A 56,461-nucleotide genomic window follows, 5' to 3' on the forward strand; every position below is an offset into this window, starting at 1 on the left:
GAGCAAGCCGCTACGCCCCCTGCGCCGGCAGCCGCCACGCCCGCTCCCGCCCAGCGTCCGCCCCAGGTCGTGATGCCGGCCGCGAGCGCGCCGGCCACCGGCAGCCTGCTGCAGACCATCCTGGCCCTGATGCTGGTGCTCGGCCTCTTGATCGGCCTGGCCTGGTTCATGAAACGTTTCGGCCCGCGCGTCATGGGCGCCAGCGCCAACGTGAAGCTGGTCGGCGCGCTCAACATCGGCGGACGCGAACGGATCATGGTGGTCGAGGTGGGCAACCAGTGGATCGTCGTCGGCGCTTCGCCGGGACGGGTGAATGCCCTGGCCACCATGCCGCGCCAGGAAGGCGCGCAAGCCGATGGCGCCACGCTCGCCCCGCACACGCCAGGCGCCGGCAGCTTCGGCGACTGGCTCAAGAACACGATAGACAAACGTAATGCGAAATAAGAAATTCCTGCTGGGCGCCGGCGTGGCTTGCCTGGCGCTGCTGCCGCTGGCCGTGCTGGCCCAGCCGGGCATCCCGGCCTTCACCACCAGTCCGGCCCCCGGCGGCGGCACGCAATACTCGCTGCCGGTCCAGACCCTGATCCTGCTCACCGCGCTGACCTTCCTGCCGGCCGCGCTCCTGATGATGACGGCGTTCACCCGCATCATCATCGTGCTGTCGCTGCTGCGCCAGGCGCTCGGCACCCAGACCGCGCCGCCCAACCAGGTGATGGTCGGGCTGGCGCTGTTCCTGACCTTCTTCGTGATGGGCCCTACTTTTGATCGCGCCTATACCGAGGCCTACCTGCCGCTGCAGCAGAACAAAATGCAGATGAGCGAGGCGCTCGAGCGGGGCGTGGTGCCGTTCAAGGAATTCATGATCAAGCAGACCCGCGAGTCGGACCTGGCGCTGTTCGTCAAGATCTCGCGCTCGCCCGCGCTGCAGGGCCCCGAGGACGTGCCGCTGCGGGTCCTGATCCCGGCTTTCGTGACCAGTGAGCTGAAGACCGCCTTCCAGATCGGCTTCGCGATCTTCATCCCCTTCCTCATCATCGACATGGTGGTGGCCTCGGTGCTGATGGCCATGGGTATGATGATGATGTCGCCCGCCGTCATTTCGCTGCCGTTCAAGCTGATGCTGTTCGTGCTGGTCGACGGCTGGCAGTTACTGCTGGGTTCGCTGACCCAGAGTTTTTATTAGGACAACGCACATGACTCCCGAATCCGTCATGACCATGGGCCGCACCGCGATGGAGATCACGCTGATGGTCTCCGCCCCGTTGCTGCTGGTGGCGCTGATCATCGGCCTGGTCATCTCCATCTTCCAGGCCGCGACCCAGATCAACGAAGCGACCCTGTCCTTCATCCCCAAGCTGGTCGGCGTGTTCATCGCCCTGGTGCTGGCCGGGCCGTGGATGCTGTCGGTGATGCTCGACTACATGCGCGGCGTATTCACCGGTATTCCCGGCCTGATCGGCTGAGCGGCTGATCGGCTGACAGGGGGACCGCACGCGTGCTGAGCCTGACCACGGGCGAGATGAATGCCTGGATCGCGGGGCTGCTGTGGCCGCTCACGCGCATCCTCGGCCTGGTCGCCGCCGCGCCGCTGTTCGGCAATGCCGGCGTGCCGATGTCGATCAAGGTGGCGCTCGGCGTGCTGCTGGCCAGCGTCATCGCCCCCACCGTGCCCGAGATTCCCGCGGTCGACCCGGGCTCCTGGGCCGGCATCCTGATCCTGGTGAAGGAACTCCTGATCGGCGTGGCGATGGGCTTCGCGATGCGCATCGTGTTCGCCGCCATCGAATACGCCGGCGAGGTCGCCAGCATGACCATGGGCCTGGGCTTCGCGGTGTTCTTCGACCCGGCCACCAGCGGCCGCTCGGCGGCGGTGGCCCAGTTCCTGACGCTGGTGGCGACCATGGCCTTCCTGGCCGTGAACGCCCACCTGGTGCTGCTGGCGGCGCTGGCCGAAAGCTTCCACACGCTGCCGATCTCGGCCACGCCCTTTTCGGGCAACGCGCCGCTCGAATTGGCGCGCTGGGGCGGCAAGATCTTCTCCACCGGGCTGCAGCTGTCGCTGCCGATCGTGGCCGCCCTGCTGGTCACCAACGTGGCCCTCGGCATCCTGACGCGCGCCGCGCCCCAGCTGAACATCTTCGGCATCGGCTTCCCGGTGACCCTGGGCGTGGGCTTCCTGACCCTGAGCCTGGCCATGCCCTACCTCGGCATGCCGATCGTGAACCTGTTCAACGAGGGGATCGAGAAGGGGCGCGCGGTGCCGCGCGCGGGGGCGATACGCAATGCCGCGCCGCCGCCGGCGCCGGCGGCGCCGAACCCCGTGCAGGCCGCACCAGGCTAGAACCGATACGGCTTGCCGGTCCGGCGCGCCCGCGAAAGCGGTTTTCGGCTAGGGTAGCGGCATGAAGACGACCCACCGACTGCGCGCGGCCAGCGTCCTGGCTGTCCTCTCCCTGGGCGCGGCCGCCGCGCCCACCCCGCCCGCCGTCCGCGCCGAGATCGACGCCCTGATGGCGAAGATGAGCGCGTCGAACTGCCAGTTCGAGCGCAACGGCAGCTGGCACAGCGCCCCTGAAGCGCGCCAGCACCTGCTGCGTAAGCTGCAATACATCGAGAAGCGCCGCGAGACGCTCGCCAGCGCCGAGCAGTTCATCGGCGTCGCCGCGTCGAAAAGCAGCTTCTCGGGCAAGCCCTACCGGGTCAAATGCGGCAGCGGCGAGTCCGTGCCCAGCCGCGAATGGCTGATCCGCGAACTGAAAGCGCTGCGCGCAGCCGGCCGCACGTCCCCTCCCTGAGCGCGCTTGTGCCCGGACAAACGGCTGTCGCCTCCGGCGTCGAAAAGTATTTTCCGTAATTAAATGGTGCTAATGTAGCTGCTTTCATCACGCGAGGGCGATCATGTTCAAGAAACTGGCAGCGGAAGCACTGGGCATCAGCGATATCGGCGTCATCGTCGGTCCCGCCGACTACAACAAGGTGGACGCGGACGACTATCTGTTCAGCGAAGACGGCGAACAGATCTTCTTCCTCATCAAGAGCAAGAAGGACGAGTACTGCTTCACCAACCTGGCGCTGATCCACGTGGACGGCGATTCGGCCGTGTCCTCGAAGCGCTCGATCAAGCGCTACGACTACGCCTCGCACCAGATCTCGGGCGTGAGCATCGAGACCGCCGGCACGCTGGACATGGACATCGAACTCAAGTTCAGCCTGGACGGCACGGTCTTCTCGATCGACGTCAAGAAGACCCACATCGAACAGCTCAAGGACATCTACAAGGCCTTGATCACCATCGGCAAGCAGCAGCACCGCAACGCGGTATGCCGCGACAACGCGCTGCGCGCGCTCGATGCCGTGGCCTCGGTACACAAGCTGAACGTGGCGCCCGGCGAAAACGGCATCGTCGGCGTCTACGGCGACCTGCTCTCGGCCCTGAACACCGCCATGTTCGACACCCACACCAAGCGCGATTTCAGCGACGTGTTCACCAAGTACATCCACAACTAAAACCAAACCGGGGTCAGGTCTGACATTTGGACACGACCTCGTCAGTAGCATAGACCCACGGCCGAGCTCGTGTCTGAATGTCAGACCTGACCCTCAAAAAAAAGACCAGGCCGAAGCCTGGTCTTTTGCTATCTACCGACGATCAAGCGATCAGTAGGTGTAGCTCGCAGCGATGCCGAAGCGGCGGAACTGCTGGGCCCAGCCACCGCGCCAGTTGATCGGCGCTTCGCGACCAAAGACGTTGTCGACGTAGGCGTTCAGCTTGACGTGCGGGATGCCCGTGTAGGCCAGCGCATAGTTCCAGGTGGTGTTGCTGCCGACGCGGCCGCAGGTGTCCATGTACTGGGCAGCCACGTTCTGGGTCTTGCAGTAGGTCGGTTGCGCAATGCTGTTGGTGCTGTAGCCGCTGGCGAAGTTGGCGGTGACGGCGTGGTCGAAGTCACCTTGCTTCATGTAGGCCTTGGCCACCATGGTCAGGCGCGAACCGTAGTCGTAGGTGCCGGTTTCGTTCGGACCGTAGGCGTTGTCGGTGACGCTGAAGGTCTGGAATTTCCAGACATAGCTGCCCTCGAGGCCCAGGCGCACGGTCTGGCCCAGCACGCTGAAGCGGCCCTTGCCGTCGAAGTCGAAGCCCTGCACGCGGGTACGGCCGCTGTTGACGTACGGGTTGTAGATCATGCCCAGCTGACCGACCGGGTAGGCCAGGGTCGTGTTCGGAGCATACTTCTTCGCCAGAGCCAGGAACTGGTTGTCGTTGGCGCTGCTGTCGATACGGACCAGCTGGCCAGCCGGCAGGGCGTCTTCGCCGCGCAGGATGTCGACCACCGCACGGCTGCCGATTTCGTTACGGCGCTCGATGAAGTAGTAGTCCAGGCCCGCGCTCCAGTTCTTGATCGGCTCGAACACCACGCCGGCGGTCAGCGAACGCGAGGTTTCCGGCTTCAGGTCCGGGTTCGACGACACGAAGCTCGGCAGGCCGCCCACGCATTCCGCGTTGCGGAAGCTGTTGGCCTGGGTCTTGTCCGCGCTGGTGGCGTTCGGTGCGTTCTGCACCAGAGCGTTCAGCTGGTTGGCGATCGGGCAGCGCTTCGGATCGTTGACGCTGGTGGCCACCGAGGAGCGGCCCAGGCCGTTACCCGATTCGACCACGTTCGGTGCGCGGAAGCCGCCCGAAGCGGTCGCGCGCAGCAACAGGCTGTCGGTGACGGTGTACTTCAGGCCCAGCTTCGGCGACACGTGCGCGTCCTGGTTGTCCGACTTGTCCAGGCGGGCTGCGGCGTCCAGCACCAGCTTCTTGGTCAGCGGCACGCGGGCTTCGGTGAACAGCGCGTACTGGTTGACCTTGTCGTCGACCTGCAGGCCGAAGATGCCGACCAGCTCGCCGCGCAGCACGTTGTCCGAGCTCGCCATGCGGTGGGCGGTGTTACGGATGTCGGTGCCGATTGCAACGCTCAGCGGACCTGCCGGCAGTTGCATGACTTCGCGGGTCACGGTGGCGTCGAAGAACTTGATGGTTGCTTCGCCGTCGGTGGTACGGACCGGGAACATCGCGTTCAGCAGCGCCGGGTCGTTCTGCTGGCCGAACTTGTACTTGTTGTTGACGATCGCGTCGACGTAGCCCTTGGCGCTGACGGCGCGGGTTGCCTTGTTGGCGGTCGACTTCATCCAGCCTGCGGCCGATTTCCAGTCCCAGCCGGCGTAGGTGCCGTTCAGGGTCAGCATCACGCGCGACTGCTCGCTGTCGGTGGTGTTGAAGTTGAAGCCGTCGCCGGTGTCCATCAGGCGGGCACGGTATTCAACCGGGTAGTTGTACGGGTTCTTCGGATGGCCGACCGGCAGCTTCGGGTACGAGAACGGACCCACCATCTTGCCTTCCATCACGTTGTACCAGATCGAGGACGAGGTGGTGGTGCTGCCGTTGCTCATGTTGAACGGCGTGACGATGTAGTCGTTCTCGGCGCCGGCGTGCATGACCTCGAAGCTGGCGTCGATGTCCTTGCCGATGCGGAAGCTGGTGACGCTGGTGAGGGCGTAGCGCTTGTTGTCGGTGCTCAGGCCGCTGTACGGCAGGATGTCCATCTTGCACAGCTTGTCGGTCGGATCGATGGCGCCGGCCGGGCAGCCAGGGGCCGCCACGTAGTTGGACGCGCTGGTGTAGTAGTTACCGGTCGGCGAGAAGGCGCTCTTCGCGTCCCAGGTCGAGCGGCCCGGGGTCAGGCGGTGCCAGTCCGGGTAGTACGGGCGCAGGTCGCCGGTGCTGTAGCCGTCGCGCTTGTAGACTTCGGCGGTGACGTAGGTGTTGAAACCGTTGGTGTCGATGTCGCCCCAGCCTGCGATGAAGGACAGGTTGCGGTTACGGTTGTCCTTCAGGTGTTCCGATTCGCGGTAGCCGCCGCGGATACGGAAGCCGGTGAAGTCCTTGCGCAGGACGAAGTTGATGACCGATGCGATCGCGTCGGAGCCGTAGATTGCCGATGCGCCGTCCTTGAAGACTTCGACGCGCTCGATCGCGTCGGCCGGGATGGCGTCGAGGTTGGTGAAGCTTTCCTGGGCATTGTCGAACAGGCCGTAAGGCGCGATGCGGCGGCCGTTGACCAGCACCAGGGTGGCAACCTTGCTCAGGCCGCGCGAGGAGGCGGACGAGGAACCGGTCGCGAAGCTGCCCGAGCTGGCGGTTGCCGAGTTGCTGCCGGCATAGACCGAGGCGGTGGAAGTCAGGATGCCCAGGGCGGTCGATTCGCCGGTCTTCTCGATGTCGTCGCGGTTCAGGACGTGGATCGCGGCGGCGGCTTCGGCTTGGGTGCGCTTGATGCTCGAACCGGTCACTTCCACGCGCTGCATCTTTTGCGTCTCGATCGGCGGTGCTTCCTGTGCGCCGACGAATGCCGGGAAGGCCATGCTCAGAGCGACAGCAATCGCGCTCTTGTTAAAAGTACTCTTGTGCTTCAAAACGACTCCTGGACAAAGAATTTTTCTAGTAACGCCGTATTGCTTGCAGCTTTACATGCTGCTGTTGAGCAATACGAACAAATACTCTTACATAACATTGCTTTGGCGCAAAGGCACAACAAGGTTTTTTTGATATGCACGCTGGATAGCGCCGAGTTTCGTCGCAAAATTGATACGTTTTGTTACTTGATGGGCAAGGCTGTTACATCAGCTTCATGCGTTCGTCATAAAAATATGCACGCCCGCCCGGGTTTGCAGGCAGTACGCAAGCTGACTTTCCCCTCGTCATGGGGGTATCAATACGAGCCGAGCACACAAACAGCCGAGCTTCAAGTCTTACCAAAAGAAGATGGAAAACCGGGCGCAACCGCGCTAATAAAAAGGCGCTGTTCTCGGGAACAGCGCCAAAAAAAAGCCGGCTTTACGCCGGCTTCGAATGCCTTGATTAGCCTCGCCTACAGGTAATTGAAGAGCGACAGCCCCGACATTGTCTTGAACGACATCTGCGCCGCCTGCAGCGTGGTTTGCTGCATGGAGAAGTCGGAAATCGCCTTGACCATGTCCAGGTCCTGCAAATCGCCCAGGGTGGCCGCGTACTGGATGTCGAGGTCGTCCCCGGCGCTGTCGAGGTAGTCGAGTTCCTTCATGTGCGCGCCGACCGAGGCCTGCACGGTCAGCACGTTGTCGTGGGCCGACTTGAGGTTGTCCAGCGCCGTGTTCAGGTTGTTGGTCAGCGCCGCCTTGCCGGTCGAGCCATCGGCCGGGGCGCGCAGCGCGCCGATCAGGTCGGTCACGGTGCTGAACACCGACTGCTTCTTGCTCGGCTCCACCGTGAACACGTCGGCGTCGGCCGGCTCGCCCTTGATGTCGAAGCTCAGGCCGCCGAAGCTGAGCGTCTTGCCCGGCTCGTAGGTCTGGTTCTCGTGGCCCGGGACGGCGGTGCCGGTGGCGCTGTCCACCACCGTGTAGGTGGTGACGGCCGGGGTGCCGGTCACGGTGAACGTGAGCTCGTAGCTGCGTCCCAGGTTGGCTTGCGGCCGGTCGACCACCGCCCCCGAGGAGATGATGGCGGCGCCCTTGTTGTTCTTGTCGGCCTGGGTCTGGAAGACGCCGTTGCCGGTCGGGTTGTTCTCGAACACGGCGGTGCCCGAGGCCGACAGCGGGATCTTGCGCGAGGCGCCCACCTGCAGCTGGCGCTGGCCCTGGTCGCCCTGGTAGGCGGCGCCGGCCGGGGTGCGGGTGAAGGGCTGGGTGGTCGCCATGTAGCCGGAGAACAGGAAGCCCCCTGCCCCGTCGGTGGTGTTGGCCACCCCCAGCAGGTCTTCCAGGCGGCCTTCCAGCTCGGTGGCGAGGGCCTCGCGGTCTTGCGGCAGCATGGTGCCGTTGCCGGCATTGACCGCCAGCTGCTGGATGTCCTGCAGCAGGTTGCCGGCATTCTGCAGCGCGCCTTCGACCATCGACAGCGAAGAACGCGCGTTGGCGCGGTTGGTGGCGAACTGGCTGTTCATCTCCTTCGACTGGCTCACTTCCAGGGCGCGCGCCGAGGCCACCGGGTCGTCGGCCGGGGTCAGGATGCGGCGGTTGGTCGAGAGCTGGTTCTGGGTGCGCGCCAGGGCGCTCTGCAGCGTGTTGAGCTGCGAGGTGGCGTTGTTGTAGATCGACTGGGTGCTGATGCGCATGGGCGTCTCTCGTTACGTGTTCGTTGCCTGTTAGCGGCCGATCGACAGCAGGGTGTCGAAAATGGTGCCGGCGATCTGCATGACCTTGCCCGCGGCCTGGTAGGCCTGCTGGTACTTGATCAGGTTGGTGGCCTCTTCGTCCAGGTTCACGCCCGAGACGTCGGCGGCGCTGGCCTTGGCCTGGGTCAGCAGCGCGCCGGCCGCGCTGCCGTTGACCTGCACTTCGCGGGTCTTGTTGCCGACCGTGCTGACCAGCTGCGCGTACGAGGACTGGATCGTGGCGCTGCCGTTGTTGAAGATGTTCTTGGTCTGCAGGTCGCCCAGCAGGCCGATGTTGCGGGTGTCGCCCACGCCACCCGCATTGCCGGCGATGGTGAAGGTGTCGCCGTTGCCGGGCGCGCCCTTCATCGTCACGCTGATGCCGCCGAAGGTGTAGGTGGAACCGGCCGCGAAGGGCACGCCGGTGGCCGGCGCCGGGTAGTCGGTCACCACGCCGGCGCTGTCCTTCACGCTCACGGCGCTGCCGGGCGGGAAGCCCGAAAGGTTGCCGCTGGCGCCGTTGAAGCTCAGGGTCACGGGCAGCGCCGGGGCGCCGCTCAGGAAGTTCGCGTCGACCTTGCTTTCGCTGATCTTGGCGTTGCCGGTGTTGCTGAGCGGCTCGCTGGTGACGATCGGCGCGGCGGCGGCGATCTCCCCGACGTGCCCGACCAGCAGGTTGAAGTTGGCGGCCCCGCCGATGGTCGGGCGCACCAGGAATTCGTCGTCCTTGGCGGCCAGGCCGGAAATCGTGAAGTCGATGCCGTCGATGCTCACCGTGGTGCCGGCAGCGTCGTAGGGCGTGACCGCGGTCGACTTGTTGTCCGACAGGCGGATCACGTTGTAGTTGCTGCCGTCGAACTCGATCTTGTAGTCGCTGTCGGCCAGCTTGCCCGGGTCGCTCACCTTGGCCTGCACCGCGGTGGTGCTGGACAGCGCGTTGTTGATGTTCTTGCCCACGTAGGCCGGCGCCACGCTGAAGAATTCCTTGCCCGCCACGCCGTTCTGGTCGAGGCCGAGCTTGTGCTGGGCGTTGAATTCGATGGCCAGGCCGATCGCGAGCTTGCCCATGGCGCTCTGGGCCGGATCGAGGCTCCTGGCGCGGAAATCGAGGGCGCCGCCGAGCGTGCCGCCGGACAGGGCGTTATCGGCCAGCACGGTCACTTTGCTGCCGGTTACGTAGCCCACTTCCACGCGCGTCTGGTCGAAAGGCGACTTGGTGGCCGCCAGCTGGAAGCTGCGTGCCCCCACCACCAGCGGCTGGCCGCTGCCGATCGAGACTGTCAGGCTGTTGTTATCCCCGGGCATGACGCTGGCCTTGACCTGGGTGTTCAGTTCCATCACCAGCTGGTCGCGCTTGTCGAGCAGGTCGTTCGGCGCGTGCTGCTGGGCCGAGGCGAAGCTGCCGATCTTGTCGTTCAGGTCGGCGATCTGCTGGGCATAGGAGTTGATCAGGGTGACGCTGGTCTGGACGGTGCTGTTGACGCCTTCGCGGATCTCTTCCAGGCGCGCATCGAGGGCCTGGAAGCGCGTCGCCAGGGTGTCGGCGGCGGTCAGCATCGAGTCGCGCGAGGGCACCGAGGCGCGGTTCGCGGCCATGTTCTGGATGCCCTTGAAGAAGCCCTGCAGCGACGGCGACAGGCCGGCGGTCTGGTCGGCCAGCATGTTGTCGATCTGGCTGATCTGGCTGTGGTACGAATCGAGGCCGCTCTTGCTGGCCTGGGCGGTACGCACCTGCGAGTTCAGGAATTCGTCGCTGTAGCGCTTGATCTGGGAAATCTGGGTGCCGGTGCCCTGGAAGCCCACGCCGGTATCGAGCATCGGGGCGGTGGCCTGCACCACCACCTGGCGGTTGTAGCCGGCCACGCCGGCGTTGGTGATGTTATGGCCGGTCGTCGACAGGCCCGCCTGTGCCGCGAACAGGCCGCTCTTGCCAATGCTGAGGAGGTTACCGGACATTATTTTTCCTTCTTAACAGTTCTATCTACGGCAGCAAAACTGAAAACTTGATTCGGCTGTTCGTAGGGTGGGCGGGTCTCCCGCCCACGCGGTGATAGTTGGCGGCAAGATCATTGAGCACGAGAGCGGAGCCGATAACAATCGCCGCGTGGGCGGGGAACCCGCCCACCCTACGAACATCAGGCCAATGAATTCTTGATCACGCGGGTCAGCTTGGCCGCATACTGCGGATCGGTGGCATAGCCGGCGCGCTGCAGTCCTTGGGCGAAGGCCGCGGCGTCGCCGCCGCTGTCCAGCACTTTTTCGTAGCGCGGATTCTTGGCCAGCAGGTTGGCGTAGTCCTTGAACGAGTCCGCCGGCGTGTCGTAGGCGCGGAAGCGCTCCACTTTCTGGCGCGCCACGCCGTTGACGTACTCGGTGGTCACGGCGGTGGCAACCTTGCCCTTCCAGCCGGGGCCGGCCTTGATGCCGAACAGGTTGTTGCTGCTGGTGCCGTCGGCGTTGCGGATCATGCGCTTGCCCCAGCCGCTTTCCAGCGCCGCCTGGCCGAGCATGAACTTGGCCGGCACGCCGGTGGCGCGCTCGGCCTCGGCCGCGTGGACATGCAGCTTTTCCTGGAAGGCGCGCACGTGGGCCGGCTGGACCCGGCCGCTGGCGGTGGTCAGGGGCAGCACCGGCGCGCCCGGCTGGGTGGCGCCGGTCTTGATCATGGTCGCCGCGTCCATGCCCGGACGCATGCTGCCGTCGAGCGGCGCCATGCTCGATGCCGCGGCGGCGGCCTTGCCGGCCGCGGCGGCATACGCGCTGCCGTCGGCGCCGATCGCCAGCGCCTGCGCGCCCATCTGGTTCGCGGTCAGCTGGCGGGTCAGCACGTCGGCCAGGCCCATGCCGCGCTTGGCCAGGTTCTGGCTCAGCTGCTGGTCCAGCATCCCCGTGAACATCTTGCTCTGCTGGTTGTCCATGATCCCCTCCTGCGGGGTCGCTTCGCGCATGCTCTTCATCATCATGTTGATGAACATGGCTTCGAACTGCGTGGCCGCTTCCTTCAGCGCGGCGGGCGAGCCGTTCCTGGCGCCTTGCTTGAGTTCGCCCAGGCCCTTGGTGTCGAGGGCAAACTTGCTGGTCAGGTCGGTGGAGGGAGAGCCGATCATGGTATCTGGAGTGCGTTAAATGATTTCGAGTTCGGCGCGCAGCGAACCGGCGGCCTTGAGCGCCTGCAGGATGGCCAGCAGGTCTTGCGGCGTGGTGCCGATCGAATTCATGGCCTTCACCACTTCGGCCAGCGAGGCGCCGCCCTTGACCATCAGGACGCGGCCCGGGTCCTTCTTGACGTCGACCGAATTGTTGCGGGTGACGGCGGTGCCGCCCAGCGAGCCCGGGGCCGGCTGGCTGACGCTGGTCTCGGCGCCCACCGTCACGGTCAGGTTGCCGTGCGAGATCGCGCAGCTTTCCAGCATCACGGCCTGGTTCATCACGACCGAACCGGTGCGCGCATTCATGATCACCTTCGCCGCGTCCCTGGCGCGCGACACGTCGATGCTTTCCAGCTGGCCGATGAAAGCCACCCGCTGGTCGCTCGAGGACGGGGTGCGCACGCGGATCACGCGGCCGTCCAGGGCGGTGGCGATGCCGGCGCCGAACTGGTCGTTGATGGCTTCGACCACCCGGGCGGCGGTCGAGAAATCGGTCTGGTTCAGCTCGAGGCGGATCTGGTTGTCCGCGCCGAGGTTCGACGCGACGGCGCGCTCGACGGTGGCGCCGCCCGAGATCTTGCCGACGGAAAGGTGATTGACCTGCACCTGGGCGCCGCCGGCCTGGGCGCCGACGCCGCCGACCAGCACGTTGCCCTGGGCCATGGCGTACACCTGGCCGTCGGCGCCGTGCAGCGGCGTCATGAGCAGGGTGCCGCCGCGCAGGCTCTTCGCGTTGCCGATCGAGGACACGGTGATGTCGATGGTCTGGCCCGGCTGGGCGAAGGCCGGCAGCGAGGTGGTGACCATCACGGCCGCGACGTTCTTCAGCTGCAACTGCACGCCCGGCGGCAGGTTGACGCCCTTCTGCTGCAGCATCGCCTGGATCGACTGCACGGTGAAGGGTGTTTGACTGGTCTGGTCGCCGGTGCCGTCCAGGCCCACGACGATGCCGTAGCCCGACAGCTGGTTCTGGCGCACGCCGGCGATGCTGGCGAGGTCCTTGATGCGCTCGGCCTGGGCCAACGGGGCGGCCCCGAGCAGCGCGGCGCAAATCAAGGCGGTGGAAGCGAATTTCATGACAACGGTCCTCAGAACGGCAGCATCGACTGGAAGAAGCGCGAGAACATATTGCTCAGCTCGGCTTTGTCGACGCGGCTGTTGGTACGGTATTCGACCCTGGCGTCGGCGATCACGGTCGACGAGACGATGTTGCCGGGCTGGATGGTGTCCGGCGCCACTATGCCCGAGAAGCGGATGAACTCGACGCCCTTGTTCATCGCCACCTGTTTCTCGCCGGCGACGATCAGGTTGCCGTTGGGGAGCACTTCGGTGACCGTGACACCGAGCATGCCGGTGAAGTTGTTCGAGGCGCTCTGGGTGTCGGCGTCGGCAAACTTGTTCGCGCCTTCGAGGCCGACGTTCGCGCCGATGCGCGCCTGCAGCGGGCCCGGCACCGCGAAGCTGGCGCTGCCCGACTTGCTGCCGGTGCTGGCGCCCGACTTGCCGGCCGAGGTGCGCTCGCTGATGTTCACCGTCAGCAGGTCGCCGATGTGGCGCGCGCGCCGGTCTTCGAACATCGGGCGGTAGCTGCCCGCGTTGTAGATCGCCCCGTCGGTCGCGGGCGCGGCCTGGACCAGCATCGGACGGCTCGACGTCGGGCCCTGCACGATGGTGCTCGGGGTGGTCGAGCACCCGGCAATGGCGGCCAGCGCGGCCGCGGCGAAGAAGGATTTCATGCGCATGTTCGTATTACAGCTGCGCCAGCTTCTGCAGCATCTGGTCGGAGGTGGTGATGGCCTTGCTGTTGATCTCGTAGGCGCGCTGGGTCTGGATCATGTTGACCATCTCCTCGACCACGTTCACGTTCGACGATTCGACATAGCCCTGCATCAGCACGCCCGCGCCGTTGGTGCCCGGCACGTTCAGGTTCGGATTGCCCGAAGCGCCGGTTTCGACGTACAGGTTCTCGCCGCGCGATTCCAGCCCGGCCGGGTTGATGAAGGTGGCCAGCTGCAGCGAACCGATCTGGGTCGGCGCCACGGTGCCCGGCAGCTTCACCGACACCGTGCCGTCGCGGCCGACGGTGAAGGATTCGGCATTGGCCGGGATGGTGATGGCGGGCTGGACCACGAAGCCGCTGGAGGTGACCAGCTGGCCGTTCTGGTCGGTCTGGAAGGAGCCGTCACGGGTATAGGCCTGGGTGCCGTCCGGCATCAGGACCGGGAAGAAACCCGAACCGTTGACCATCACGTCTTTCGAATTGCCGGTCAGCTGCGGGTTGCCCTGCGTGTGGATGCGCTCGGTGGCGACGGTGCGCACGCCGGTGCCGATCTGCAGGCCCGACGGCAGGTTGTTCTGCTGCGAGGACTGGGCGCCGGGCTGGCGGATGTTCTGGTACAGCAGGTCCTCGAACACCGCACGCGAGCGCTTGAAACCGCTCGTGCTCACGTTGGCGAGGTTGTTCGAGATGACGTCGAGGTTGGTTTGCTGCGCTTCGAGGCCGGTCTTGGCGATAAACAGCGAACGGATCATGGGATTCTCCTTTTGGCGACGGACGAAGTCCGCCACGTACAGGAGAATTATGCTGGAGCAACTATCAATTCAAAGCGAGGATCTGGGTGGCTTTCGCCGCGTTATTCTCGGCGTTCTTCAACAGGCTCATTTGGGTCTCGAAGGAACGTGCCAGGCTGATCATGTTCACCATCGAATCGACCGCGCTGACGTTGCTGCCCTCGAGGGCGCCGCCGGCCACGGTGACGAGCGGGTCGGCCTGCGCCGTGCCGCCGTCCTTCAGGCGGAACAGGCCGTCGTCGCCGCGCACCATGTTCTCCGCCGGGGGATTCACGAGCTTGAGCCGGCCCAGGATGTTGGCGGCCGCCGGCTGGTCGGTGGTGGAGATGGTCGAAATGGTGCCGTCGCCGCCCACGGTGACGGTGACGTCGGGCGGAATGGTGATCGGGCCGCCCTCGCCGGCGATGGTGGCGCCGCCGGCGGTGGTGAGCAGGCCGTTCTGGCTGGTCTGCAGGGAGCCGTTGCGGGTGTAGGCCTCGGTGCCGTCCGGCATCTGCACCGCGAACCAGCCCTGGCCCTTGACGGCGACGTCGAGCTCGCGTCCGGTGATCTGCAGCGCGCCCGGGGTGAAGTCGGCCGCCGGGGTCGAATTGACCACGAAGGCGCGCGTCGGCAGGCCTTCGCTCTGCACCGGCACGGCGCGGAACACGTCCAGCTGGGCACGAAAGCCCGTGGTGTTCACGTTGGCCAGGTTGTTCGAGGTGGTGGCCTGCTGTTCCAGGATGTGCTTGGCGCCGCTGGCGGCGGTGTAGATCAGGCGGTCCATTCTTGTTACTCCTTGTTGCGGCTGCTCTGCGGCTGGTTGAACGCGCGGTCGGCAGAGCCGACCACCCTACAAAAACCCGCGGCGCCGTAGGGTGTTCGGCTTCGCCGACCGCGCGTTCAACTCACGTATGAATTAACGCAAATTGACGAGGGTCTGCAACACCGAATCCTGCGTCTTGATGGTCTGCGCATTCGCCTGGTACACGCGCTGCGCGGTGATCATGTTGACCAGTTCCGCGGTCAGGTCGACGTTCGAGCTCTCCACCGCCGATTGCTGCAGCACGCCGAAGCTGCCCGAGTTCGGGGTGCCAAGCAGCGGCACGCCCGAGCTGGCCGATTCGGCCCAGGCATTGTTGCCCAGCGGCTCGAGGCCGTTCGGGTTGGTGAAGTTGGCCAGGATCACCTGACCCAGCGGCTTGGTCTGGCCGTTGCTGTACTGGCCCAGGATGGTGCCGTCCTGGCCGGTGGTGAAGCGCTGCAGGTTGCCGGCCGCGTAGCCGTCCTGGATCAGCTTTTTCTCGCTGGTGACGGTGCCGTACTGGGTGGTGCCGTCGTAGTCGATGGTGAGCGGCAGGGTCAGTTCGGAACCGGTCGACGGGTAGACCGGGAGGGTCACCGCCAGCTTGCCGGCGGCGGTCGAGTCGACCTTGTTCAGGGCGCCGTTCGCATCGAACACCAGCTTGCCGACCGGGACGGCGGGCACCTTGATGACCTTGGCCATGGCCGCGTCGACCTGTTCCGCCGTTGCGCCCGGCACCGCCGCGGCATTCGCGGCCGCGGTAGCGATCTCGGCCTGGTTGTCGGCGGTGCCGCCGGCGCCGCCGGCGGCGGCCGACACCATGCCGGACGCGGCGGTGGCATAGGCGCTCAGGGCGGCGCTGATGGTGGCCGGCACCGGCGGCACGGCCTTGGTCGCAGCTTCCCAGTTGGCGCGCGCGGTGTTCACCGCGGCATGCGCCGGCGTGCTGCCGGTGGCGGCAGCGGCCACCTTCAGGTTGGTCACTTCGGTGCCATTGTTGGCGGCGTACACGTCCCAGCTGCCCGGGCCGGTCTTGACGTAGAAGGTCGACAGCACGTGCGCATTGCCCAGCGTGTCGTACACGCTCATCGGGGTCTGCTTGTTGTAGGTGGTCGGGTCATCCGCCTTGAACGGCGCATTGGTCGGATTCAGGCTTCGCGAATCGAGGTTCAGCTCCATGCGCACGCTTTCGGTCTTCACCGGCGCCAGGTCGGAGGTATCGATCTGCAGCGGGGTCGGGGCGCCGGCCACCAGCTGGCCGTTCGGGTTCAGGCCATAGCCGGTCAGCTTGGCGCCCTGCGCGTTGATCAGGAAGCCGTTCTTGTCCAGCGAGAACTGGCCGTTGCGGCTGTACTGCACCATGCCCGAGGCTTCGGTACGGAAGAAGCCGGCGCCGTTGATGGCGATGTCGAGCGGGTTGTTCGAGGCTTCGACGTTACCTTGCGTGAACTGCTGGGCGATGTTCGCCACCTTCACGCCGATGCCGGCCGAGATGCCGCCGGCGCCGTTGAGCGAGTTGGCGTAGACGTCGGCGAACTGGGTGGTCGAACCCTTGAAGCCGACCGTGCTCGCGTTGGCGATGTTGTTGCCGATGACATCGAGGGATTTGGCTGCACCGTTCAAGCCGCTCAGACCTTGCTGGAAAGACATGTTTTACTCCTGGAGAGAGGTGAAGTAAGCGGCTCGGCTTACAGGACTTGTTTGATATCGGCCATCGTGACGGCGCCCTTGACCGGCAGGTTCAGCTTGATGCCGTCCTTGCCGCCCGTGGTGACGCTGGCGACGCTGTCGAACGACAGGGTGCGCGCATCCTTCAGTTCTTCGCCGCCGCGGGTCGCCACCACCTTGTAGGTATAGGTGCCGTTCGGCAGCACGATCGGCTTGCCGTCGGCGTCGAGCTTCTCCGGGTCGGGCACGCCGTCCCAGGCGATCGGCACGACGCCGGCTTCCTGGGCGCCCAGGTCAATGGTGGCGACTTCCTTGCCGGTGGTGTTGCTGGTGATGACCACCTGCACCTTGTCGGCCGCGCTGTCGAGTTCGACGCCGAGGATGGCCTTGCCATCCTGGAGGCCCAGCTTGTAGCCCTCGACCAGCACGCCGTGGCCGATCAGGTTGGTCGCCTGCATCGCTTCGGCCGACTGGTAGCTGCTCTTGAGCGACTCCAGGGTGGCGTTGAGCTTGTTGACGCCGGTGACGGTCGACAATTGGGCCAGCTGGCTGGTGACCTGGGCGTTGTCGAGCGGATTCAGCGGGTCCTGGTTCTTCAACTGGGTCACCAGCAGGGTCATGAACTTGTCGGTGTCGGCCTGGACGCTGTCGACTTGGGCCTTCTTGCCGTTCATGGTCGACATCAGGTCGCTGACGTTGGCGCCCGGGTTGGCGGTGTTAATCGTTGTCATGGGTGGTCAAGGCTGATGGGTTCTTATTGACCGAGGGTCAGGGTCTTGAGCAGCATGGTCTTGGCCGCGTTCATGGTCTCGACGTTGGTCTGGTAGGAGCGCGAAGCCGACAGCATGTTGACCATCTCGTCCACCACGTTCACGTTGGGCATGGCCACATAGCCCTTCTCGTCGGCCAGCGGGTGCTTGGGGTCGTAGACCTGCTTGAGCGGCGACGGGTCCTCGACCACTTCGCGCACGCGCACGCCGGTGGCGCCGGACTGCTGGGGCACGGCTTCGAACACGACCGCCTTGGCGCGGTAGGCTTCGCCGGTGGAGCTGGTGGCGCTGTCGGCATTTGCCAGGTTGGAGGCCACGGTATTCAGGCGCTGCGCCTGGGCGCTCATGGCCGAACCGGAGACGTTGAAGATATTGAAGAGCGACATAGTCTGTTAAACCTTTTTATTGTCCCTGGATGGCCGCCAGCAGGCCCTTGATCTGGCTGTTGATCATCGTGATGCCGGCTTCGTAGCGCAGCGCGTTGTCGGCGAACTGGTTGCGCTCGACGTCCATGTCCACGGTATTGCCGTCCACGCTGCCCTGCACTTCGCCGCGGTACAGCACCGGGGTGCCATTGGCGAGCACGTCGCCGGTGGCCGCGCCGCGCGGCATGTGCTTTTGGGCGGTGGTGGCCAGCGGCCCGCCGGCACCCCTGGACGCCAGGGCGTTCTGCAGCGCGTTCGAGAAATCGATGTCGCGCGCCTTGTAGTTCGGCGTGTCGGCGTTGGCGATGTTCGACGCCAGCAATTCCTGGCGCTGGGCACGCAGGGACAGGGCCGTTTCATTGAAACTCAGGTACTGGTCGATCTTGCCGATCATGCCGCCTCCGCTAGAGACTTGTTGGGACAGCACCGATGATACGTATGGGCAACACTTCCCAATCGATCGATAAAGATGGGCAAACCCCGGCTATTCAAAGTTTCGCTAGAGAATCCCACTGCCTAGAATGGCAGCATCTCCCACCTGCACCCGCCGGACTCGCCATGAAACGCACACTCGCCGCCGCCCTGCTCGTCCTTCTCGCCCCGCTCGCGAGCGCGCAACAAGGACATAACAGCGGCCGCCAGAACCTCCCTGCCCTGCGCACGGTCGTCGAGCAATACCTGCAGAGCCAGAGCGCCGGCCTGCCGGGCCAGGTGACGGTCAAGGTGGGCCAGGTCGATCCGCGCACCAGCCTGGCAAGCTGCCCGGCGCCGGAAGCCTTCCAGCAGCCGGGCGCGCGGGCGTGGGGAAAAACAACGGTCGGGGTGCGCTGCACCGCTCCTTCTGCCTGGACGGTGTATATTCAGGCCACCGTGCAGGTGATGGCGGACTATGTCGCGGCCGCCGTGCCGCTGGCCCAGGGCCAGCCGGTCGACGCCACCCAGCTCGTCATGATGAAGGGCGACATCGCCGCCATGCCGAACGGCATCATCACCGACATGGCCCAGGCCATCGGCCGCACCCCGACCGCCTCCCTGCAGGCCGGCACGCCGCTGCGCCTCGATACCTTGCGCTCGCGCCCGGTGGTCCAGCAGGGCCAGGCGGTGCGCCTGGTGTCGAAAGGAACGAATTTCTCGGTGTCGGCGGAAGCGAAGGCGATCAACAATGCCGGCGAAGGCCAGGTGGCGCAGGCGCGCACCCAGTCGGGCCAAGTCGTGAGCGGCACCGCGCGGGCGGGCGGGATCATCGAAGTGGCGATCTGAAACCACGCCGCATATTTTCATTGGACGGCCTTTTCTGCACTAAAGTTTGTGAACTCCTTGCCGATACAGGATGCAGATCCCGGAGTTTCCGCTCCGAACAGAGAAGGATGATGCTGTGAAAATCAACGATACCCTCAAGAGCAACCCAGGCCTTCAGCCGACCAACACCAACGGCGCCGCCAACGCACGCGGCGCCGACAAGGCCGCCACGACCGCGACGACAACCCAGGTCGCGACCGACAGCGTGCGCCTGTCCTCGCAGGGCCAGGCCATGGCCAATGCGGTGGGCGGCAACAACCAGGTGTTCGACACCAAGAAAGTCGAGCGCATCAAGATGGCCATCGCCGATGGCCAGTTCCAGGTCAACTCCGAGAAAGTCGCCGACGGCCTGCTCGACACCGTGCGCGACTTGCTCCATTCACGCAAGCGATAAACCTTCATGCCCACCAGCCCCATCTCGACCGTTTCCCAAGAACAGCAACACCTCAGCTCCTTGGTCGATCTGATGAAACAGGAACAGCAGCTGCTCGTCGCAGCCGACGCCGATGGGCTGGCGGAAACCACTCCCCGCAAGAACGCACTGCTGCAGGCGCTCGCCGATTTGTCGGCCCAGCGCCACGCGGCGCTGCTTGCGGCCGGCTGCGAAGGCTCGGAAGCCGGCATGGAACCCTGGCTAGCGGTGGGCGGCAATGACGACGCCCGCGCCCAATGGGAAGCGCTGCTGGCGCTGGCCCGGGAAGCCAAGGAACTCAACCGCGTCAACGGCATGCTGATCAACAAGCAGCTGGCGCACAACCAGGGCGTGCTCAATGCCCTGCGCATGCCGGCCGGCGCGGACGCGGGCGGCGTGTATGGGGCCAGCGGCCAAGCCATGGGAAGCGGGCCGTCGAAGCGCTATGTGATCGGCTGAGCCGTCCTTTCCTCCCAACGACAAGGGCCGCACGACGCGGCCCTTGCTCTTCCATCTTGACTCTTCTTATTTCTTATCGCTGGCCGTTCATGCGAAAGGAGTTCGCCTTTGCCGTCGGTGTACGGGCGGCAATGCGCTAGCGTCTCCGGGCAGGGCTGCCGCCTTGCCCGGCAATATCAGGCGCGCGGCGGCATTTTCTTGAGCGGCAGGATCCGATGGGCGATTCGCTCGCCGATGTCCTGCACGCGTGCCTTCAGCGTGACGTCCTCGAGCCGGTCGAGGCGCCGGGAAAAGTGGCTGACGCCGGGCAGGTCGACACCAAACAATTGCTGGCGGCAGGGCGAGTCGGCGAACTGGGCCAGGTCGGACGGCGCCGCACTCGCACGTGCCTTCATCCAGAAATGCGCATAGGTATAGATCAGGGACTTGCGCACCCGTTCCGTCAGGTTGTCCTCCGCCATGTGAAGCACGTGCGTATTGAACAGCACCGCGTCCCCCGCCCGCGGCACTACGCGCGTGACTGCCGACGAGCGCGCGAGCGTGGGCCTGTGCGGGTTGACGTGCAAGGGAGGAAAGCGGTGGCTGCCAGGGATGAAAGCCAGACATCCCTGCTCGGGAGCGAGGTCTTCGAAGAAGATGTGCAGCTTGACCAGAAGATTGTTCGTGTGCGCATGGTCGACGCCCAGCACGTGCGCCACATCCGAATGGAAAGGGCCGGTGAAGGTCGGGCCTGGAAAGAATAACCTTGCATTGGTATCGTTCAGCGCCAGGTCCTCGCCCACCGTCAACCGCAGCAGAGGCAACAACTGCGGCAGGTCGACAAGATCGACGAACACGGAGTCGGCGTCCAGGATACGCGGCAGGTCCACGAAGCTCGCGCCTTCCTTGCGCTGCCGTTCCACCTCGGCGGCGTGGCGCGTGTGCGCCGCTGCGAAGGCGTCCCGGACACGCTCCGTCATCCCGGCGCCCAGCACACCAGGCAGGTGCACGAAGCCCTGGGTATCGAATTGCAATTTTAGATCGAGCAGATCGTCGGCACTATACATGGCGATGCTTGGAAAAACAGCGGCGCCCCCAGGCGCCATGGTTGTCGAATCGGGATGAGGCGCCGCTTCATTGTTCGGCGCGGTGTCCGTTGGAAGCATGGGCCTGCAGGGGCTGGCGGATCGTCACCGGCTGCACCGCGCGTGCCGCCTGCCTGAACAAACGAATCTGTCCGCGCGTCGTGTCTTCCCAGCTGAACTGTTCCGCGTAGGCGCGGGTCGCACCGGCTTGCGGATCGCGTGAACGCAATTCGCGCACGCCGTCGACCACTGCGCAGGCCGAGTTGCCTGCCATGAGGACACCTGCGACGGGCCCGCGCACGACCTCTGGCGTTCCCCCAACATTGCTCGCGATTACCCTTGTTCCGCAGGCCATTGCCTCGAGCAGAACATTGGCCCAGCCTTCACGGCTGGACGCCAGCACCAGCGCATCGGCCGCGCTGTAGTAGGTACGCAGCTGTTCTTGAGTCATTGCTCCTGCCAGAGTGACACGGTCCGCGACACCCTCGGCGTGCGCGAGTGCAGTCAGGTGCCTGCGGTCCGGCCCGCTTCCCACGATGACGAGACGCGCATCCGGGATGCGGGGCAAAGCCGAGATGATGGAGGCATGCCCCTTGTGCGCGGCAAGATGCCCGACCGAGAGGAGCGTGAAATGCTCCATGCCCAGCGCTGTGCGGGCGGCGCTACGGTCCAGCGGTTTGAACAGATCGAGGTCGACGCCGTTGCGCAAGGTCGTGATGCGGGCCGGATCCATTCCGAAGCGCAGCATTTCATTCCTGAGCGCGTCGCATACGGTAATCATGCCGGCGGCATGTTCGCCTGCCCAGCGAATCATCCTGCCGGGAATGCGTCGGCGCATGATGAGATTGATATCCGTGCCCAATGCGGAAACGATCACCGGCTTGTTGAAGTACTTGCCCAGCAATACGGCGGCCACGCCGTCGGGATAGAAATAGTGCGCATCGATGAGGTCGAAATCGAATCCCTCGTCCAGCAGGCGCCCCATGACGCCACGCGCGGCAAGCGCCAGGCTCATGGGCGTCAGGTTGGCGCCCAGCTTGGGAATGACCGGATAGCGCGGATGGTAGACCTCGACGCCAATACGTTCTTCCGTGAGGGGCGCCATGGCGAACGTGCCGTATTCCCCGAACCGTTGGCCAGGAAATGGAAACCATGGTATCGGAGCGACGACCCTGGCCTGTATTTCACCTGTCGCAAGCTGATGGCGCAGCGTGGTTTCCGTGAAAATACCGTGATGCGGTTTTGCTGCGTTGGGAAATAGCGTACTGAATGTAAGAATTTTCATGACGCGCACAGCCCAGGAAAGGAAACCACGAACGCATCAGCGAAACCTTATTCGCTGCGTCATCTCAAGTGATCAAGCAGGCTGTAGCGCGAATTGAATGCAGGGCGTCACGAACCGGAAATCGTTATGCACTCTATCACAATTGGTTGCCAATTATCAAAATATTATCTTACTCGGGAGTTATTAGTTGAATTCCTGACATGCCGGCGCGCACGCGAACTTGGGCACCGGCCTGCGCCGGTGCGACGGGCTTGCGGCTCGCGGAAAGATTCGGTCAGCGTCGACTAAGCGGCCAGCTTGCTCAGCATCGCCGCAATCGCCTGCGGCTCGACCGGCCTGCTGAAGCAGTAGCCCTGCATCTGGTCGCAGCCGCGCTCCTGCAGGAAAGCCAGCTGCTCGCTGGTCTCGACGCCCTCGGCGATCACGTTCAGCTTCATCGAGTGCGCCAGCGCGATCACGGCGTTGACGATGGCCGCGTCGTCGGCGTCCCGGGTCAGGTCCATCACGAAGGAACGGTCGATCTTCAGGCTGTGGATCGGGAAGCGCTTCAGGCTGGCCAGGCTCGAGTAGCCGGTGCCGAAGTCGTCGATCGCCAGCTGCACGCCCATCGCGGCCAGGCGGCCCATGGTCTCGGTGGCCGCTCCCGGGTTCTCCATCAGCACGCTCTCGGTGATCTCGAGGGTCAGGAAGGCCGGATCGCAGCCGGTTTCCGCCAGCAGCGCGGCCACGCGCTGGGCCACGTCCTGGCCCAGGAACTGGCGCGCCGACAGGTTCACGCTGATGCGTACCGGGCTCAAGCCGGCGCGGCGCCAGGCCACCTGCTGGCGCATCGCGGTGGCCAGCACCCAGTCGCCGATCGGCACGATCAGGCCGGTTTCCTCGGCCAGCGGGATGAATTCGGCGGGCGAGACCATCGGCCCGCCCGCCGGCTGCCAGCGCAGCAGCGCCTCCACGCCGGAGACCACGCCGCTGCCGATGTTCACCACCGGCTGGTAATGCAGCAGGAACTCCTCGCGCTGCAGGGCGCGCTGCAGCGCGCCCTCCATGCGCAGGTGCAGGGCCGCCTGCTCGCCCATCTCGGCGGCGTAGAAGGAATAATGGTTGCCGCCCTTGCCCTTCGAGCCGTACATGGCGCTGTCGGCGTTCTTCAGCAGGGTGGCGCTGTCCTCGCCGTCGCGCGGGTACATGGCGATGCCGATGCTCCCCGACGGGAAGACCTCGTGGCCGCACAGCAGCATGGGCTGGAACAGATTGCCCAGCAGCTTGCGCGCCACCTTGACCGCGTCTTCCTGGCCGGCCAGGTCGGGCAGCACCACCACGAACTCGTCGCCGCCCTGGCGCGCCACGGTATCGCTCTCGCGCAGGCTGCTCGACAAGCGGCGCGCGATCTCGACGATGAGGCTGTCGCCGGCGTCGTGGCCGAGGCTGTCGTTGACGTGCTTGAAGCGGTCCAGGTCGATGAACATCACCGCCACCTGGCGCCCCGCGCGGTGGGCGTGCATGATGGCCTGGCCCAGGCGGTCCTGCATCAGGACCCGGTTGGGCAGGCCGGTCAGGGCATCGTGGTTGGCCAGGCGCAGCAGGGCCTCCTCGGCCTGCTTCTGGCGCTGGATGTCCTTGATCACGCAGATGAAGCGCTGGTTGCCGTTGGCGTCGCGCATGCGCGAGACGTTGACGCTGACCCAAACCCGGGTGCCGTCGCGCCGGATCAGGCGCTTCTCGCGCTGGTAGTCGCTGATCTCGCCGGCCTTCAGGCGCTTGATCAGCGCCAGCTCGCCCGGCAGGTCGTCGTCGCAGGTGAGCTGCTGGAAGAAGCGCTGCAGCAGCTCGATCTCGGAATAACCCAGGATCTGCGACATCTTGCTGTTGGTGCGCAGCAGCCGGCCGTCGCTGCCCAGCAGCGCGATGCCGACCGCGGCCTGGTTGAAGGTGAGGCGGAAGAATTCCTCGCTCTCCTGCAGGCGCAGCCTGGCCTTGCGGCGGAAGGTGATGTCCTGGCCGATCAGGAGCAGCATGTAGCTGCCGTCCTTGCGCGCACGCCGGATGTTGAAGTCGACGTAGCGCACGCCGTCGGCGCGCTTGTCGAGCGTGACCAGCAAGTTGTCGTGGCGCGCCCCCGAGGCCAGCGCCTCGGCCGCGCGGTCGGCCAGCTCGCGGCAGGAAATCAGCTCTTCCAGCGCGGGCTTCTGTTCGAGCAGCAGGCTGTCGGATACCCCGAGCAGGTCGGCCATGCTGCTGTTCATCGAACGCACGCGCAGCTCGGCATCCACGACCAGCAGGCCGGCCGGCATGCCGTCGATGACCTGCTCCAGGTAGTTCTGGTTCTGCAGGCTGCTGCGCTGGCTGGCATGGGTATAGGTGTCGAGCGCCAGGCCCATGTCGAAGCCGACGATCTTGAGCACCGCTTCCATGGCGGCGCGCAGGCGTTCCGGCTGCCCGTGCAGGCGGCGCCACAACAGGCCGTGCAGCTCCGACAGGTACTTGCGGTAGGCGCCGATGTACCACTTCGGATCGAGCCCGATGCGCTGGTGGGTCGCGCCCACGCGCAGGCGCTCGCGCATGTATTCCTCGCCGTACTCCCCGGCCGTCAGGCTGCTGAAGTAGGCGGCCTGCACGTGCCGCAGGCGCGCCTCGGCGCCGTCGCCCAGCATGTCGCGCAGCTTGGGGAAGGACATCAGGTGCGCATAGAAGCGGTCCGAAAACGCGTCGCGGTGGGATTCGAGCAGGGCGTGCACGTCGCGCAGTGCGTCGAAGTCCGACTCGTCCAGCTCGAGGTAAGCCTTGCGCGTGGCGACTTCGTCGCGGTCGAGCCCGATCTCGCGGGCGAGCTCGTCGACAAGGTCGTGGGGGGCGTTCATGGCTGAGAAAAGAGGAATGTTTACTGATGGATAGACTGGTTGCATCATAGCAATGCCAACTTTCCGAATCGAGCAAATAATCACAGATCATCACATCTGTTGTTAATCGGCCATACGCGGACGATGGTTTGTTGCCCGCAGTAAATAGTTTCTTGGGATTACTCAAGATGTGGTCGCGCCGCCGGCGCACAGTAGGCTCCATCCCATCTGCAAGGAGCCCGCCATGCACCCCCCATCCCTGCTGCGCCCGCTGCTATCCGTGACGCTGGCCCTGGCCGCCTGGCCGGCTCCGGCGCAGGACGTGCAGGTCACCGTCCAGCCCACGCGTGAAAAATTCGCACGCAGCGACGAGGTGCTGGTACGCGTCACCTTGCACAACCGCAGCGCCGCGCCGCAGTTCCTGCTCAAGTGGCACACCCCGGTGGAAGGCGTGCAGGCGCCGCTGTTCGAGGTGCTGCGCGACGGCCAGCCGGTCCGCTACCTCGGCATCAAGGCCAAGCGCCCTGCCCCCGGCCCGGGCGACTACCTGCGGCTGGAACCGGGGCCCTCGCTCGCCAGCACGGTCGAGCTGTCGGCGCTGTACGAGATGAACGTGACCGGTCCCTACCAGCTGCGCTACCGCACCGCCTCGGGCAATCTGTTCGCCGCGTCGGGAATACGCCCGGTGGCGGGCGCGCTGGCTTCCAGCCAGGTCGGGATCTGGATAGACGCCCGCCTGCCGCGCGGCGCCACGGCGCCGGCCAGGCAGGTCGCGGCCGGCGCCGGACTGGAATTCAGCAAGTGCTCGAACGCCCAGCAGGAGCAGCTGGCGGCGGCCGTGGACGCGGGCAAGGCGATGACGGTCGACGCCCACAACTACCTGGCGGCAGGCAGCGCGGGCGCGCAGTACGGCGCGCGCTACGGCACCTGGTTCGGCGCCCCCGATGCCGGCCGCGCCGCCACCGTGAACACCAATTTCACGGCCATCCGCGACGCCTTCGAGACCAAGCCCTTGAAGATCGACTGCGGCTGCAACGAAAACTACTTCGCCTATGTCTACCCGGCCCAGCCCTACACGGTCTACGTCTGCAAGGCCTTCTGGAGCGCGCCCCTGACGGGTACCGACTCGCGCGGCGGCACCCTGCTGCACGAACTGAGCCACTTCGACGTGGTCGCCGCCACCGACGACCACGTGTACGGCCAGCAGGGAGCGGCCGAACTGGCGCGGAGCGACCCGGCACGCGCGGTCAACAACGCCGACTCGCACGAGTATTTTGGGGAAAACACGCCGGCGCAGAACTGAGTGGAATGTAGGGTGGGCGGCTTTGCCGCCCACGCGTTCAACTTACGGTTGCACTGTAGCGACACGTTCTTCAGTTGAACGCGTGGGCGGGAAGACCCGCCCACCCTACAACGACAAAAGGGCCGGCATTGCCGGCGCTTTTTCATTGGCTGAAGCTGAACTTCACCGGCGTGGCCGGACTGTGTTGAATGGCATCGAGCTGGCCGACATCCGCCAGCCACGGCCCGTCGTAACGAATCTCGTAGCTCTGCCGGCCCTTCCTGAACGCGTACGATGGCGTGATGTCGATGGTGTTCATGTGCATCGTGTGCGGGGCCACTTCCTGCCAGTCCTGCGCCGTCAAGGCGCCGCGCTTGACCATCATGCCGGTGTAGTCGACCGGCTTGCCCGCTTTGCCTCCCTGGACTTCCCGCACGTCGAAGCGGCGGCCGGTGATCTCGTCGCCGGCAGCGACTTCGCGCGGGATGTAGATCGCGGTGTCGCCGCGGTTCTCGACCAGCAGCCGCACCCTCACCTTGCCGCCGCCGGTCTCGACTTCGAGCTGGTGGCGCACCTGTTCTCCCTGCTCCTGGGCGCCGACCACGCCGGCCGCGCTCACCAGGCCACCCAGGACCAGCAAGGCCGGCGGCAAAAAGCGTTTGACATGCATTCTTTCTCCTTGAAATATTCTTTCAAAAGAATTGCAGAAACGAAATATTATTTCAATGCTTTTATTGTACGCCGACCGGCAGCGGTTCCGGCACCGAGGCCAGGATCATCACCGCCACACGCCGGTTGCGCGCCTGGTTGGCGGGCGTGTCGTTCGGCGCCACCGGGCGCGTGGCGCCATGGCCGATGGCCGACAGGCGCAGGTCCTGCACGCCGCTCTCGATGAACAGGCGCACCACGCTGGCCGCGCGCACCGCCGACAGTTCCCAATTGGAGGCGAAGCGCTCATTGGTGATCGGCAGGTTGTCGGTATGGCCCTCGACTTCGATGCGCTGCGGCGCATCCTTCAAGAGGCCCGCCACCGCGCCCAGCACCTCGCGCGCTTCCTGCTGCAGGGTCGCCTCGCCCTGCGCGAACAGCACGCTCGCATTGAGTTCGATGCCGATGCCGCGCGCGTTCTGCGTCACCCGCACCTGGCCCGATTTCACCAGCGGCATCAGGGTGGCCGTCAGGTCCCGGGCCAGCACTTCCATGCGCTCGCGCTCGCGCCGCGCGGCCTCCTGGCGCTTGCGGTTGACGATGTGCGACAGCGGCAGCACCGGTTCGACGCTGGTGTGCGCCTGCGGCGCCACGCTGCGCCCGCCGAAGGCGTCGCCCAGGGCTTCGGACAGCACCGCATACTTGCCTTCGTTGACGATCGAGATCGCGTACATGACGACGAAGAAGGCGAACAGCAGCGTGATGAAATCGGCGTAGGAGATCAGCCAGCGCTCGTGGTTTTCCTGCGCTCCGTCGTCGTAGCGTTTGCGCGCCATGTCGTGGCCCTAGTGGCGCGTGAGCAGGCTCGCCACCCGTTCGTCGACCACGCGGGTGTGGTCGCCGGTGGCGAGGTCGTGGAAGACTTCGGCGAGGATCTCGTACTGGGCCACCTTGTCGCTGACGATGGCTTTCAGTTTGTTCCCGACCGGATGGAAGAACAGGTTGGCCAGTCCCACGCCGTACACGGTGGAGACGAAGGCGACCGCGATGCCCGAGCCCAGGCGCGACGGATCCGACAGGTTTTCCATCACGTGGATCAGGCCCAGCACCGCGCCCAGGATGCCGATGGTGGGCGCATAGCCGGCCGCCGACTCCCAGATGCGCGCCGCCTGGCGCTGCGAGAATTCGTAGGCGTTGATCTCGTTCTCGAGCAGGCTGCGCAGCTTGTCGGGCTGGATGCCGTCGACCACCAGGCGCAGGCCCTTCTGGACGAATTTATCCTTGGTGCCCATGTACTGCTCGAGCGAGAGCAGGCCGTCGCGCCGCGCCGACAGGCTCCACAGCGCGATCTCGCGCGAAAGCAGCTCACGCGTGGACTTGGGCGGCACGAAGACCCAGCGCAGCATGCGCAGGCCCAGCATGAAGCTGCGCCGCTCGCTCTGCAGCAGGGTGGCGCCGAAGGTGCCAATCACCACGATGGCAAAGGCGGACGGATGGATCAGCGAAGCGAACTTGCCGCCGTCCAGCGTATGGCCGATGAAGATGCCCGCAATCGCGAGCACCAGGCCGGCTACGCTGGCCCAGTCCACAATTGCTCCCGCAGCGTGGCACGTAGGCGCGACACGGCCTGGGTGTGCAGCTGCGACACCCGCGACTCGCTCACGCCCATGACGGCGCCGATCTCCTTCAGGTTGAGTTCTTCCTCGTAGTAGAGGCCCATCAGCATCTTCTCGCGCGGCGGCAGGTTGTCGATGGCGTCGATGACGGCCTGGCGGAAGCCCGTATCGAGCAGGCTGCGCAGCGGATCGCTGTCGTCCACCGCATAGCGGTCGAGGAAGCTGTCGCTGCCCCCGTCCTCGCCCTGGTCGTGGAAGTCTTCGTAGTACAGCAGCTGGTGGCCGCCGCCGTCGCCCAGCATCTCCTGGTAGTCGGCGAGCGACATCTTGAGCGACTTGGCGATCTCGGATTCGCTGGCCGGACGGCCCAGGCGCTGCTGCAGCGCCTCCATCGCGGCCTCGACCTTGCGCATGTTCTGGCGCGTGGAACGCGGCATCCAGTCGCTGTTGCGCAGTTCGTCGAGCATGGCGCCGCGGATGCGCAGCACCGCATAGGTCTCGAACTGGGCGCCGTGGTTGTCTTCGTAGCGGTTGATCGCGTCGAGCAGGCCCATCATGCCGGCCTGGACCAGGTCATCGACTTCCACCGAAGGCGGCAGCTTGGCCTTCATGTGGTGGGCAAGGCGCTTCACCAACGGCATGTGCTCCGTCAGCAAATGGTTCTTGTCCGCTTTCCCTTTGACCGTGTACATGCGTTCTGCTTTTCTCTTCTTCTCTAGGTACGTCCCATGCCCGGCATCGCGTGCAGCGCGAACTTGCCCGCCAGGCGCCGGAACGCGACCGAGGCCCCCGCCAGCGGGAAGGCATCGACCACCGCCCGGCCCAGGCGCGCGGCCCGGTGCAGGTACTCGTCGGCCGGCACCGAGCCCATCGAGCTCAGGCTGACCGCCAGGTAACGTGTTGCCGCAGCAGACATATTATCGTATACCACCTTGGCCTCGGCCTCCGTCGCGCCGGTCACCAGGATGCCGAAGGGACGGCGGCCCAGCTGCTGGGCCAGGCGCTTGATCAGCGCGTAGGCATTCGTGATCGAGGCGGCGGAGGTACCGACCTGCACCACGATCTCGGAACTGGCCATCAGCGGCAGCGGAAACTCGCCGCCTGGTCCCAGTTCGCCGTCGACCATCACGATGCCGGCCTGCGCCACCAGCACGTCGAAGGTCTTGGCCAGGCGGCGCGCATCGTCGTTTGCCGTCATTCCGGCGGGGCCTTTCAGCGTCACCACAGAAAATCCTTGCGGCACCTGGTGGATGACCTGGTTCAGGCCAACCTCCTGGCGCGCCACCGCCGCCAGGGTGGCGGCGCGGTTCAGGCCCAGGCGGCGCGCCACGCCGTAGTCGCGTTCGCAGGCGTCGACGATCAGCACGTCGTTGCCCAACTGGGCCAGCGAGGCGCCCAGGTTGACCAGCATGGCGCCCTTGTCGTCTTCAGGCGTGGCGGACAAGAACGTGACGATGCGCGGGCGCGGGCCCTGCAGCATCCGGCGCAGGCCTTCGGCTTGGTCGAAATCGAAACTAGCCAAGGTGCACCTCGCGCAGTGAACGGTCCTGGCCGGCCGCGGCCATCATCATCGGCAGGTCGGCGTCGCCGAACTGGGCGGAGGCGGCGCGGTTGTTACGGAAGGCGCGGTCGACCAGCATGGCGCGGTCGGCCAGGTGCAGGTCTTCCGGCACGCGCTGGCCGTTCGAGATGTAGTGCAGGTTGAGCTTCTGGCGGATCACGACGTCGAGCACGTTGCCGATCGAGGCGGCTTCGTCCAGCTTGGTCATGATGCAGCCGGCCAGGCTAGAACCCTGGTAGGCGCGCACCACTTCGTTCAGGGTCTCGTTGGTGGAGGTCGCGTTCAGGCACAGCAGGCGCTTCACGTCGGCGCCGGATTCGCTCAGCATGGCCACCTGTTCCGTCACCATCTGGTCGCGCTGCGACATGCCGATGGTGTCGATCAGGACGGTATGCTTGTTGCGCAGTTCCTTCAGGGCGATGCGCAGGTCGGCTTCGTCTTTCACCGAATGCACCATCACGCCGAGGATCTTGCCGTAGATGCGCAGCTGCTCATGGCCGCCGATACGGTAGGCGTCGGTGGTGATCAGGGCCAGCTTGTCCGGGCCGTGGCGCATCACGCAGCGCGCCGCCAATTTTGCGGTGGTGGTGGTCTTGCCGACGCCGGTCGGGCCGACCAGGGCGAACACGCCGCCGCGGTTCAAGAGATCGTCTTCGTTGGCGATGGTGGTGAGGTTGCGCGCCAGGACGGTCTTGATCCAGCGCAGGGCCTCGGCCGCATCCTTCGTGGCCGGCATCTTGTCGATCAGGTAGCGCGCCAGGGTCGCAGAAAAGCCGGCGGCCAGCATCTCGCGCAGCACGGTAGCCTTCTGCGGCTCGCGCTGGGCGGTGGCGTTCCAGGACAGCTCGGCCAGCTGGGTTTCCATCAGGCCGCGCATGGCGCGGATCTCGTTCATCATGCCGCTCATCTCAAGGGCGGCCGATTCCTTGGCCTGGGCGATGGCGGCGCTCATCATCTGGGTCATGGCGGCCATGTCGATGCCCGGTTCCGAGGCCGGGGCGCGGCGGTTGACGTAGGTCGGCGGAATCTCGGCTTCGATGGCGGCTGCGGCTGGCGCTGCGCGGCGCTCGATGTACGGCTGGCCTGCGAAGGCGTCCAGTTTGGGGGCGGCGGCGCGCGGGGCCGGCTGGCGCGGCTCGGGTGCGGCGGGCGCGAAGGCGGCCGGGGCGCGGCTGAAGACCGGTTCGGGGTCGAAATCGCTGTCGAAGGCCTGGAAGCCCGGCGCCTGCGGCTCTTCGATGGCCGGGGAAGCCAATGCGGCGACGTCGTCGTTGTCCAGCGCGAGAATCTCGACCACGCCGTCGACCGGACGGTTGGAAAGGATGACCGCGTCAGGGCCGAGCGCCTCGCGCACCTTGCGCAAGGCGTCACGGGAAGTAGCCGCTGTAAATTTCTTCACGTTCATCGTTTCTCTCCGCACTTCGTTCGTACTGTTCTTTGCGTTGGGCACAATTGCCCGTCCATAGACAGCATTATTGGCGATGCCGTAAAGAAACCATCGGGGGAAAAGGGAGGGGAAAAAGGCTTATTTCAAAAGGCGGAGGTTTAGCACGAAAGATTCGTCAGGCGCCGAATGGCGCTGTGATGGCACGCGGCGCTACCAACGTCGCGCAACGCGGCATCATCCCCACATAACTAAGGTCATCCCGGCGCAGGCCGGGATCCAAGGCCGTTGAGGAGTTGATCTCGCCGACCCTCGGAGGCAAGACTAGCACTCTCCCTCACTTACATCGGCACACCCACCAGGCTGGTCACCCGGATCGTCTTGGTCTCCGGAATCTCGTTGTGCGACAGCACCTTCAACTGCGGCACCGCGCGGCGCAGGAAGCGCGACAGCAGCACGCGCAGCGGCGCCGGCACCAGCAGCACCGGACTCAGGCCCATCTGTTCCTGCTGGGCGGCCGCATTGGCTGCCTGCTGGGCGATGGTGTCGGCCAGGCCCGGTTCGATACCGGTGCCGTCGCCACCGGCCCCCATCGCCTGCATCAGGAGGCGCTCGAGGCGGTTGTCGAGGGTCATCACCGACAACTCGTTGGCGCCTGGGAACAACTGCTGCACGATCGCCCGGCCCAGCGCCACCCGCACCATGGCGGTCAGCTCGGCCGGATCCTGGGTCTGGCCCGCGTACTCCGACAGGCACTCGATGATGGTGCGCATGTCGCGGATGTGCACGCCTTCCAGCAACAGGTTCTGCAGCACTTTCTGCAGGGTCGACAGCGACACGACCTTCGGCACCAGGTCTTCCACCAGCTTCGGCGTCGCCTTGGCCAGGTGATCCAGCAGGTCCTGGACTTCCATGCGGCCCAGCAATTCGGAGGCGTGGGTCGTGATCAGGTGGTTCAGGTGGGTCGCCACCACGGTGCCGGCGTCGACCACGGTATAGCCCAGGCTCTGCGCCTCGTCGCGCAGGCTGGCGTCGATCCAGGTGGCCGGCAGGCCGAAGGCCGGATCGGTGGTCACCAGGCCCGGCAGGGTGCCGCTGGCCATGCCCGGGTTGATCGCCAGGAACTGGCCGTTGATCGCTTCGCCGGTGCCCACTTCCACGCCTTTGAGGGTGATGCGGTAGGCCGAGGGTTTCAGTTCCAAGTTGTCGCGGATGTGCACCGGCGGCGCCAGGAAGCCGACTTCCTGGGCGAACTTCTTGCGGATGCCCTTGATGCGCTTGAGCAGTTCGCCGCCCTGGGTCTTGTCGACCAGGGGAATCAGGCGGTAGCCCACTTCCAGCCCGAGGGTGTCGACCGCCATGACGTCCTGCCAGGTGGCTTCTTCCGACTCGGCCGGGGCGGTGGCGCCATTGGCCGCGGCCGCGGTGGCCGCGGCTTCCGCCGCCGCCGCTTCCTTGGCCGGCGCGTCCTTCTTGCGCTTGGCGATCAGCCAGCCGCCGCCGCACAGGACGCTGCCCAGCAGCAGGAAGATCAGGTTCGGCATGCCCGGGATCACGCCGAGCGCGAAAATGATGCCGCCGGTGATGTACAGGGCTTCCGGACGCGCGAACAGCTGGTTGGTGACCTGGCTGCTGATGTCGTCGTCGTTGGCCACGCGCGAGACCACCATACCGGCCGCGATCGAGATGATCAGCGAAGGAATCTGGGCGACCAAGCCGTCGCCGATGGCCAGCAGGGTGTACACCTCGGCAGCTTCGCCAAAGCTCAGGTCGTGCTGGACCACGCCGATGATCAGGCCGCCGATCACGTTGATCAGGGTGATCATGATGCCGGCGATGGCATCGCCCTTGACGTACTTGGAGGCACCGTCCATCGCGCCGTAGAACTCGGCTTCCTGCGCCACTTCGTTGCGGCGCTTGCGGGCGTCGGCTTCGCCGATCAGGCCGGCATTCAGGTCGGCGTCGATCGCCATCTGCTTGCCCGGCATCGCATCCAGGGCGAAGCGCGCGCCCACTTCGGCGATACGGCCCGCGCCCTTGGTCACGACCGTGAAGTTGATGATGGTCAGGATGACGAAGACGACGATACCGACCGTGAAGTTGCCACCGATAAGAAAGTGGCCGAAGGCTTCGACCACCTTGCCCGCGGCCGCGCCGCCAGTATGGCCCTCGGTCAGCACGATACGGGTGGAGGCGACGTTGAGCGCCAGGCGCAGCATCGTGGAGATCAGCAGGATGGCCGGGAAGGCCATGAAGTCGAGCGGCTTGACCGTGTACAGCGCGGTGAGCAGGACGATGACGGACAGCGCAATATTAAAGCTGAAGAACACGTCCAGCACGAAGGCCGGCAGCGGCAGGATCATCATCGCCAGCAGGATGACGATGAAGATCGGGGCGGCGAGCGCGCTGGCGCCCTTCGACGCGAGCCCGTTCGTCCATGCCGGCAGTTTGACGCTGTTCATTAATGCAATGCTCCGTTATTCGAATCCGTGTTTGCCGCGCCCGGTCCCTTGTAGGCCGGATCGTTCGGGTCCATCTCCGGCGGCACCGCCAGTTTCGTCGGACGATCCGGGTAGATGCCCTCGCCCTTCCTGTAGGCGCGCAGCTGGTAGACGTAGGCAAGCACTTCCGCCACGGCCGAGAACAGCTTCTCCGGGATCTCTTCGTCGATGTCGGTATGCTTGTAGAGCGCACGCGCCAGGGCCGGGGCTTCCAGCAGCGTCACCTTGTGTTCAAGGCCGAGCTCGCGGATCTTGGCTGCCACGTCGTCGATGCCCTTGGCCACCACCCGCGGCGCGCCCTTCTGGCCGTCGGCGTATTTGAGCGCCACCGCGTAATGGGTCGGGTTGGTGACGATCACATCCGCAGTGGGCACATTCTGCATCATGCGGCCGCGCGCCATTTCGCGCTGAATCTGGCGAATCCTGCCCTTAATCTGCGGATTACCGTCCGATTCCTTCGACTCCTGGATCATTTCCTGGCGCGTCATTTTCATCTTGTCGTGGTAGTGCCACAGCTGCCAGGGGCCGTCGATGGCGGCGATCACGCCCAGCGCGCCGGTAATGAACAGGAAGGCCTTGGCCACCAGTTCGCCCACGTGGGCGCTGCCGGCACCCAGCGGCTCGACCGCCAGGCCGATCAGCGCATCCTTCTGGCTCATGATGACCACCCAGGCCACGGCGCCGACCACCAGGGTCTTGGCGACGGCCTTCAGCAGTTCGATCAGGGCATTGGTGGAGAACATGTTGCCGATGCCCTTGATCGGGTCCAGCTTCATGAAGTTGGGCACGAAGGCCTTGGAAGAGAAATTCCAGCCGCCGATCAGGAGCGGCGAAGCGAGCGCCACCAGCATGATCAGGCCTGCCAGCGGCAGGCAGGCGATGATCACCGCCACCAGGTCGGCGGTGATGCGTTCGATCAGGACGTTGGGGTTGAAGACCTGGTCGCGGCTGAGCGAGAGGCCGGACTGCATGGCCTGCTCCAGCTTGCCGATCAGCGAGCCGCCCGTCATCCACAGGCCGGCGCCGGCGGTCATCAGGACGGTGAACGTGGCGATTTCGCGCGAACGGGGGACGTCGCCTTCTTCGCGGGCTTTCTCCAGTCTTCTGGGTGACGCTGGTTCTGTCTTTTCCGCGTCGCTGTCGTCCGCCATCCACCGCTCCTGTTAATTAATACATCCAAAACAGGATTATCTCAGGTGTTGCCGTGCGGCTATAAGTGAAACAGGAACGGAATCGCCCCTTATTTACGGAGACGCGGCGGGAGACCAGAACAGGCGGTTCGCCTGCTGGAGTCCCAAAATTGCCAAATAGTACCGACGACGCCCAATTACACACCGTTCAATCGTAGATCTCGGCCGAAGCGAACGGGTTGCCATGCTGATCACGCGCCGATAGCAAGGGAAGCCCGTCCAGCGGCCAAGGGATCCCCAGTTGCGGGTCGTTCCACGCAATGCAGCGCTCATGTTCCGGGAAGTAGTAGTCGGTTGACTTGTACACAAACTCCGCCATGTCGGACAGCGCTAGGAAGCCATGCGCGAAACCCGGCGGTATCCACATCTGCCTCTTGTTCCCGGCGCTTAAGACATTACCGACCCATCTGCCGAACGTCGACGAACTGCGGCGTAGATCCACTGCTACGTCGAACACGCTACCTGTGATCACGCGAACCAGCTTGCCTTGTGGATTCCTGATCTGGTAATGCAACCCGCGAAGCACATTGCGGGCCGACCTAGAATGGCTATCCTGTACGAAAGCAATCGGCGCCCCCACCATTTCTTCGAAGCGGTGCTGGTTGAAGCTTTCGAAGAAGAAACCGCGCTCGTCGCCATGGACCTGCGGTTCCAGCAACATCACCTCGGGAATGGCTTGGGGAATGGCGTTCATTGGAGCTGCACCGGTTCGGCAAGCAAGCGAGTCAGGTACTGGCCATAGCTATTATTCTGCATCGGCGCCGCCAGCTCCGCCAGCTGCGCTGCACTGATCCATCCCATGCGGTAGGCGATTTCTTCTGGGCAAGCCACTTTCAGACCCTGACGCCGCTCGATGGTGGCGATGAAGTGACTGGCGTCGAGGAGTGATTCGTGGGTGCCGGTGTCGAGCCAGGCATAGCCGCGGCGCAGGATCTCGACATGTAATCGTTTGAGTTGCATATAGATACGATTCATGTCCGTGATTTCGAGCTCACCGCGGGCCGAAGGCTTGAGCGAACGAGCGACGTCGACTGCTTCACCGTCATAGAAATACAGGCCCGTTACCGCATAGTTCGAACGCGGCGCTCGCGGCTTTTCCTCTACGCTGGTTGCGCGTCCTTCGGGATCAAATTCCACCACGCCATAGCGCTCTGGATCATGCACGTGGTAGGCAAATATGCTCGCACTGCTCCGGGCAGACACACGCCGCAGTAATGGCTGCAAGTCATGACCGTAGAAAATATTATCGCCTAGAACCAGCGCCGACGGACTGCCCGCCAGGAAGTCCGCCCCGACCAGATAGGCCTGGGCGATGCCGCCCGGGGTCGGCTGGACCGCATATGAGATGTTCAGGCCGAAGCGCGCCCCATCACCCAGCAATTGCGCGAAACGTGGTGTGTCCTGTGGCGTGGAGATGACGAGGATGTCCTGGATCCCCGCCAGCATCAGCGTGCTCAGCGGATAATAGATCATTGGCTTGTCGAATACCGGCATCAACTGTTTCGACACCGCCAGCGTCGCCGGATATAAACGCGTACCGCTGCCTCCAGCCAAGATAATACCTTTCCGCCTTGTAGATTCGTTCATGGCTTTCCTCATGGGTTGCCTCCCGCCACCAGTTCGGTGACCAGGCGGTTGACGTCGTCGCGCCACGCGGGCAGCGCCAGCCCGAAGCCGGCGCGGAATTTGCCGGTATCGAGCAGGGAATCAGGCGGGCGCGCAGCCGCTGCGCCCCACTCCGCCGCCGAGACCGGCTTGATCCGCTCGGGTGACAGGGTCAAGCGGGCGCCTTGCGCCAGCGCCAGTTCGACGACGTGGCGCGCATAGGTGTGCCAGGAAGTCCCGCCCGATGCAGTCACGTGGTAAGTGCCGGACAGCGTTTCTGCGCCACCACGCTCCATGGCGATGCGGTACAAGGCCAGCGCCGTGAGATCGGCGAGCAACCAGGCACTGGTTGGCGTACCGACCTGGTCGGCGACAACCTCGATTTGCCGGCGTTCTTTCGCCAGGCGCAGGATGGTCTTCGGGAAGTTCGCGCCATGCCGTCCATACACCCAACTGGTGCGCAGAACAAGATGACGTGCGCCACTTGCCCGGATGCGCTCCTCGCCGTCGAGCTTGGTACGCCCATAGACGGATAAGGGGGCGACCGTGTCGGTCTCGACATGGGCACCGCCCACGCCGCTACCACCCCTGCTACCGAACACGAAGTCGGTCGAGTAATGCACGATCCAGGCGCTACAGGCGCCGGCCGCCTGCGCCAGCACGCCAGGCGCCAGCGCATTGATGCGGTGAGCAACGGCCTCGTCGGTCTCGGCCCGGTCGACCGCAGTGTACGCGGCGGCATTGACGATGACGTCGGGCCGCTCGTCCAGCACCCGGCATCGCAAGGCATCGAGGTCGGCAAAGTCGGCCTCGCTCCGGCCAAGCGCGTGCAGTTCTCCCAGCGGCGCCAACGCACGCTGGAGCTCCCACCCGACCTGTCCGTCCTTACCAAACAAAAGTATCTTCATGGGGCACCGCGCTCGCTGGCGTAATGCTGCGCGACCCAGTCGCGGTAGGCGCCGCTCGTCACGCCCCGCACCCAGTCCCCGTGCGCCAGGTACCACACGACGGTCTTGCGGAGCCCGGTCTCGAACATCTCCGCCGGGCGCCAGCCGAGTTCGCGTTCCAGCTTCCCAGCGTCAACCGCGTAGCGCCGGTCATGGCCGGGACGGTCCTTCACAAAGCTGACCTGCGCCGCGTACGACAGGCCGTCCGGCCGCGGGCGCAGTTCGTCCAGGACGGCGCACACGGCATGCACGACGTCGATGTTCGCGACCTGGTTCGAACTACCGATGTTATAGGTCTCGCCCGGCCTGCCGGCTTCGAGCACGCGACGAAGCGCGCTGCAATGGTCGAGCACGTATAGCCAGTCGCGCACCTGTCGCCCATCGCCGTAGACCGGCAGGGGCTTGCCTGCAAGCGCATTGAAGATCACGAGCGGAATCAGCTTTTCCGGAAAGTGGAACGGGCCGTAATTGTTGGAACAGTTTGTGGTAAGTACAGGCAAACCATAGGTATGGTGCCAAGCCCGCACCAAGTGGTCCGAAGCGGCCTTGCTGGCCGAATAGGGACTGTTCGGCGCGTAGCGGTGCTCCTCGTCGGATGCCGCCGCGCCGGCATCGAGCGAGCCGTATACTTCGTCCGTCGAGACGTGCAGGAAACGAAAGGCCTGACGCCTGTCCTGGCCCAACTGGCCCCAGTAAAGCCTTACCGCTTCCAGCAAGCGGAAGGTACCGGCCACGTTGGTTTCGATAAAGGCCGCCGGGCCAGCGATCGAGCGGTCCACATGGCTTTCCGCCGCAAGGTTCAGAACTGCCCGGACCGAATGCGCGCGCAGCAGGCGCCCCACCAGCTCGCCGTCGCCGATATCGCCGCGCACGAAATGATGGCGCGGGTCGCCTTCGATGCCCGCAAGATTGTTCAGGTTGCCGGCATAGGTCAGCTTGTCGAGGTTGACTACTGGCTCGTCATGTTGCGCCAGCCAGTCGAGCACGAAGTTCGAACCAATGAAGCCGGCGCCACCGGTCACAAGGATGGTCATACTTTACCCGGGTAGTTGAATCTGGACATACGCCCCTGACCCGAATTATGTCGTGTTAGGCTTGTGGGGGGAAGCTCACAGCACGCGCTGGGCCAGCGGCCTATCCTGTTGCCCAAGTACGACGGCGCTCGGCGGATCGCTGCGCTTGATACGCCGCCGCCTTGCCCACCACGCCGAAACCACAAACGCATACACCGACAGGTACAGCAGGAAACTTGCCAGCACCCCCTGCAACAGCGCTTCCGGCACCGCCGCAAAGCGTACCGCCATCATGGCCGGCACCAGCGCCACCAGCCAGGACACTGGCGACACGCAGGCGTTGCGCAGCGGCGCCGGCAGCCCGCGCAGGAAGCGCGCAACGATCGCGGTCTTGACCAGGCTGTGCAAGTGCCAGCTGTCCGGGTGGCCCGGATGACGGCGGCACCACAGACGGCGCAGGATAGTGAACACGGTCTCGAACACCGGATAGCCGCAGGCGAGCAAGGGTGCCCAGGGCGACACCAGCGGATTGCGGTAGACCAGCATCACCGACAGCCAGGCCAGCAGGAAGCCGAGCAGGTAGGCGCCGCCATCGCCAAGGAACAGTTTACCGAAGGGGAAATTGACGACGAAGAAGCCGGCGGTCACGGCGCATATCACGAAGCACAGTTGTGCCAGGTTGGCGTCGCCGGCGTCTTGGGCGATGATGCCGAGCGCCGCCATACCGATCAGCACGGTGCCGCTGGCCAGACCGTTGAAGCCGTCGATGATATTGACCGCGTTGGCCACGCCGCCCACTGCGACGGCAGTGAACAGGACCGAGGCCGGCAACCAGGTGAGCATCATGTCGAGCGGGCCGATGCCGATGTGCAGCAGGGTAACGCCGGTCAGGCCCCAGCAGCACACGCCGCTGGCAATGGTGGCAATGAGGCGTGCGCGCACCGAGACCTTGCGCGTCAAGTCTTCGGCCAGGCCGAACACGAAGGCCGGCATGGCGGCCACCAGCACCGGCAGCAGCAGCTCCTGCTGCGCTTCGGGCAGGACGCCGAGCGACAGCCACAGGCCCAGCATGATGGCGGCGCCGCCGACGCGGGGCGTCGGGGTGATGTGGAACTTCTGCACACCGTGCGTCGCGTCCAGCGAATAGCGTCCGTGCCAGCGCGTCGTCAGGACGAGCAGCAGCGAACAGGCTAGCGATACGGCAAAGCCAAGCTCGAGGGCAGTCAATGGCAAATTAATAATACTCATAGAACCACTTTGTTAACTCGTCAATTCTATCGCATTTCTATTTAGCCAACGCCTAATCGTGTTACAGACTGTTTCCTTGCTAGACGCTGTAAGTGATTGATCTTTCAAGAGCAATCCGGCGATTTTAGGGAAGTTGACGTTCAACAATCAACCGCCCTGAAACTTCTCCTACTCTTTGCGGACAATTAGATACATCTTTATTTGTGGCAATTATCCTTGCTGAATAAACCCAAGGATTCGGGAGCCGGCATGACCTTTACCCGCGGTATCGACCGTTCTTCCTCTGTCCTCTTCCTTCATTTCATCCTGTTTTGCCTGTTACTTGCGGTCCCGGCAGAACGCGCGCACGGGCAATCCACCGCCGACCTGGCCGAGCTCCGCACCCGCCAACTCGAGGCCGAAGCACGCCAGGCCCTGGCCGAAGCCGAACGCGCCGAACTGCTGGCGCGCCTGCCGCCAGCCCAGTCCAAGCCGCTGACAGGCAACATCGACACCCGCCAGTTCGGCGCGGCCGGACTGGTGCGCGCCTTCGACCTGGCGCGCGAGCTTGCGGCAACCCTGTGTGCCCGCCTGCCTGCCGGACGCACCGCCGCGCTCTATGATCCGGCCACGAGCCAGGGCATGGTGGCGGCGCGCAGCGTCGACAGCGCCCTCACCCGCTTTTCCAGCGACATGGCCGAGCGCAACAAGGCCTTGCAGCGCTACCTCGACACCCAGCGCCCGCCGGGCTCCGGTGCGGCGGCCCTGCCGTTGGCCGTGCTCACCATCGTGCCGGCCACGGTGCGCGCGGGCGCCGACATCGCCGCCCTGCTGCGCAGCGACGTGAGCGCAACCGGGATCGGCTACGGCGAAGGGGCGCGCAGCCTGTTCGCCAGCGCCCTGGCGCAAACCTGCCCCGAGCGCATCAGCGGACTCGGGGGCGGCTACCTCGGCGAACTCGACTGGGCACGCTACGAAAAACTGCTGGGGCGCCTGAATGCCCTCGCCGTCCACCGCGCCGCCTACGCCCAGCGCATCGCCGAGCTGCAGGTGCTGCTCGATGCCGCCAAGGGCGAGCAGAAGAAGGAAATGGCGGCAGTCAGCCAGGCGGCGCTGGCGCAACTGAAAGTGGTGGATGCCTTCGTCGACTCGCTCAAGGCAGGCGAAGCCAGCGACAGGAGCCCGTTGTTCAATGCCGCGCGCTTCCTCGGCTATAGCGAGCGCACCGCCGGCAGCCTGGTGCTCGACGCCGAGCTGCGGCTGGAGGGTATGAGCATCGTGAAGGAAAACCTGTTCACCGGCCAGCACCTGCGCCTGTCGGGCGTGGCCTTCCTCTGGTACCGGCTGCACGAGCCGGACGGGCGGCTGCTGGCGGCGGAGACGCTGCGACGGATCAGCAGGCCGGTGGAAGTGGACTTGCGTGGAGAGGGGGCGCCGGATTCATTTTGGTCAAGCAAATAACCGGATTTCGTAGGGTGGGCGGGTCCCCCGCCCACGCGGCGATAGTTAGCGGAAAAAAACCGTACGCGATGATCTTGAAACTGGTTGAACGCGTGGGCAGGAAACCTGCCCACCCTACGAAAACCCAATCACATCAGCGCTCGAGCCGCTTCACCGCCTGCTCGATCGCCCCGAACACCGACTTGCCCTTCTCGTCCAGCATCTCGATCCGGATGGTGTCGCCAAAACGCATGAACTGCGTAACCGGCTCGCCGAACTCGATCATCTCCAGGCAGCGCTGCTCGGCGATGCAGGAATAACCCTTCGACGTATCCTTGTTCGACACCGTGCCCGAGCCGACGATGCTGCCGGCACGCACGTTGCGGCTCTTGGCCAGGTGCGCGATCAGCTGCGGGAAGTTGAAGACCATGTCCGTGCCGGCATCCGGCTGCCCGACCAGCCTGCCGTTCCAGCTTGATCTCAGCGGCAGGTGGACCTTGCCGCCGCGCCAGGCATCGCCCAGCTCGTCCGGCGTGACCGCCACCGGCGCGAAGCTGGTTGCCGGCTTCGACTGCAGGAAGCCGAAGCCCTTGGCCAGTTCGTCCGGAATCAAGTTGCGCAGCGAGACGTCGTTGGCCAGCATGAGCAGGCGGATCTGGCCGTGCGCCTCGTCGGGCGTGGCTCCCATGGGCACGTCGCCGGTGACCACCGCCACCTCGGCCTCGAAGTCGATGCCCCACTCTTCGTGCGCCAGCACGATGTCGTCCATTGGACCGATGAAGTCATCGCTGCCGCCCTGGTACATGAGCGGGTCTTCCCAGAACGAGGCCGGCATCTCGGCCTGGCGCGCCTTGCGCACCAGTTCGACGTGGTTGACATAGGCCGAGCCGTCGGCCCATTGGTAGGCGCGCGGCAGCGGCGACATGCATTTGGCCGGGTCGAAGTCGAAGGGGCGGCGGGTGTGCCCTTCGTTCAACAGCAGGTACAGGTCTGCCAGCTGGGGCGCGATGAAGGCCCAGTCGTCGAGCGCGGCCTGCAGGGTGGGCGCGATGCCGTCGGCGACGTGGGCGGTCTTCAGGTCGCGCGAGACGACCACCAGCATCCCGTCGCGGGTGCCGTCCTTGAGCGTGGCGAGTTTCATGGTGATAGCGGGCTCTGTTGGGAACCCGCCATTGTAGCGTCAGATCAGTATCGAACGACGACGCCGGCGCCGATGGTGCGCTGGAAGTAGTTGTAGTCGATCAGGCTCTGGCCATAGCCCGAGAACCAGTGCACATAGCCCTTGAGCGGGCCGGCCAGCGGGAAGGCCCAGCCGAGCTGGGTCGCGCCCTTGCTGGTCGAGAGGTTACGGCGCAGCATGGCGCTGAACTCGTGGCCGTCCATCCGGTAGGTGCCGGACAGTTCGGCGCGGCCCATGTAGTCGATGATGTCAGGGTTGTCGTCGTCCTCGAACCGCTCGTTCAGGCGCTTCCACACGCGCGCCGTCATCGAGAAGCGGCCGCGCTCGATGCCGACCTGGGCATAGATCCGGTTCCAGCTGCGCGACAGGGTCGAGGTCTGGCCGTTCGACTGGTGGACCAGGCCCAGGTTCAGGTACTTCAGGTTGGCGCCGAAAGCGCTGAAGTTCAGCGGCGTCACCACCATCACTTCCGGCTGGTAGTTGGTCTCGCGGAAGGGGCTGGAAGCCTCGCTGTTGTCGGCCTGCCAGAAGCTGTTCTGGGTGTAGGCAAACCAGACGTCGATCGGCAGCTCGAAGGCCGTCTCGACCGCCTTCATCTTGAAGCCGAGCTGGTACTGCAGTTCGGCGTGCGAGAGCTTGCCGGTGAAGTCGGCCGCGCGGAAGGGTTCGTAAGGCGCCTCGTTGGGACGGTAGGTACGGGTCGCGATCAGGTAGTTGGGCCGGTGCGGGCGGAATACGAAGATGCCGCGGCGGTGCTTCTCGTTCAGTTCCCAGTGCGAGTCCATGGTGTACTCGGCGGCCGCTTCCACCGCCGGATCGACCGAAGCGGCCGGGTTCGGCTGCGGCTTGGCCGGGAACGCGGTCGGCTGCTGGCCGGGAACGGCGGCGACCTCCGCTCCCTGGGCCGGCGCGGCAAGGACGGCGGGCGCGGCGGGCGTGGCGCCATGGGCTGCGGCCAGGCTGTCGAAACAGGCCAGGCGCTCTCTGGTGTCGACCAGCCTGGTGCAGTCGGCCAGTTGCTGGGTTACCGTTGGAGTCGCTTGTTGGGCGAAGGCGGGAGTGGCGAGCAGGACGGGCAGCAGGGCTGCGGGGATCTTCTTCAAATGCATGGGCTTTCTTTGGAAACGGCTGTGCGGGCGCGATGACAGGGGCCTAAGCGTGCCCATGACATGACGGATTGTCAACGCTAGTTTCGCGGAAAAGCCGGGATGATGGCGCACCGTTTGTAGGGTGGGCGGGGGAAAACAGTCCAGTGGACTGTTTTCCCGCCCACGCGGTGAGTGTTAGCAGCAAGATCATCCGGTACGAAAGCGGAGCCGTCAACGATCACCGCGTGGGCGGACAAGCCGCCCACCCTACCGGTTCAACCTGTTCAGCAGCTGGATGCGCAGCGCGCGGGCGCCATCCGCGTCCAGTGGCGCCAGCATCCGGCGCGCCCGGGGAGGAATATGGGCCGCCTCGCTACCGTCGCTTTCGAAGACGTAGTGGCGGAACAGCTCCTGCCAGGCACTTCGCTGGGCGGGCGGAAGCTCGCGCATGGTGAGCAGCGCCAGCATCAGGCTGCTTACCGGCGAATCCATGTGCGGCGCCGACTGGCGCCACCAGTAGTTGACCAGCGCATTGAAAGGCGCGAGCGCCTCGATGTGATGCCACCACATCGAAGGAATGAAGAGCGCGTCGCCCGGCCCCAGTTCGGCCGACCGGGCCTGCTCCATGGCCTGCGCGAAGCGCGGGAAGCGCTCCAGGTCGGGCTTGGCGAAATCGACCAGGCTGATCGCCTGCCCGGCCGGGGTGAAGTCGAGCGGCCCGATGTACAGGTTCGACACCTGCTCCGGCGGGAACAGCGTGAAGCGGCGCCGGCCCGCGGCCACGACCGCGATGTTGTCCGGCACGTCGTAGTGGGCGGCGATGCGCGAGCGGTTGCCGATCCAGATGCTCACCAGCGGCACGCGCCCGCCCAGGTCGAGGTCGTTCTCGGAACGGAAGCCAGGCAGGTAGTGGTCGATCATCGTGGAACCGACGTAGACCGAGGGCGGGCGCACGTCGTCCTTGTGGTCTTCCAGTTCTTCCAGCACCTTGTCGAGCGGCGCCTTGATGGCGGCGTAGTTGAAGCCGCTCAGGTCCTCGTTGTAGAAGTAGCGCCCCGCCATCTCGGGCGCGCCCAGGAAGGCCAGCACCTGTTCGCCGCGGTAGAAACGGCGCAGGTAGGCTCCCGCCTCCTGCTGCGAGTCGCACGCCTTGGCGACCATCGGCCAGCTTGACGCCAGCCCGCGCAGCACCACCGGTTCGGTCGAGGTGAGCAGCGCGTCGCTGAGCACGCCCGGCACGCTGCCGTCGAGCTCGCGGATCGGCGTGGGCTCAGGCAGCATGGCGGCGCTCCCTGCGTGCGATCAGGTCGCGGAAGTTGGAGAGCGAAGCCAGCGCCATGTAGATGGGCTCGAGGTGGCCGTCGCGGCTCAGGCGTTCGAGCGCGGCGCCCGGCAGCGCCTGCAGCCGCTCCTCGTTGATCGTATAAAAGCCCGTCAAGCGGTGCTGCGAGCCGTCGCTCAGTTCGATGTCGGCAACGAAGGATTCGAGCAGCGCGTGCTCTACCAGCGCGCCCACGAAAGCCGGCATGGCAAGCAAGCCCTGATGCAGGGTCAGCAGCACCGAATGGATGCGCTCCAGGTAGGGGCTGGTGCCGCCGTAGGGCAGGAACAGTTCCTGCCCCTCAGTCACGCTCACGCGCGGGTGCTTGACGTCGATGTGGATGTTCAGTTCGTCGCCATGGCGGCCGATCAGGAAGGGCCTGCGTTCGATGTTCAGCGGGACGTAGTGGGCGTCCCAGCCTTGCGGGCCGAGGAACAGGTTCTCGCCGCTTTCGAAGCCGAACAGTGCCAGCGCCTCGTAGCCGGCAGCGTCGCCGGTGGCGCGAAAGACGATCGGGTAATGGGCCTGGACCTGGCGGAACTCCTGCGGGAAGGTCAGGCTGAACATCACGTCGTCGCCCCAGGCGGCGCCGCGCTCGGGAATGACGCGCAGGTCCTTGTGCTCCAGGCTGTGCAGCAAAACGGATTGGCTCATGGTCTCCTCCGCCGTAAGTTTCGCATGGACAAAGCCATGCGTGTCAAAAAAACAGGCCGCACGAAGACGGCCTGTCGGAAAGGCGGCAGCGGGTGCCGCCCGGCACCAAGAACTTAGAACTTGTAGCGGGCGCCCACCATGTAGCGGCGGCCGCCGGTCGATACCTGCAGCACCTGCATCTCGGAGCGGCCATGGACGCGCTGGTTCGCGTCGTTGACGTTGATCGCCTCCAGCGACAGGCTCAGGTTCTTGTTGACGTTGTAGCCGATCGAGATGTCCAGCTGGCCGTAGGGCTCGACGTAGCTCGGGTTCGGCTTGCCGTTGTCGGCGGTCGAGGACAGGAAGCGGTCGCGCCAGTTGTAGGCTGCGCGCACCGACCAGTTCGTGTCTTCGTAGATGCCGACGATATTGGCCGAATCCGACAGGCCGACCAGGGCGAACTGGTTGCCCACGCCCAGGTCGTTATAGGTCAGGCCCGACTTCACGTAGGTGTAGTTGGCCTGGAAACCGAAGCCGTTGGCGAACATGTGCTGCCAGTTGACCTCCGCGCCCTTCAGGGTGTCGCCCTGCGAGTTGACCAGGGTCGACACCTGGTAAGGCAGCGCCGGATTGCCCGCGACCCCGGTGATCGTGCCCTGGGCCACGCCCGCCGAGTTGTCGCCGGTATAGGTCACGCCCGGCTGGCCGGCGAAGTTGCGCAGGATGTAGTTGCGGATGCAGATCCGGTTCGAGACCGAGCAGCCGGAGGCCACCGCCGCGTTCCAGTAGGCGCCGCCCACCGGCGTGGTCGCGGTCGGCGAGCCTTCGGTGATCACGGTCGAGCCCGTGTAGTCGGTGAGCTTCTTGTGGAACAGGCCCAGCGAGAGCATGCTCTGCTTGTTGTAGTACCACTCGGCGGACAGGTCCAGGTTCTTGGACTTGACCGGCTCCAGCGCCGGATTGCCGCGGCTGACCGTCACGCCGGTGACGCTGGCGGTGGTGCCGTAGGTGCTGCCGCCGGCGATCTGGTCGTAGCGCGGACGGCCGATCGACACGCCATAGCTGGCGCGCACTTTCATGTCGGAGCGCGGCTCGATGTCCCAGTCGATGCTCGGCAGGAAGTTGTTGTACTTGCCTTCCAGCGTCTCGAAGGTCTGCGAACCGAAGTCCACCGGCAGCTCGTTTTCCGAGATCCAGCGGATGCCGGTCGGCACCTTGGTCAGGCCGGTCGAGGCGACCCGGGTCTGCTCGTAGCGGAAGCCGATACCGGTGTGCATCGGCATCGCGGTATCCCAGTCGGTATTGAACTGCAGGTAGATCGACTTGGTCTTCTCGATCGTGGTGCGGTCGTAGGCCGGGTTGGCCAGGCTCGGGGTGTAGCCGGCGCGGTCGCCCGTGATCGCGATGGCGGCATTGCGCACCGCCTCGAAGTCGAACGGGTGGATCTGGGTGAACAGGGCCGGATTGTCGGCGCCGCCCAGCTTGCTGAAGTAGTTGCGCAGGTTATCCGCGTGCCACATGTTCTGGTCGTAGGCGTTCGAGGTGACCGGCACCGTGCCGCCCCAGGTATCGCGCTGCACCTGCTGGAAGATCGACTCGTTCTTGTTCTTGGTGAAGGCCGCGCCGAAGTTCAGGCCCGAGCTCTCGAACAGCTTCAGCTTGCCGCCCAGCTGGGCCTGGTCGAGCGTCATCTTGTTGCGGCCGTCCTGGAACCACGAGCCGGCGACCTGGTGCGGCCTGCCGACGAAGTCCGCGCCCTGGATCGACAGCACCGGCATCTCGCTGGTGAAGTCGGCGCGCGTCAGGCCGCGGCTGAAGCTGGCGGTGGCCAGGTCGTTGTTGAAGCCGTAGGGGCTGTCCGACTTCGCCTCGGCCACCGAGTGGTGGGCGTCGAAGCTCAGGGTCAGGTCGGGGGTGGCGCGCCACTGGGTGTTGAAGCCGAGCGAGTTCAGGGTCGACTTGCGGGCCGCGTCGCCGCCGTTCATCGAGATGTCCTGCGGGCTGGTGTAGCGCTCCTCGTAGTACAGCGGCGAGGACAGCGGGCCGCCGCTGAACTGGGCGCCCTGGATGTCCATGTTGTGGCCGAACCAGGCCGACAGCTCGCTGTAGCGGTGCTGGAGCTTGTTCTCGGCGTAGGTGTAGTCGAGGGTGGTGGTCAGTTCCTTGACCGGGCGGAACTGGAAGGTCAGCTGGCCGTTGGTGCGCTGGCGCTGGTAGCCGTTCATCTTGTACGACATGTTCTGCGGCGACAGGTACAGGTCGTTGCCGCTCGGCGAGTTCTTGATGTTGACGAAGTTCGGGTTGTTCGGCTGCGGGATCGCGCCGTCGCTGGTGTCGCCCATCTTGAACGGGCCCAGCCAGCCGTTGATGACGGCGGCCGTGTTGATGCCCATGTTGCGTTCCTGGTAGCTGGCGCTGGCGGACAGGCCGAACATGCCGTCGTTCCAGGTGTTGCTGTACAGGCCGGAGATTTCCGGGGTGGTGGAACGGCGCGCCTTGTTCTGGTCCGGCAGGTTGTCGTTCGAGGTGTCGTGCACGAGCTTGGCGCCGAAGCTGGCCTGCTTGCCCAGGTCGAGCGGACGGCCGGTCATGACGTTCAGGGTGGCGCCGATGCCGCCCGGGGTGACGTCGGCGCGCACGCTCTTGTACACCTGGATCTGCGAGACGGCTTCCGCGGCCAGGTTGCTGAAGTCGAATGCGCGGCCGGACTGGTCGCCCAGGTTCGCGGTCGGCATCTGGCGGCCGTTGAGCAGCACCAGGTTCAGGTCGGGGCCGACGCCGCGCACCGTGACCAGGGCGCCCTCGCCGCGGTTGCGGTCGATCGAGACGCCGCTGATGCGCTGCAGCGCTTCGGCCAGGTTGGTGTCGGGGAACTTGCCGATGTCGTCGGCGGCGATGCCGTCGACGAAACCGTCCGAATTGCGCTTCAGGTTCAGCGTCGACTGCATGCTGGCGCGGATACCCCTCACGACCACGGTGTTGGCGGCGCTCGGCGTGGCGGTGGTGGTGTTGGCCGGATCGGCCGCGTTGTTCGCTTCCTGGGCCTGGGCCTGGGCGCCCAGGGTGGCGAGCGCGCTTGCCACGGCAAGGGTGATCAGGCGATGCCTGGTGCCCGGATGGCGCGAAGTTGCCTTCTGTTGTTTGTGCAGCACTGTGTCTCCTCTCTTCTACAAATATGGCGCCGCACCCGGGTGGGAACGTGCCGCTGGTGGCGTTACTGAAAAACACCTGACTAAGACTTTGTAGTGGGGCCGGGTCCGTTGTGCCGCGTGCGAAAACTGGATCGCCTTGGCTTATTAATTGCCGCTCGGACTTTTTGTATTGACGAAAGGTTAAAGGGGATGTTTGAATTAGTCAATTCGTCGAACAAACGAAATAGCACATGGAAAGACCGGAAAATGCGTCCCGCATAGGCTTGGCGCGTCCGTTGAGGGAAGCGCAAAGGACTGTCCGACGCGTGCACGGACAAATTTATGAAATCGATTTCATAGGAAAATCAACGACTTCGCGTTTTTTGCGCAGCGCTGATATTTTTGCAAGGAGCTGGTTATACTTGCCATCTTCTGCCGGCCATGCATGCGCATAAGAATTTTTTTCTTTTGTTGCCGGTGTTGCATAATCATCACACTCAAACAGCTTATCGACCCATGCCCGTCACCGGTGACCACCAATTACTGAAGCAACTCAACCGGATGGCCCTGGTGCGGCAGGTCAGCACCCAGCCCGGGCTCTCGCGTGCCTCCCTGGCCGACGTGCTGGGGCTGACCAAGTCGACGGTCAGCATGCTGGTGCGCGACCTGATGGACGAAGGCTGGCTGACCGAGAGCGAGCTGATCGCCACCGGCGAAGTCGGCCGGCGCGCGACGCCGCTGCACCTCGATCCGAACCGCCTGGCCCTGCTCGGCGCGGAGATCGGCGTGGACGAAGCGCGCGTGCTCGCCACCAACCTCCTCGGCGAGGTGCTCGACACGCGCGTGGTCAGCTACGACGACAGCGCCGACCCGGCGTCCTGCATCAAGCTGGTGGCCGCCGGGCTGGTACGGCTGGCGCGCCGGCTCGGGCGGGCAACGGGCGCGGACGGCGCGCGCCAGGTGCTGGGCATCGGGGTCGGCCTGCACGGCGGGGTGGACGAGATGCTCGGGATACTGCGCTACGCGCCGCACATGGGCTGGCGCAACGTCGACGTGGACAGCCAGCTGCGCGCGCACTTCGCCGGCACGCCGCTGGACGCCCTGCCCCTGTACATGCAGAACGAAGCGAACGTCGCGGCCCTGGCCGAGTTCGAATTCACCGGGCAGTCGGGCACGGACCCGCTGGTCTACCTGTCGATCGGCTATGGCGTGGGCGCCGGGGTGATCGTCGGCGACAACCTGCTCACCGGCCTGAACGGGTTCGCGGGCGAGGTCGGGCATGCGATCCTGCAGGCCGACGGGCCGCGCTGCTCGTGCGGGCGCTGCGGCTGCGCCGACGCGCTGATCGGTCTGGCTTCATTGCTGGGCGCCGAGAAGCCGAGCCGGGCGGCGCTCGAGCGCCTGTTCGAGAAGGTGGCGCAGGGGCAGCAGCAGACCTGCGCGGCGGTGAGCGCGGCCGGCGAGCAGCTGGGGGTGCTGCTGAACAACCTGTGGGCCGCGTTCGATCCGATGGCGATCGTCATCGGCGGGCCGGCGCTCAGCCTGGGCGACACCCTGATCGCGCCGGCGCGCCGGGTGCTGGGCGGCTACGCGGATGCCGCGATGTTGACGGCGCCGGACATCCGCACCTCGCGCTTCGGCGCGGACGCGGTCGCGGTCGGCGCCGCGGCGCTGGCGCGCCACCGGCTCACCCGGCCGCTCGACCTGCAGAGCATGGCGCGGCGGGTGGACAAGGCGGGGCGCCAGGGGCGTGGATTGGGAATGGATCCAGTAGGGTGGACGGCTTCGCCGTCCGCGCGTTCGACTCCCGTTTGACTGGATGCGGCGCAACTATTCACGGACTGGTTGAACGCGCGGTCGGCAGAGCGTGATCTGGTCCACTGGACCAGATCACCCCTACGAATGATCAGGCGCCAGCAGCGCCAGCTGTTCCGGCTCCAGGTAGCACCACTCCCCTTCCTTCAGCCCGAGCGATTCCAGCGTCAGCCCGCCGATCTGCGAGCGGTGCAGTGCGCTGCAATGGTTGCCGGCGGCGGCCAGCATGCGCTTGACCTGATGGTACTTGCCCTGCTCCAGCACGATCTCGAGCTGGTGCTCGCCGCGTTGAACGCAGGAAACCGCCTTGAGCGGCGCCGGTTCGTCGTGCAGCTGCACGCCGGCCAGCATCTGCTCGACCAGTGCGCTCGTGACCGGCTCGGCGGTGGTAGCCTGGTAGACCTTGGGCACGTGGCGCTTGGGAGAGGACTGGGCGTGGATGAAGGGGCCGTCGTCCGACATCAGCAGCAAGCCGGTGGTGTCGTGGTCGAGGCGGCCGACCGGCTGCACCTCGCGCCAGCCGAACTGCTCGGGCAGCAGGGTCAGCACGCCGGGATGGTGGCTGGGCTTGCGCGAGCACTCGTAATCGGCCGGCTTGTACAGCGCGAGATAGACGTGTTCGCGGTAGCGCCACTCCTCGTCGAACACGGTCAGCACCAGGTCGCCCGTCTCGAACGTGGCCTTGTAATTGTCTTCGACCGCGCCGTTGACCAGCACGTCGCCGTCCTCGATCAGCGCGCGGCAGTATTTGCGGGTGCCGAATCCCTGCGATTGCAGGATGCGGTCCAGGGATAGTTTGCTCATGGGGCGCCACTTTAACAGAAGGGGCAGCCTCGAACAAAGCACCGGCCGCGCCGGTGCCGGAACCGTATATTACTCATTTGGGGTAAGCAATATTCCGATAGGCCCTCGGATGCTTCCGTACATTTGATGCGCGTCAAGCTTAGGAAGATTCTGATTGATAGACTTCAACGCGTTAGGAATCCGCCTAATAGCACGAGGATGTATTTACCGCATCAACCTCGCCCAGACGATAGGACAAAGACCGTGCATACCGACGCGCAACCGACCGATGGAGTTCTTCCGCAAGCAGCCGATCCTGCCGAGCGGCGCCAGATGGCGAGAGTCCATGCTGCCCTGTTCCCCACCCGCCTGGCGCTGTCGCGCTGGCAGCATGGTGGCCAGATTCCCCATCTGCACCATGGCGGCACGTCGGACACGACGTGCGCCCTGCGCGCCGCCTGGTACGCCACCGCCCGGCGCGATTTCCAGGCCTGGCTCGACCGTGGCGGCTTCAGCCAGTACGAGGACGCGCCCCATGCCCTGCCCACTCCCCGGCTGGCCGACTGCCAGGCGCTGGGCGAAGGCGGCGCCCGCCAGATCGGCAGTTGCACCTGAACTGCGCGGCCGGGGCGCCGGTCGCCGGCCGCCGGAAAATGAAAACGACGGCCGAGGCCGTCGTTTCCACTTCCTGAGAAGGAACACTACTGTGAGGAATTGAATTCACTCGAAGCTGCACGCCTGGTGCAGTGGGGGGAACGCCTCTCGGTCTACCCTCGAGTCGCACCACCTCAATATAGAACATGTTCCGCAGGATGCAAGCATTTTGTTATCGAAGCTGCGGAACAACCCCCTTGTAGGCGGCCCTGACGGCGCCATTGCCCACCGCCGCGCCGAACTTCTTCAGCACGCGCTCCGGCAAGCCTTCGTGGGCGGTGTAGTCGACGATGTCCTCGGCCTTGACGATGTCGCGCGCCACGGTGTCGACGGTGCCGTATCCGTCGGCCAGCCCCATCGCCACCGCGCGTTCGCCGGTCCAGTACAGGCCCGAGAAGGTTTCCGGGGTTTCCTTCAGGCGCTTGCCGCGGCCGGCGCGCACCACCGAGATGAACTGCTGGTGGATTTCGTTGAGCATCGCCTGGGCGTGCGCCTTGTGCTTCTCGGACTGCGGGCTGAACGGGTCGAGGAAGCCCTTGTTCTCGCCGGCGGTGAGCAGGCGCCGCTCGACGCCCAGCTTGTCCATGGTGCCGACGAAGCCGAAGCTGTCCATCAGCACGCCCACCGAGCCGACGATCGAGGCCTTGTTCACGTAGATGCGGTCGGCGGCCGAGGCGATGTAGTAGCCGCCCGAAGCGCAGATCTCGTCGACCACCACGTACAGGGGCTTTTCGGGATAGCCGCGCTTGAGGCGCCGGATCTCGTCGACGATGATGCCGGCCTGCACCGGGCTGCCGCCGGGGCTGTCGATGCGCAGCACCACCGCGGCCGAACCGGCGTCGGAGAAGGCCTTGTTCAGCGAGGGGATCACGGTATCGGCCGCGCCGCTGCCTGCAGCTTCGATCTCGCCCTTGATTTCGATGAGGGCCGTGTGGCGCCCCAGGTTTTCGTCGCCGCCGAAGCCGATGCTGGCGTCGTAGTAGGTGGCCAGCGCCAGGATCGCGACCAGCAGGAAGCTCAGCTTGAAGAAGATGCTCCAGCGGCGCGCGGCGCGGCGCTCCTGCACGGTGGCGAACACCAGTTTCTCGAGGGTCGCGCGCTCCCAGTTGCCGATGTTGGGGTCGGCGGCGAGCCGCTTGTCGGCCTGGCTGGAAGGATCGTGATCGTGACTCGCTTGCTCGCTCATTCGCTCAATTATTCCGGTTTCGATATTGTTACACCGCGGGGCGTCCGCGCCATTCAAGGCGCGGGCGCGAACACCATCTCGTCGGGTTGCCACCAGATGCCGCCATCCCGTTCGCTCACGGCGATCGGCCGCAGCCGGCCGCCGCGGCAGGGACCGCCGGCGCACTTGCCGGTGTCCGGCTGGTATACCGCGCCGTGGGTCGCGCACATCAGGTACAGGCCGCTCGACTCGAAAAAGTCGCCTTCCGACCAGTCGAGCTCGATGGGCACGTGTGCACAACGGTTCAGGTAAGCAAATGGTTTACCTTCATAACGTACCACAAAGCCAGTCGCTGGATGCCCGAAAGCAATGACGGGAAAACGGACACCCTTGCCGCCCTCGAGCAGCGCGGATGCATCGCACACGAACACGCTGCTTTCTTCAGCCATCTTTACGCGTTTTCCAGCAACCAGGCGTGCAATTCGGGAATCGAGCGCGCCGAGAAGATCGGCTTGCAGGCCTGCAACTGGTGCACCGGATGGGCACCGAACTCGACCGCGATGCCGGCGGCGCCGGCATTGTTCGCCATCATCAGGTCGTGGGTGGTGTCGCCGATCATCACGGTGCGGCGTAGAATCTGGCCCAGTTCGCGGGTCAGTTCCTGCAGCATGGCCGGGTGCGGCTTGGAGAAGGTCTCGTCGGCGCAGCGGGTGGCGTCGAACATGGCCAGCAACCCGGCCGCGTTCATGGCCCGGTTCAGGCCGACGCGGCTCTTGCCGGTGGCCACGGCCAGGAAATAGCCTTGTTGCGCAAGGTCGGTCAACATCTCGCGAACGCCCTTGAACAGCACCAGTTCGTGGTCCTTGGTGAGGAAGTGGTAGCGGTAGCGCTCCACCATTTTCGGGTAGAGCACCGGATCGATGTCCGGCAGCACCGCCTGCATGGCTTCGGACAGGCCGAGGCCGATCACGTGCGAGGCCGAGGCGTCGCTCGGCACCGGCAGCCCGAGGTCGCGGGCCGCCGACTGGATGCAGCGGACGATCGCCGCCGTGCTGTCCATCAGCGTGCCGTCCCAGTCGAAAACGATCAGGTCAAATTGCTTTCTTGGCATTGTATGTGTTGTAGGGTGGGCGGGTGTCCCGCCCACGCGGTCAACCAGCTGCGAGATCATCGTGATCGGCTATCCAATCGTGAACAATCACCGCGTGGGCGGGGAACCCGCCCACCCTACGTTTCTATATTTATATGAGTGGTTGCCCCAAGCTTACCAAGAATCGGTCGCACTCGGCCGGCAGCGGCGCGCGCAAGGTCAGCGGCTGGCCGGTATCCGGGTGGGTGAACGTGATCTGGTAGGCATGCAGGAACATGCGCTTGAGCGCTCCGCGCGTGTCGCTTGCCTTCTGAAGCTGCTTGTTCAATGCAAAATCGCCGTATTTCTCGTCGCCCAGGATCGGAAAGCCGCTGGAGGCCAGGTGCACGCGGATCTGGTGCGTGCGGCCGGTTTTCAGTTCGGCCTCGAGCAGGGCGAAGTCCTTCCACTTGCGCTTCAGGTTGAACACCGTGTGCGCTTCCTGGCCGCCGGCCTGCACCACCACGCGGCGCTCGCCGTCCGGCGTCGTGAATTTATGTAAAGGGAGCTTTACATGTTGTCGCTTGTTCACCCAGTCGCCATGCACGGCGGTGAGGTAGCGCTTGTCGGTCACGCCGTCGCGCATCTGGTCGTGCAGGTTGGTCAATGCCGAGCGTTTCTTGGCGATGAGCAACAAACCCGAGGTCTCGCGGTCGAGCCGGTGCACCAGTTCCAGGAACTTGGCCTGGGGCCGCGCCGCGCGCAACTGCTCGATCACGCCATACGACACCCCCGAGCCGCCATGCACGGCGACGCCGGCAGGCTTGTCGATGACGAGCAGGTGCGTATCCTCGAACACGATGGGAAACTCGACGCCGGGCGTGGCCTGCTGGCTGGCTTTCTCGGCGATCCGGATCGGCGGAATGCGCACCAGGTCGCCTTCGGCGAGGCGGTACAACTGGTCGATGCGGCCCTTGTTGACCCGCACCTCCCCCGAACGGAGGATGCGGTAGATGTGGCTTTTGGGGACGCCTTTGCAGACGCGCAACAGATAGTTATCGATGCGCTGGCCGGCTTCTTCCTCGGTGATTGTCACGAACTGCGCCTGGATTGTTGGCTGTGATGAAGGGGGAACAACATCGTTTTGTACCACTGTTCGCATTGTCTTCCCAGAAATTCTCTCTAAGTCCTTCATTTTGAATATATAATCGACAGGCGGCGGTCAAACCTCTGCTGGTGTAAGAATTAAAACGATATTTTACACAGGGGCGCGCTCCACCGGCCCCGCCATGAGCAAATTCGGTGGAAAAAAACGTGTACGCACATTCAGGCGCCGATCAGGGTTGCACCTGCAGTTGCAATCGGGTCGAGTGGCTGAGTGCAGGATTGGATGTTTGGATTTGTATGGATAAGTACCGGCAAGCCGCGCCGTTCGCGGCTCGCCGGTTGATGGTGTCGATAACGCTTGTCGTTTTCGCCCGACCCGATGTAAGCCTCACCTGAAGGCTTGACTTTACGGAAGGCTGATTGATCGCCTCGGTATCGAAGTCTTGGTTGTTCGCTGGCTACGGTTTGGCTCGTTGTTGCACACCGCCCCGCTGAACCCGCCGTGCCCACCCCAACGTGGTGGCAGGCGGGCCGGCTGCTGGTTGCGGCGTGCGTAGACAATGACGTTCGACACCACTGCGCCCCGTGCGGCAGCGATGCATTGCGTCGCCCTGCCCCGTCCCGGGTATTCCCCCCTCCAGCATTCCTTCTCCGCGTACATTCCCTGTACTTTCGCCGCGTCTTACAAGCGCGGCATGACACGGCCTTCGGGTCGCGGAGTTAATAAAAATGAAACGCATGTTGTTTAATGCTACGCAGCAAGAGGAACTGCGCGTAGCGATTGTCGACGGCCAGAAGCTGATCGACATCGATATCGAGACCGCCGGTCGCGAGCAACGCAAGTCCAATATCTACAAGGGTGTCATCACCCGCATCGAACCCTCCCTCGAAGCCTGCTTCGTTTCCTACGGCGAAGACCGCCACGGTTTCCTCCCCTTCAAAGAAGTTGCCCGTTCTTATTTCCGCGATGGCGTCGACGTGCGTAACTGCACGATCAAGGAAGCCCTCAAGGAAGGCCAGGAAATCATGGTCCAGGTCGAGAAAGAGGAGCGCGGCAACAAGGGCGCGGCCCTGACCTCGTTCATCTCGCTGGCCGGCCGCTACCTGGTCCTGATGCCGAACAACCCGCGCGGCGGCGGCGTGTCGCGCCGCGTCGAAGGCGAAGAGCGCCAGGAACTGCGCGAAACCATGGACAAGCTCGACC

The 56,461-nt window shown here is 65.0% G+C and carries 53 protein-coding genes (1 of these 53 cut by a window edge); 15 read left to right on the forward strand and 38 right to left on the reverse strand.

The annotated features are described in order from the left end of the window. The 6 genes from fliO to ACK4S9_RS06410 form a co-directional block, all read left to right on the forward strand. Positions 1–444: flagellar biosynthetic protein FliO (gene fliO / locus ACK4S9_RS06385; RefSeq protein WP_409723051.1), on the forward strand; the 444-nt coding region annotated here is incomplete at its 5' end. Then, positions 434–1,183, forward strand: a complete 750-nt coding sequence (gene fliP / locus ACK4S9_RS06390; protein WP_409723054.1) for a flagellar type III secretion system pore protein FliP — start codon at positions 434–436, stop codon at positions 1,181–1,183. The genes fliO and fliP, both read left to right, overlap by 11 nt. 10 nt (positions 1,184–1,193) lie before the next feature. Further along, entirely contained in the window at positions 1,194–1,463 is a 270-nt protein-coding gene (gene fliQ, locus ACK4S9_RS06395; RefSeq protein ID WP_409723056.1) for a flagellar biosynthesis protein FliQ, read from the forward strand. A gap of 32 nt (positions 1,464–1,495) precedes the next feature. Further along, positions 1,496–2,341, forward strand: a complete 846-nt coding sequence (gene fliR / locus ACK4S9_RS06400) for a flagellar biosynthetic protein FliR (RefSeq protein WP_409723059.1) — start codon at positions 1,496–1,498, stop codon at positions 2,339–2,341. 61 nt (positions 2,342–2,402) lie between these two features. Then, positions 2,403–2,795 (forward strand): DUF5329 family protein, encoded by a 393-nt coding sequence (locus ACK4S9_RS06405; protein ID WP_409723062.1) that lies wholly within the window; start codon positions 2,403–2,405, stop codon positions 2,793–2,795. A gap of 103 nt (positions 2,796–2,898) precedes the next feature. After that, complete coding sequence (locus ACK4S9_RS06410; protein WP_409723065.1) at positions 2,899–3,507, forward strand: PH domain-containing protein; 609 nt, start codon at positions 2,899–2,901, stop codon at positions 3,505–3,507. Between the two features lie 150 nt (positions 3,508–3,657). Here ACK4S9_RS06410 and ACK4S9_RS06415 read toward each other — a convergent pair whose 3' ends face one another. After that, positions 3,658–6,405, reverse strand: coding sequence for a TonB-dependent receptor plug domain-containing protein (locus tag ACK4S9_RS06415; RefSeq protein ID WP_409723068.1), 2,748 nt, complete (start codon positions 6,403–6,405; stop codon positions 3,658–3,660). A 42-nt stretch (positions 6,406–6,447) separates the two neighbouring features. Here ACK4S9_RS06415 and ACK4S9_RS06420 point away from each other — a divergent pair, with 42 nt between their 5' ends. Continuing rightward, positions 6,448–6,921, forward strand: coding sequence for a hypothetical protein (locus tag ACK4S9_RS06420; RefSeq protein WP_409723071.1), 474 nt, complete (start codon positions 6,448–6,450; stop codon positions 6,919–6,921). On the opposite strand, the gene flgL is transcribed toward ACK4S9_RS06420, so the two are convergent. The 11 genes from flgL to flgB form a co-directional block, all read right to left on the reverse strand. Continuing rightward, positions 6,912–8,135: a flagellar hook-associated protein FlgL gene (gene flgL, locus ACK4S9_RS06425; protein WP_409723073.1), complete on the reverse strand. Its 1,224-nt coding sequence runs from the start codon at positions 8,133–8,135 to the stop codon at positions 6,912–6,914. The genes ACK4S9_RS06420 and flgL overlap by 10 nt on opposite strands. 30 nt (positions 8,136–8,165) lie before the next feature. After that, the gene (flgK, locus tag ACK4S9_RS06430) at positions 8,166–10,130 is read right to left on the reverse strand and encodes a flagellar hook-associated protein FlgK (protein WP_409723076.1); all 1,965 of its coding nucleotides are present in this window, start codon (positions 10,128–10,130) and stop codon (positions 8,166–8,168) included. Positions 10,131–10,309: 179 nt separating this feature from the next. Continuing rightward, positions 10,310–11,281 (reverse strand): flagellar assembly peptidoglycan hydrolase FlgJ, encoded by a 972-nt coding sequence (flgJ, locus tag ACK4S9_RS06435; protein ID WP_409723079.1) that lies wholly within the window; start codon positions 11,279–11,281, stop codon positions 10,310–10,312. A 15-nt stretch (positions 11,282–11,296) separates the two neighbouring features. Beyond that, positions 11,297–12,400, reverse strand: a complete 1,104-nt coding sequence (locus ACK4S9_RS06440) for a flagellar basal body P-ring protein FlgI (protein ID WP_409723081.1) — start codon at positions 12,398–12,400, stop codon at positions 11,297–11,299. 11 nt (positions 12,401–12,411) lie between these two features. Further along, complete coding sequence (locus tag ACK4S9_RS06445) at positions 12,412–13,059, reverse strand: flagellar basal body L-ring protein FlgH (protein WP_409723084.1); 648 nt, start codon at positions 13,057–13,059, stop codon at positions 12,412–12,414. A gap of 13 nt (positions 13,060–13,072) precedes the next feature. Then, positions 13,073–13,855, reverse strand: coding sequence for a flagellar basal-body rod protein FlgG (gene flgG, locus ACK4S9_RS06450; RefSeq protein ID WP_409723087.1), 783 nt, complete (start codon positions 13,853–13,855; stop codon positions 13,073–13,075). Positions 13,856–13,919: 64 nt separating this feature from the next. Then, complete coding sequence (flgF, locus tag ACK4S9_RS06455; protein ID WP_409723090.1) at positions 13,920–14,660, reverse strand: flagellar basal-body rod protein FlgF; 741 nt, start codon at positions 14,658–14,660, stop codon at positions 13,920–13,922. A gap of 132 nt (positions 14,661–14,792) precedes the next feature. Further along, positions 14,793–16,328 carry a flagellar hook protein FlgE gene (locus ACK4S9_RS06460; RefSeq protein ID WP_409723093.1) on the reverse strand — a complete coding sequence of 512 codons (1,536 nt, stop codon included), beginning with the start codon at positions 16,326–16,328 and terminating at the stop codon, positions 14,793–14,795. 38 nt (positions 16,329–16,366) lie between these two features. Next, entirely contained in the window at positions 16,367–17,077 is a 711-nt protein-coding gene (locus ACK4S9_RS06465; RefSeq protein ID WP_409723096.1) for a flagellar hook assembly protein FlgD, read from the reverse strand. A 23-nt stretch (positions 17,078–17,100) separates the two neighbouring features. After that, positions 17,101–17,502, reverse strand: coding sequence for a flagellar basal body rod protein FlgC (gene flgC, locus ACK4S9_RS06470; RefSeq protein WP_409723099.1), 402 nt, complete (start codon positions 17,500–17,502; stop codon positions 17,101–17,103). 16 nt (positions 17,503–17,518) lie between these two features. Next, positions 17,519–17,935, reverse strand: a complete 417-nt coding sequence (gene flgB / locus ACK4S9_RS06475; protein WP_409723102.1) for a flagellar basal body rod protein FlgB — start codon at positions 17,933–17,935, stop codon at positions 17,519–17,521. Positions 17,936–18,099: 164 nt separating this feature from the next. On the opposite strand from flgB, the gene flgA reads away from it, so the two are divergent. The 3 genes from flgA (at position 18,100) to ACK4S9_RS06490 (ending at position 19,711) form a co-directional block, all read left to right on the forward strand. Then, on the forward strand, positions 18,100–18,801 hold the full coding sequence (gene flgA, locus ACK4S9_RS06480; RefSeq protein ID WP_409723105.1) for a flagellar basal body P-ring formation chaperone FlgA: 702 nt from the start codon (positions 18,100–18,102) through the stop codon (positions 18,799–18,801). 115 nt (positions 18,802–18,916) lie between these two features. Then, a complete protein-coding gene (gene flgM / locus ACK4S9_RS06485) occupies positions 18,917–19,234 on the forward strand; it encodes a flagellar biosynthesis anti-sigma factor FlgM (RefSeq protein WP_409723108.1) in 318 nt (105 codons plus the stop codon). 6 nt (positions 19,235–19,240) lie between these two features. Next, on the forward strand, positions 19,241–19,711 hold the full coding sequence (locus ACK4S9_RS06490; protein WP_409723111.1) for a flagella synthesis protein FlgN: 471 nt from the start codon (positions 19,241–19,243) through the stop codon (positions 19,709–19,711). Between the two features lie 176 nt (positions 19,712–19,887). On the opposite strand, the gene ACK4S9_RS06495 is transcribed toward ACK4S9_RS06490, so the two are convergent. From ACK4S9_RS06495 to ACK4S9_RS06505, 3 genes are all read right to left on the reverse strand, one after another. After that, positions 19,888–20,856: a phytanoyl-CoA dioxygenase family protein gene (locus ACK4S9_RS06495; RefSeq protein ID WP_409723113.1), complete on the reverse strand. Its 969-nt coding sequence runs from the start codon at positions 20,854–20,856 to the stop codon at positions 19,888–19,890. After that, positions 20,825–22,060: a glycosyltransferase family 4 protein gene (locus ACK4S9_RS06500; protein ID WP_409723116.1), complete on the reverse strand. Its 1,236-nt coding sequence runs from the start codon at positions 22,058–22,060 to the stop codon at positions 20,825–20,827. Before ACK4S9_RS06500 ends, ACK4S9_RS06495 begins: the two co-directional genes overlap by 32 nt. Positions 22,061–22,344: 284 nt before the next feature. Next, the gene (locus tag ACK4S9_RS06505) at positions 22,345–24,918 is read right to left on the reverse strand and encodes an EAL domain-containing protein (protein WP_409723119.1); all 2,574 of its coding nucleotides are present in this window, start codon (positions 24,916–24,918) and stop codon (positions 22,345–22,347) included. Between the two features lie 223 nt (positions 24,919–25,141). Between ACK4S9_RS06505 and ACK4S9_RS06510 the strand changes: the two genes are divergently transcribed. Further along, positions 25,142–26,200: a M35 family metallo-endopeptidase gene (locus ACK4S9_RS06510; protein WP_409723122.1), complete on the forward strand. Its 1,059-nt coding sequence runs from the start codon at positions 25,142–25,144 to the stop codon at positions 26,198–26,200. A gap of 142 nt (positions 26,201–26,342) precedes the next feature. Here ACK4S9_RS06510 and ACK4S9_RS06515 read toward each other — a convergent pair whose 3' ends face one another. The 13 genes from ACK4S9_RS06515 to ACK4S9_RS06575 all read right to left on the reverse strand — a co-directional run bounded on the left by ACK4S9_RS06515 (position 26,343) and on the right by ACK4S9_RS06575 (position 39,892). Next, complete coding sequence (locus ACK4S9_RS06515) at positions 26,343–26,849, reverse strand: hypothetical protein (RefSeq protein WP_409723125.1); 507 nt, start codon at positions 26,847–26,849, stop codon at positions 26,343–26,345. Positions 26,850–26,910: 61 nt separating this feature from the next. After that, on the reverse strand, positions 26,911–27,663 hold the full coding sequence (gene motD / locus ACK4S9_RS06520; protein WP_409723128.1) for a flagellar motor protein MotD: 753 nt from the start codon (positions 27,661–27,663) through the stop codon (positions 26,911–26,913). Between the two features lie 9 nt (positions 27,664–27,672). After that, positions 27,673–28,416 carry a flagellar motor protein gene (locus tag ACK4S9_RS06525; RefSeq protein WP_409723130.1) on the reverse strand — a complete coding sequence of 248 codons (744 nt, stop codon included), beginning with the start codon at positions 28,414–28,416 and terminating at the stop codon, positions 27,673–27,675. Beyond that, the gene (locus tag ACK4S9_RS06530) at positions 28,398–29,135 is read right to left on the reverse strand and encodes an RNA polymerase sigma factor FliA (RefSeq protein WP_409723133.1); all 738 of its coding nucleotides are present in this window, start codon (positions 29,133–29,135) and stop codon (positions 28,398–28,400) included. The genes ACK4S9_RS06525 and ACK4S9_RS06530 overlap by 19 nt, the downstream gene beginning before the upstream one ends. A gap of 23 nt (positions 29,136–29,158) precedes the next feature. Beyond that, positions 29,159–29,965, reverse strand: a complete 807-nt coding sequence (locus ACK4S9_RS06535; RefSeq protein WP_409723136.1) for a MinD/ParA family protein — start codon at positions 29,963–29,965, stop codon at positions 29,159–29,161. Continuing rightward, positions 29,958–31,409, reverse strand: coding sequence for a flagellar biosynthesis protein FlhF (gene flhF / locus ACK4S9_RS06540; protein WP_409723139.1), 1,452 nt, complete (start codon positions 31,407–31,409; stop codon positions 29,958–29,960). The genes ACK4S9_RS06535 and flhF overlap by 8 nt, the downstream gene beginning before the upstream one ends. Positions 31,410–31,729: 320 nt before the next feature. Next, a complete protein-coding gene (flhA, locus tag ACK4S9_RS06545) occupies positions 31,730–33,850 on the reverse strand; it encodes a flagellar biosynthesis protein FlhA (protein ID WP_409723142.1) in 2,121 nt (706 codons plus the stop codon). After that, positions 33,850–35,040, reverse strand: a complete 1,191-nt coding sequence (gene flhB / locus ACK4S9_RS06550) for a flagellar biosynthesis protein FlhB (protein ID WP_409723145.1) — start codon at positions 35,038–35,040, stop codon at positions 33,850–33,852. The genes flhA and flhB overlap by 1 nt, the downstream gene beginning before the upstream one ends. A 187-nt stretch (positions 35,041–35,227) precedes the next feature. Further along, complete coding sequence (gene rfbC, locus ACK4S9_RS06555; RefSeq protein WP_409723148.1) at positions 35,228–35,773, reverse strand: dTDP-4-dehydrorhamnose 3,5-epimerase; 546 nt, start codon at positions 35,771–35,773, stop codon at positions 35,228–35,230. Beyond that, entirely contained in the window at positions 35,770–36,666 is an 897-nt protein-coding gene (rfbA, locus tag ACK4S9_RS06560; protein ID WP_409723150.1) for a glucose-1-phosphate thymidylyltransferase RfbA, read from the reverse strand. The genes rfbC and rfbA overlap by 4 nt, the downstream gene beginning before the upstream one ends. An 8-nt stretch (positions 36,667–36,674) precedes the next feature. Further along, entirely contained in the window at positions 36,675–37,592 is a 918-nt protein-coding gene (gene rfbD, locus ACK4S9_RS06565; RefSeq protein WP_409723153.1) for a dTDP-4-dehydrorhamnose reductase, read from the reverse strand. Next, a complete protein-coding gene (gene rfbB / locus ACK4S9_RS06570; RefSeq protein WP_409723156.1) occupies positions 37,589–38,665 on the reverse strand; it encodes a dTDP-glucose 4,6-dehydratase in 1,077 nt (358 codons plus the stop codon). The genes rfbD and rfbB overlap by 4 nt, the downstream gene beginning before the upstream one ends. A gap of 75 nt (positions 38,666–38,740) precedes the next feature. Then, the gene (locus tag ACK4S9_RS06575) at positions 38,741–39,892 is read right to left on the reverse strand and encodes an MraY family glycosyltransferase (RefSeq protein WP_409723159.1); all 1,152 of its coding nucleotides are present in this window, start codon (positions 39,890–39,892) and stop codon (positions 38,741–38,743) included. A gap of 249 nt (positions 39,893–40,141) precedes the next feature. Between ACK4S9_RS06575 and ACK4S9_RS06580 the strand changes: the two genes are divergently transcribed. Beyond that, positions 40,142–41,332 (forward strand): hypothetical protein, encoded by a 1,191-nt coding sequence (locus tag ACK4S9_RS06580; RefSeq protein WP_409723161.1) that lies wholly within the window; start codon positions 40,142–40,144, stop codon positions 41,330–41,332. A 133-nt stretch (positions 41,333–41,465) separates the two neighbouring features. Here ACK4S9_RS06580 and ACK4S9_RS06585 read toward each other — a convergent pair whose 3' ends face one another. The 5 genes from ACK4S9_RS06585 to ACK4S9_RS06605 form a co-directional block, all read right to left on the reverse strand. Beyond that, positions 41,466–42,452 (reverse strand): fumarylacetoacetate hydrolase family protein, encoded by a 987-nt coding sequence (locus tag ACK4S9_RS06585; protein ID WP_409723164.1) that lies wholly within the window; start codon positions 42,450–42,452, stop codon positions 41,466–41,468. Positions 42,453–42,496: 44 nt separating this feature from the next. Next, entirely contained in the window at positions 42,497–43,600 is a 1,104-nt protein-coding gene (locus ACK4S9_RS06590) for a phospholipase A (RefSeq protein WP_409723167.1), read from the reverse strand. A 246-nt stretch (positions 43,601–43,846) separates the two neighbouring features. Continuing rightward, the gene (locus ACK4S9_RS06595) at positions 43,847–44,860 is read right to left on the reverse strand and encodes a cupin-like domain-containing protein (RefSeq protein WP_409723170.1); all 1,014 of its coding nucleotides are present in this window, start codon (positions 44,858–44,860) and stop codon (positions 43,847–43,849) included. After that, on the reverse strand, positions 44,850–45,554 hold the full coding sequence (locus ACK4S9_RS06600; protein ID WP_409723173.1) for a SapC family protein: 705 nt from the start codon (positions 45,552–45,554) through the stop codon (positions 44,850–44,852). The genes ACK4S9_RS06595 and ACK4S9_RS06600 overlap by 11 nt, the downstream gene beginning before the upstream one ends. A 113-nt stretch (positions 45,555–45,667) precedes the next feature. Next, positions 45,668–48,685, reverse strand: a complete 3,018-nt coding sequence (locus ACK4S9_RS06605; protein WP_409723175.1) for a TonB-dependent receptor — start codon at positions 48,683–48,685, stop codon at positions 45,668–45,670. Positions 48,686–49,180: 495 nt separating this feature from the next. On the opposite strand from ACK4S9_RS06605, the gene ACK4S9_RS06610 reads away from it, so the two are divergent. After that, complete coding sequence (locus tag ACK4S9_RS06610) at positions 49,181–50,479, forward strand: ROK family protein (protein ID WP_409723178.1); 1,299 nt, start codon at positions 49,181–49,183, stop codon at positions 50,477–50,479. Between the two features lie 81 nt (positions 50,480–50,560). On the opposite strand, the gene ACK4S9_RS06615 is transcribed toward ACK4S9_RS06610, so the two are convergent. Then, positions 50,561–51,283: a pseudouridine synthase gene (locus tag ACK4S9_RS06615; RefSeq protein ID WP_409723181.1), complete on the reverse strand. Its 723-nt coding sequence runs from the start codon at positions 51,281–51,283 to the stop codon at positions 50,561–50,563. Positions 51,284–51,526: 243 nt separating this feature from the next. Between ACK4S9_RS06615 and ACK4S9_RS06620 the strand changes: the two genes are divergently transcribed. Next, entirely contained in the window at positions 51,527–51,877 is a 351-nt protein-coding gene (locus tag ACK4S9_RS06620; protein WP_409723184.1) for a hypothetical protein, read from the forward strand. Between the two features lie 211 nt (positions 51,878–52,088). Here the strand turns inward: ACK4S9_RS06620 and ACK4S9_RS06625 are convergent, their stop codons facing one another. From ACK4S9_RS06625 to ACK4S9_RS06640, 4 genes are all read right to left on the reverse strand, one after another. Continuing rightward, positions 52,089–53,102 (reverse strand): S49 family peptidase, encoded by a 1,014-nt coding sequence (locus ACK4S9_RS06625; RefSeq protein WP_409723187.1) that lies wholly within the window; start codon positions 53,100–53,102, stop codon positions 52,089–52,091. A gap of 53 nt (positions 53,103–53,155) precedes the next feature. Further along, the gene (locus ACK4S9_RS06630) at positions 53,156–53,530 is read right to left on the reverse strand and encodes a Rieske (2Fe-2S) protein (protein ID WP_409723188.1); all 375 of its coding nucleotides are present in this window, start codon (positions 53,528–53,530) and stop codon (positions 53,156–53,158) included. A 2-nt stretch (positions 53,531–53,532) separates the two neighbouring features. Continuing rightward, positions 53,533–54,192 (reverse strand): HAD-IIIA family hydrolase, encoded by a 660-nt coding sequence (locus tag ACK4S9_RS06635; protein ID WP_409723191.1) that lies wholly within the window; start codon positions 54,190–54,192, stop codon positions 53,533–53,535. Between the two features lie 130 nt (positions 54,193–54,322). After that, complete coding sequence (locus ACK4S9_RS06640) at positions 54,323–55,312, reverse strand: RluA family pseudouridine synthase (RefSeq protein ID WP_409723419.1); 990 nt, start codon at positions 55,310–55,312, stop codon at positions 54,323–54,325. Between the two features lie 674 nt (positions 55,313–55,986). Between ACK4S9_RS06640 and ACK4S9_RS06645 the strand changes: the two genes are divergently transcribed. Next, a protein-coding gene (locus ACK4S9_RS06645; protein ID WP_409723194.1) for a ribonuclease E/G crosses the window boundary here: on the forward strand, positions 55,987–56,461 show its start. The gene runs 2,606 nt beyond the window's last position; 475 of the gene's 3,081 nt are visible here — the first part of the coding sequence; it begins with the start codon at positions 55,987–55,989; its stop codon lies beyond the right edge, outside the window.

This window comes from Massilia sp., assembly GCF_046293535.1.
Taxonomy (GTDB): domain Bacteria; phylum Pseudomonadota; class Gammaproteobacteria; order Burkholderiales; family Burkholderiaceae_D; genus Telluria.

Bases quoted from the DNA above. Each gene is read 5' to 3' on its own strand.
- flgC (WP_409723099.1), bottom strand. From the start codon at position 17,502: ATGTCGCTCTTCAATATCTTCAACGTCTCCGGTTCGGCCATGAGCGCC.
- ACK4S9_RS06465 (WP_409723096.1), bottom strand. From the start codon at position 17,077: ATGACAACGATTAACACCGCCAACCCGGGCGCCAACGTCAGCGACCTG.
- ACK4S9_RS06445 (WP_409723084.1), bottom strand. From the start codon at position 13,059: ATGAAATCCTTCTTCGCCGCGGCCGCGCTGGCCGCCATTGCCGGGTGC.
- ACK4S9_RS06405 (WP_409723062.1), top strand. From the start codon at position 2,403: ATGAAGACGACCCACCGACTGCGCGCGGCCAGCGTCCTGGCTGTCCTC.
- ACK4S9_RS06515 (WP_409723125.1), bottom strand. From the start codon at position 26,849: ATGCATGTCAAACGCTTTTTGCCGCCGGCCTTGCTGGTCCTGGGTGGC.
- ACK4S9_RS06615 (WP_409723181.1), bottom strand. From the start codon at position 51,283: ATGAGCAAACTATCCCTGGACCGCATCCTGCAATCGCAGGGATTCGGC.
- flgB (WP_409723102.1), bottom strand. From the start codon at position 17,935: ATGATCGGCAAGATCGACCAGTACCTGAGTTTCAATGAAACGGCCCTG.
- rfbA (WP_409723150.1), bottom strand. From the start codon at position 36,666: ATGAACGAATCTACAAGGCGGAAAGGTATTATCTTGGCTGGAGGCAGC.
- ACK4S9_RS06600 (WP_409723173.1), bottom strand. From the start codon at position 45,554: ATGAGCCAATCCGTTTTGCTGCACAGCCTGGAGCACAAGGACCTGCGC.
- ACK4S9_RS06530 (WP_409723133.1), bottom strand. From the start codon at position 29,135: ATGTACACGGTCAAAGGGAAAGCGGACAAGAACCATTTGCTGACGGAG.
- flhA (WP_409723142.1), bottom strand. From the start codon at position 33,850: ATGAACAGCGTCAAACTGCCGGCATGGACGAACGGGCTCGCGTCGAAG.
- flgK (WP_409723076.1), bottom strand. From the start codon at position 10,130: ATGTCCGGTAACCTCCTCAGCATTGGCAAGAGCGGCCTGTTCGCGGCA.
- flgJ (WP_409723079.1), bottom strand. From the start codon at position 11,281: ATGATCGGCTCTCCCTCCACCGACCTGACCAGCAAGTTTGCCCTCGAC.
- ACK4S9_RS06610 (WP_409723178.1), top strand. From the start codon at position 49,181: ATGCCCGTCACCGGTGACCACCAATTACTGAAGCAACTCAACCGGATG.
- flgF (WP_409723090.1), bottom strand. From the start codon at position 14,660: ATGGACCGCCTGATCTACACCGCCGCCAGCGGCGCCAAGCACATCCTG.
- rfbB (WP_409723156.1), bottom strand. From the start codon at position 38,665: ATGACCATCCTTGTGACCGGTGGCGCCGGCTTCATTGGTTCGAACTTC.
- flgA (WP_409723105.1), top strand. From the start codon at position 18,100: ATGAAACGCACACTCGCCGCCGCCCTGCTCGTCCTTCTCGCCCCGCTC.
- ACK4S9_RS06460 (WP_409723093.1), bottom strand. From the start codon at position 16,328: ATGTCTTTCCAGCAAGGTCTGAGCGGCTTGAACGGTGCAGCCAAATCC.
- ACK4S9_RS06590 (WP_409723167.1), bottom strand. From the start codon at position 43,600: ATGCATTTGAAGAAGATCCCCGCAGCCCTGCTGCCCGTCCTGCTCGCC.
- ACK4S9_RS06630 (WP_409723188.1), bottom strand. From the start codon at position 53,530: ATGGCTGAAGAAAGCAGCGTGTTCGTGTGCGATGCATCCGCGCTGCTC.
- motD (WP_409723128.1), bottom strand. From the start codon at position 27,663: ATGGCGCGCAAACGCTACGACGACGGAGCGCAGGAAAACCACGAGCGC.
- ACK4S9_RS06580 (WP_409723161.1), top strand. From the start codon at position 40,142: ATGACCTTTACCCGCGGTATCGACCGTTCTTCCTCTGTCCTCTTCCTT.
- flhF (WP_409723139.1), bottom strand. From the start codon at position 31,409: ATGAACGTGAAGAAATTTACAGCGGCTACTTCCCGTGACGCCTTGCGC.
- ACK4S9_RS06625 (WP_409723187.1), bottom strand. From the start codon at position 53,102: ATGAGCGAGCAAGCGAGTCACGATCACGATCCTTCCAGCCAGGCCGAC.
- fliQ (WP_409723056.1), top strand. From the start codon at position 1,194: ATGACTCCCGAATCCGTCATGACCATGGGCCGCACCGCGATGGAGATC.
- ACK4S9_RS06575 (WP_409723159.1), bottom strand. From the start codon at position 39,892: ATGAGTATTATTAATTTGCCATTGACTGCCCTCGAGCTTGGCTTTGCC.
- ACK4S9_RS06415 (WP_409723068.1), bottom strand. From the start codon at position 6,405: ATGGCCTTCCCGGCATTCGTCGGCGCACAGGAAGCACCGCCGATCGAG.
- ACK4S9_RS06440 (WP_409723081.1), bottom strand. From the start codon at position 12,400: ATGAAATTCGCTTCCACCGCCTTGATTTGCGCCGCGCTGCTCGGGGCC.
- ACK4S9_RS06490 (WP_409723111.1), top strand. From the start codon at position 19,241: ATGCCCACCAGCCCCATCTCGACCGTTTCCCAAGAACAGCAACACCTC.
- flgG (WP_409723087.1), bottom strand. From the start codon at position 13,855: ATGATCCGTTCGCTGTTTATCGCCAAGACCGGCCTCGAAGCGCAGCAA.
- ACK4S9_RS06595 (WP_409723170.1), bottom strand. From the start codon at position 44,860: ATGCTGCCTGAGCCCACGCCGATCCGCGAGCTCGACGGCAGCGTGCCG.
- ACK4S9_RS06585 (WP_409723164.1), bottom strand. From the start codon at position 42,452: ATGAAACTCGCCACGCTCAAGGACGGCACCCGCGACGGGATGCTGGTG.
- ACK4S9_RS06635 (WP_409723191.1), bottom strand. From the start codon at position 54,192: ATGCCAAGAAAGCAATTTGACCTGATCGTTTTCGACTGGGACGGCACG.
- ACK4S9_RS06505 (WP_409723119.1), bottom strand. From the start codon at position 24,918: ATGAACGCCCCCCACGACCTTGTCGACGAGCTCGCCCGCGAGATCGGG.
- ACK4S9_RS06495 (WP_409723113.1), bottom strand. From the start codon at position 20,856: ATGCTTCCAACGGACACCGCGCCGAACAATGAAGCGGCGCCTCATCCC.
- rfbD (WP_409723153.1), bottom strand. From the start codon at position 37,592: ATGAAGATACTTTTGTTTGGTAAGGACGGACAGGTCGGGTGGGAGCTC.
- ACK4S9_RS06410 (WP_409723065.1), top strand. From the start codon at position 2,899: ATGTTCAAGAAACTGGCAGCGGAAGCACTGGGCATCAGCGATATCGGC.
- flhB (WP_409723145.1), bottom strand. From the start codon at position 35,040: ATGGCGGACGACAGCGACGCGGAAAAGACAGAACCAGCGTCACCCAGA.
- flgL (WP_409723073.1), bottom strand. From the start codon at position 8,135: ATGCGCATCAGCACCCAGTCGATCTACAACAACGCCACCTCGCAGCTC.
- ACK4S9_RS06640 (WP_409723419.1), bottom strand. From the start codon at position 55,312: ATGCGAACAGTGGTACAAAACGATGTTGTTCCCCCTTCATCACAGCCA.
- ACK4S9_RS06510 (WP_409723122.1), top strand. From the start codon at position 25,142: ATGCACCCCCCATCCCTGCTGCGCCCGCTGCTATCCGTGACGCTGGCC.
- fliP (WP_409723054.1), top strand. From the start codon at position 434: ATGCGAAATAAGAAATTCCTGCTGGGCGCCGGCGTGGCTTGCCTGGCG.
- ACK4S9_RS06500 (WP_409723116.1), bottom strand. From the start codon at position 22,060: ATGAAAATTCTTACATTCAGTACGCTATTTCCCAACGCAGCAAAACCG.
- rfbC (WP_409723148.1), bottom strand. From the start codon at position 35,773: ATGAACGCCATTCCCCAAGCCATTCCCGAGGTGATGTTGCTGGAACCG.